General features: G+C 71.9%; 52 protein-coding genes and 3 tRNA genes (2 of these 55 only partly in view). 34 read left to right on the top strand and 21 right to left on the bottom strand.

All coding sequences use genetic code 11. The features are described 5' to 3' along the window. The 5 genes from gyrA to DEJ43_RS18145 form a co-directional block, all read left to right on the top strand. Window positions 1-2,460 carry the 3' portion of a DNA gyrase subunit A gene (gene gyrA, locus DEJ43_RS18165; protein ID WP_015034850.1) on the top strand. The gene continues 171 nt to the left of window position 1, outside the view, so only the last 2,460 of its 2,631 coding nucleotides appear in the window; its start codon lies beyond the left edge, outside the window; it ends in the stop codon at window positions 2,458-2,460. Window positions 2,461-2,566: 106 nt separating this feature from the next. Continuing rightward, window positions 2,567-3,124 carry a DUF3566 domain-containing protein gene (locus DEJ43_RS18160; RefSeq protein WP_041662639.1) on the top strand — a complete coding sequence of 186 codons (558 nt, stop codon included), beginning with the start codon at window positions 2,567-2,569 and terminating at the stop codon, window positions 3,122-3,124. A 109-nt stretch (window positions 3,125-3,233) separates the two neighbouring features. Continuing rightward, window positions 3,234-3,307 (top strand) — tRNA-Ile (locus tag DEJ43_RS18155). Window positions 3,308-3,454: 147 nt separating this feature from the next. Next, window positions 3,455-3,589, top strand: coding sequence for a DLW-39 family protein (locus tag DEJ43_RS18150; protein WP_003958712.1), 135 nt, complete (start codon window positions 3,455-3,457; stop codon window positions 3,587-3,589). Window positions 3,590-3,694: 105 nt separating this feature from the next. Further along, entirely contained in the window at window positions 3,695-4,987 is a 1,293-nt protein-coding gene (locus DEJ43_RS18145) for a hypothetical protein (RefSeq protein WP_015034848.1), read from the top strand. Between the two features lie 22 nt (window positions 4,988-5,009). On the opposite strand, the gene DEJ43_RS18140 is transcribed toward DEJ43_RS18145, so the two are convergent. Next, window positions 5,010-6,455, bottom strand: coding sequence for a serine/threonine-protein kinase (locus tag DEJ43_RS18140; protein WP_015034847.1), 1,446 nt, complete (start codon window positions 6,453-6,455; stop codon window positions 5,010-5,012). 61 nt (window positions 6,456-6,516) lie between these two features. Then, window positions 6,517-7,065: a helix-turn-helix domain-containing protein gene (locus DEJ43_RS18135; RefSeq protein WP_015034846.1), complete on the bottom strand. Its 549-nt coding sequence runs from the start codon at window positions 7,063-7,065 to the stop codon at window positions 6,517-6,519. A 129-nt stretch (window positions 7,066-7,194) separates the two neighbouring features. Here DEJ43_RS18135 and DEJ43_RS18130 point away from each other — a divergent pair. Together DEJ43_RS18130 and DEJ43_RS18125 are read left to right on the top strand one after the other, a co-directional pair. After that, window positions 7,195-7,267, top strand: a tRNA-Ala gene (locus DEJ43_RS18130). Between the two features lie 265 nt (window positions 7,268-7,532). After that, entirely contained in the window at window positions 7,533-7,919 is a 387-nt protein-coding gene (locus DEJ43_RS18125) for a DUF6344 domain-containing protein (protein WP_015034845.1), read from the top strand. A gap of 201 nt (window positions 7,920-8,120) precedes the next feature. Here the strand turns inward: DEJ43_RS18125 and DEJ43_RS18120 are convergent, their stop codons facing one another. After that, window positions 8,121-8,831 carry a DUF5324 family protein gene (locus DEJ43_RS18120; RefSeq protein ID WP_015034844.1) on the bottom strand — a complete coding sequence of 237 codons (711 nt, stop codon included), beginning with the start codon at window positions 8,829-8,831 and terminating at the stop codon, window positions 8,121-8,123. A gap of 172 nt (window positions 8,832-9,003) precedes the next feature. Here DEJ43_RS18120 and DEJ43_RS18115 point away from each other — a divergent pair, with 172 nt between their 5' ends. Together DEJ43_RS18115 and DEJ43_RS18110 are read left to right on the top strand one after the other, a co-directional pair. Further along, entirely contained in the window at window positions 9,004-9,531 is a 528-nt protein-coding gene (locus DEJ43_RS18115) for a peptidylprolyl isomerase (protein ID WP_015034843.1), read from the top strand. 22 nt (window positions 9,532-9,553) lie between these two features. Further along, window positions 9,554-10,438, top strand: coding sequence for a rhomboid family intramembrane serine protease (locus tag DEJ43_RS18110; RefSeq protein ID WP_015034842.1), 885 nt, complete (start codon window positions 9,554-9,556; stop codon window positions 10,436-10,438). Window positions 10,439-10,743: 305 nt separating this feature from the next. Here DEJ43_RS18110 and crgA read toward each other — a convergent pair whose 3' ends face one another. Further along, window positions 10,744-10,998 carry a cell division protein CrgA gene (gene crgA / locus DEJ43_RS18105; RefSeq protein ID WP_015034841.1) on the bottom strand — a complete coding sequence of 85 codons (255 nt, stop codon included), beginning with the start codon at window positions 10,996-10,998 and terminating at the stop codon, window positions 10,744-10,746. A gap of 140 nt (window positions 10,999-11,138) precedes the next feature. On the opposite strand from crgA, the gene DEJ43_RS18100 reads away from it, so the two are divergent. From DEJ43_RS18100 to DEJ43_RS18080, 6 genes are all read left to right on the top strand, one after another. After that, the gene (locus DEJ43_RS18100) at window positions 11,139-11,906 is read left to right on the top strand and encodes a DUF881 domain-containing protein (RefSeq protein ID WP_015034840.1); all 768 of its coding nucleotides are present in this window, start codon (window positions 11,139-11,141) and stop codon (window positions 11,904-11,906) included. Between the two features lie 38 nt (window positions 11,907-11,944). Next, the gene (locus tag DEJ43_RS18095) at window positions 11,945-12,679 is read left to right on the top strand and encodes a class E sortase (protein WP_071891388.1); all 735 of its coding nucleotides are present in this window, start codon (window positions 11,945-11,947) and stop codon (window positions 12,677-12,679) included. A gap of 64 nt (window positions 12,680-12,743) precedes the next feature. Continuing rightward, window positions 12,744-12,905 carry a hypothetical protein gene (locus tag DEJ43_RS37505; protein ID WP_015034837.1) on the top strand — a complete coding sequence of 54 codons (162 nt, stop codon included), beginning with the start codon at window positions 12,744-12,746 and terminating at the stop codon, window positions 12,903-12,905. After that, on the top strand, window positions 12,902-13,540 hold the full coding sequence (locus tag DEJ43_RS18090; RefSeq protein WP_015034836.1) for an aminodeoxychorismate/anthranilate synthase component II: 639 nt from the start codon (window positions 12,902-12,904) through the stop codon (window positions 13,538-13,540). Before DEJ43_RS37505 ends, DEJ43_RS18090 begins: the two co-directional genes overlap by 4 nt. After that, window positions 13,537-14,745, top strand: a complete 1,209-nt coding sequence (locus DEJ43_RS18085) for a class E sortase (RefSeq protein WP_015034835.1) — start codon at window positions 13,537-13,539, stop codon at window positions 14,743-14,745. Before DEJ43_RS18090 ends, DEJ43_RS18085 begins: the two co-directional genes overlap by 4 nt. A 36-nt stretch (window positions 14,746-14,781) precedes the next feature. Then, complete coding sequence (locus DEJ43_RS18080; protein ID WP_015034834.1) at window positions 14,782-15,456, top strand: class E sortase; 675 nt, start codon at window positions 14,782-14,784, stop codon at window positions 15,454-15,456. Between the two features lie 82 nt (window positions 15,457-15,538). Here the strand turns inward: DEJ43_RS18080 and pknB are convergent, their stop codons facing one another. The 6 genes from pknB to DEJ43_RS18045 form a co-directional block, all read right to left on the bottom strand. After that, window positions 15,539-17,560 carry a Stk1 family PASTA domain-containing Ser/Thr kinase gene (gene pknB / locus DEJ43_RS18075; RefSeq protein WP_015034833.1) on the bottom strand — a complete coding sequence of 674 codons (2,022 nt, stop codon included), beginning with the start codon at window positions 17,558-17,560 and terminating at the stop codon, window positions 15,539-15,541. Window positions 17,561-17,715: 155 nt separating this feature from the next. Continuing rightward, window positions 17,716-19,182 carry a peptidoglycan D,D-transpeptidase FtsI family protein gene (locus DEJ43_RS18065; protein ID WP_015034832.1) on the bottom strand — a complete coding sequence of 489 codons (1,467 nt, stop codon included), beginning with the start codon at window positions 19,180-19,182 and terminating at the stop codon, window positions 17,716-17,718. Further along, on the bottom strand, window positions 19,179-20,618 hold the full coding sequence (locus DEJ43_RS18060) for an FtsW/RodA/SpoVE family cell cycle protein (RefSeq protein WP_015034831.1): 1,440 nt from the start codon (window positions 20,616-20,618) through the stop codon (window positions 19,179-19,181). The genes DEJ43_RS18065 and DEJ43_RS18060 overlap by 4 nt, the downstream gene beginning before the upstream one ends. 26 nt (window positions 20,619-20,644) lie before the next feature. Further along, window positions 20,645-22,135, bottom strand: a complete 1,491-nt coding sequence (locus DEJ43_RS18055) for a Stp1/IreP family PP2C-type Ser/Thr phosphatase (RefSeq protein ID WP_041662637.1) — start codon at window positions 22,133-22,135, stop codon at window positions 20,645-20,647. A gap of 179 nt (window positions 22,136-22,314) precedes the next feature. Then, the gene (locus DEJ43_RS18050; protein WP_015034829.1) at window positions 22,315-22,842 is read right to left on the bottom strand and encodes an FHA domain-containing protein FhaB/FipA; all 528 of its coding nucleotides are present in this window, start codon (window positions 22,840-22,842) and stop codon (window positions 22,315-22,317) included. A gap of 10 nt (window positions 22,843-22,852) precedes the next feature. After that, a complete protein-coding gene (locus DEJ43_RS18045) occupies window positions 22,853-23,710 on the bottom strand; it encodes an FhaA domain-containing protein (RefSeq protein ID WP_015034828.1) in 858 nt (285 codons plus the stop codon). Between the two features lie 509 nt (window positions 23,711-24,219). On the opposite strand from DEJ43_RS18045, the gene DEJ43_RS18040 reads away from it, so the two are divergent. From DEJ43_RS18040 to DEJ43_RS18030, 3 genes are all read left to right on the top strand, one after another. Beyond that, window positions 24,220-24,306, top strand: a tRNA-Leu gene (locus DEJ43_RS18040). Window positions 24,307-24,460: 154 nt separating this feature from the next. Then, window positions 24,461-26,245: a sensor histidine kinase gene (locus DEJ43_RS18035; RefSeq protein ID WP_233447961.1), complete on the top strand. Its 1,785-nt coding sequence runs from the start codon at window positions 24,461-24,463 to the stop codon at window positions 26,243-26,245. 37 nt (window positions 26,246-26,282) lie between these two features. Continuing rightward, window positions 26,283-26,942, top strand: coding sequence for a response regulator (locus DEJ43_RS18030; RefSeq protein WP_015034825.1), 660 nt, complete (start codon window positions 26,283-26,285; stop codon window positions 26,940-26,942). Window positions 26,943-27,055: 113 nt separating this feature from the next. On the opposite strand, the gene DEJ43_RS18025 is transcribed toward DEJ43_RS18030, so the two are convergent. Beyond that, complete coding sequence (locus DEJ43_RS18025) at window positions 27,056-27,523, bottom strand: MarR family winged helix-turn-helix transcriptional regulator (RefSeq protein WP_015034824.1); 468 nt, start codon at window positions 27,521-27,523, stop codon at window positions 27,056-27,058. Window positions 27,524-27,615: 92 nt separating this feature from the next. On the opposite strand from DEJ43_RS18025, the gene DEJ43_RS18020 reads away from it, so the two are divergent. The 4 genes from DEJ43_RS18020 (at window position 27,616) to DEJ43_RS18005 (ending at window position 31,585) form a co-directional block, all read left to right on the top strand. Then, complete coding sequence (locus DEJ43_RS18020) at window positions 27,616-28,707, top strand: ABC-2 transporter permease (RefSeq protein ID WP_015034823.1); 1,092 nt, start codon at window positions 27,616-27,618, stop codon at window positions 28,705-28,707. Window positions 28,708-28,848: 141 nt separating this feature from the next. Continuing rightward, complete coding sequence (locus DEJ43_RS18015) at window positions 28,849-30,324, top strand: DUF2252 domain-containing protein (RefSeq protein WP_015034822.1); 1,476 nt, start codon at window positions 28,849-28,851, stop codon at window positions 30,322-30,324. Window positions 30,325-30,367: 43 nt separating this feature from the next. Beyond that, complete coding sequence (locus DEJ43_RS18010) at window positions 30,368-31,186, top strand: J domain-containing protein (protein ID WP_041662635.1); 819 nt, start codon at window positions 30,368-30,370, stop codon at window positions 31,184-31,186. A 54-nt stretch (window positions 31,187-31,240) separates the two neighbouring features. After that, on the top strand, window positions 31,241-31,585 hold the full coding sequence (locus DEJ43_RS18005) for a rhodanese-like domain-containing protein (protein ID WP_015034820.1): 345 nt from the start codon (window positions 31,241-31,243) through the stop codon (window positions 31,583-31,585). Between the two features lie 100 nt (window positions 31,586-31,685). Here DEJ43_RS18005 and DEJ43_RS18000 read toward each other — a convergent pair whose 3' ends face one another. From DEJ43_RS18000 to paaA, 6 genes are all read right to left on the bottom strand, one after another. Beyond that, window positions 31,686-32,822, bottom strand: a complete 1,137-nt coding sequence (locus DEJ43_RS18000; RefSeq protein ID WP_015034819.1) for an acyl-CoA dehydrogenase family protein — start codon at window positions 32,820-32,822, stop codon at window positions 31,686-31,688. A 93-nt stretch (window positions 32,823-32,915) separates the two neighbouring features. Then, a complete protein-coding gene (locus tag DEJ43_RS17995; protein ID WP_015034818.1) occupies window positions 32,916-34,019 on the bottom strand; it encodes a 2Fe-2S iron-sulfur cluster-binding protein in 1,104 nt (367 codons plus the stop codon). Next, window positions 34,020-34,517, bottom strand: a complete 498-nt coding sequence (gene paaD, locus DEJ43_RS17990; RefSeq protein WP_041662633.1) for a 1,2-phenylacetyl-CoA epoxidase subunit PaaD — start codon at window positions 34,515-34,517, stop codon at window positions 34,020-34,022. After that, on the bottom strand, window positions 34,511-35,218 hold the full coding sequence (gene paaC / locus DEJ43_RS17985) for a 1,2-phenylacetyl-CoA epoxidase subunit PaaC (protein ID WP_015034816.1): 708 nt from the start codon (window positions 35,216-35,218) through the stop codon (window positions 34,511-34,513). Before paaC ends, paaD begins: the two co-directional genes overlap by 7 nt. A gap of 53 nt (window positions 35,219-35,271) precedes the next feature. Continuing rightward, window positions 35,272-35,559, bottom strand: coding sequence for a 1,2-phenylacetyl-CoA epoxidase subunit PaaB (gene paaB, locus DEJ43_RS17980; RefSeq protein WP_015034815.1), 288 nt, complete (start codon window positions 35,557-35,559; stop codon window positions 35,272-35,274). Then, window positions 35,556-36,578, bottom strand: coding sequence for a 1,2-phenylacetyl-CoA epoxidase subunit PaaA (gene paaA, locus DEJ43_RS17975; protein ID WP_015034814.1), 1,023 nt, complete (start codon window positions 36,576-36,578; stop codon window positions 35,556-35,558). Before paaA ends, paaB begins: the two co-directional genes overlap by 4 nt. 145 nt (window positions 36,579-36,723) lie before the next feature. Between paaA and DEJ43_RS17970 the strand changes: the two genes are divergently transcribed. Genes DEJ43_RS17970 through DEJ43_RS17960 form a run of 3 tightly spaced genes read left to right on the top strand, consistent with a single transcriptional unit; the run spans window position 36,724 to window position 39,373 of the window. Beyond that, window positions 36,724-37,419: a DUF5819 family protein gene (locus tag DEJ43_RS17970; RefSeq protein WP_233447960.1), complete on the top strand. Its 696-nt coding sequence runs from the start codon at window positions 36,724-36,726 to the stop codon at window positions 37,417-37,419. Beyond that, a complete protein-coding gene (locus DEJ43_RS17965) occupies window positions 37,416-38,714 on the top strand; it encodes an HTTM domain-containing protein (RefSeq protein ID WP_015034812.1) in 1,299 nt (432 codons plus the stop codon). Before DEJ43_RS17970 ends, DEJ43_RS17965 begins: the two co-directional genes overlap by 4 nt. Continuing rightward, complete coding sequence (locus DEJ43_RS17960; protein WP_015034811.1) at window positions 38,711-39,373, top strand: TrmH family RNA methyltransferase; 663 nt, start codon at window positions 38,711-38,713, stop codon at window positions 39,371-39,373. The genes DEJ43_RS17965 and DEJ43_RS17960 overlap by 4 nt, the downstream gene beginning before the upstream one ends. Before the next feature lie 131 nt (window positions 39,374-39,504). Here the strand turns inward: DEJ43_RS17960 and paaN are convergent, their stop codons facing one another. After that, complete coding sequence (gene paaN, locus DEJ43_RS17955; protein ID WP_015034810.1) at window positions 39,505-41,202, bottom strand: phenylacetic acid degradation protein PaaN; 1,698 nt, start codon at window positions 41,200-41,202, stop codon at window positions 39,505-39,507. Window positions 41,203-41,326: 124 nt separating this feature from the next. Here paaN and DEJ43_RS17950 point away from each other — a divergent pair, with 124 nt between their 5' ends. Together DEJ43_RS17950 and DEJ43_RS17945 are read left to right on the top strand one after the other, a co-directional pair. Beyond that, complete coding sequence (locus tag DEJ43_RS17950) at window positions 41,327-42,991, top strand: 3-hydroxyacyl-CoA dehydrogenase (protein ID WP_078508684.1); 1,665 nt, start codon at window positions 41,327-41,329, stop codon at window positions 42,989-42,991. Further along, window positions 42,988-43,581: a TetR/AcrR family transcriptional regulator gene (locus tag DEJ43_RS17945; RefSeq protein ID WP_015034808.1), complete on the top strand. Its 594-nt coding sequence runs from the start codon at window positions 42,988-42,990 to the stop codon at window positions 43,579-43,581. The genes DEJ43_RS17950 and DEJ43_RS17945 overlap by 4 nt, the downstream gene beginning before the upstream one ends. Before the next feature lie 37 nt (window positions 43,582-43,618). On the opposite strand, the gene DEJ43_RS17940 is transcribed toward DEJ43_RS17945, so the two are convergent. Beyond that, window positions 43,619-44,221, bottom strand: coding sequence for an Lrp/AsnC family transcriptional regulator (locus DEJ43_RS17940; protein ID WP_015034807.1), 603 nt, complete (start codon window positions 44,219-44,221; stop codon window positions 43,619-43,621). A gap of 177 nt (window positions 44,222-44,398) precedes the next feature. On the opposite strand from DEJ43_RS17940, the gene pdhA reads away from it, so the two are divergent. From pdhA to DEJ43_RS17905, 7 genes are all read left to right on the top strand, one after another. Next, window positions 44,399-45,559: a pyruvate dehydrogenase (acetyl-transferring) E1 component subunit alpha gene (gene pdhA / locus DEJ43_RS17935; protein WP_015034806.1), complete on the top strand. Its 1,161-nt coding sequence runs from the start codon at window positions 44,399-44,401 to the stop codon at window positions 45,557-45,559. Next, window positions 45,559-46,605: an alpha-ketoacid dehydrogenase subunit beta gene (locus DEJ43_RS17930; RefSeq protein WP_015034805.1), complete on the top strand. Its 1,047-nt coding sequence runs from the start codon at window positions 45,559-45,561 to the stop codon at window positions 46,603-46,605. Before pdhA ends, DEJ43_RS17930 begins: the two co-directional genes overlap by 1 nt. Continuing rightward, a complete protein-coding gene (locus tag DEJ43_RS17925) occupies window positions 46,605-48,092 on the top strand; it encodes a dihydrolipoamide acetyltransferase family protein (protein WP_015034804.1) in 1,488 nt (495 codons plus the stop codon). Before DEJ43_RS17930 ends, DEJ43_RS17925 begins: the two co-directional genes overlap by 1 nt. Window positions 48,093-48,216: 124 nt before the next feature. Continuing rightward, window positions 48,217-49,068, top strand: a complete 852-nt coding sequence (locus tag DEJ43_RS17920) for an NTP transferase domain-containing protein (RefSeq protein ID WP_015034803.1) — start codon at window positions 48,217-48,219, stop codon at window positions 49,066-49,068. Then, window positions 49,038-50,465 (top strand): molybdopterin molybdotransferase MoeA, encoded by a 1,428-nt coding sequence (locus DEJ43_RS17915; RefSeq protein ID WP_411572322.1) that lies wholly within the window; start codon window positions 49,038-49,040, stop codon window positions 50,463-50,465. Before DEJ43_RS17920 ends, DEJ43_RS17915 begins: the two co-directional genes overlap by 31 nt. Window positions 50,466-50,485: 20 nt before the next feature. After that, on the top strand, window positions 50,486-51,547 hold the full coding sequence (locus tag DEJ43_RS17910) for a potassium channel family protein (protein WP_041662631.1): 1,062 nt from the start codon (window positions 50,486-50,488) through the stop codon (window positions 51,545-51,547). 35 nt (window positions 51,548-51,582) lie between these two features. Next, window positions 51,583-52,569 carry an NAD(P)H-quinone oxidoreductase gene (locus DEJ43_RS17905; RefSeq protein ID WP_071891381.1) on the top strand — a complete coding sequence of 329 codons (987 nt, stop codon included), beginning with the start codon at window positions 51,583-51,585 and terminating at the stop codon, window positions 52,567-52,569. Between the two features lie 176 nt (window positions 52,570-52,745). Here DEJ43_RS17905 and DEJ43_RS17900 read toward each other — a convergent pair whose 3' ends face one another. Both DEJ43_RS17900 and DEJ43_RS17895 read right to left on the bottom strand, forming a co-directional pair. Then, window positions 52,746-53,294 carry a bacterial proteasome activator family protein gene (locus DEJ43_RS17900; protein WP_015034799.1) on the bottom strand — a complete coding sequence of 183 codons (549 nt, stop codon included), beginning with the start codon at window positions 53,292-53,294 and terminating at the stop codon, window positions 52,746-52,748. Between the two features lie 97 nt (window positions 53,295-53,391). Further along, a protein-coding gene (locus DEJ43_RS17895; RefSeq protein WP_015034798.1) for an ABC transporter permease crosses the window boundary here: on the bottom strand, window positions 53,392-56,133 show its 3' portion. 123 nt of this gene lie beyond the right edge of the window; 2,742 of the gene's 2,865 nt are visible here — the last part of the coding sequence; the start codon falls outside the window, past its right edge; the stop codon is at window positions 53,392-53,394.

Below are 56,133 nucleotides of genomic sequence, written 5' to 3'. Positions count from 1 at the left end.
CGTCGCGTGCTGTACGCGATGTACGACGGCGGCTACCGGCCCGAGAAGGGCTTCTACAAGTGCGCCCGCGTCGTCGGCGACGTCATGGGTACGTACCACCCGCACGGCGACTCCTCGATCTACGACGCGCTCGTCCGCCTCGCCCAGCCCTGGTCGATGCGCATGCCGCTCGTCGACTCCAACGGCAACTTCGGCTCCCCGGGCAACGACCCGGCCGCCGCCATGCGGTACACCGAGTGCAAGCTCATGACGCTGTCGATGGAGATGCTCCGGGACATCGACGAGGAGACCGTCGACTTCCAGGACAACTACGACGGCCGGAACCAGGAGCCGACGGTCCTGCCGTCCCGCTTCCCGAACCTGCTGATCAACGGCTCCGCCGGCATCGCCGTCGGCATGGCCACCAACATCCCGCCGCACAACCTCCGCGAGGTCGCGGCCGGTGCGCAGTGGGCGCTGGAGCACCCCGACGCCAGCCACGAGGAGCTCCTCGACGCGCTGATCGAGCGGATCAAGGGCCCGGACTTCCCGACCGGCGCGCTCGTCGTCGGCCGCAAGGGCATCGAGGAGGCGTACCGCACGGGCCGTGGCTCGATCACGATGCGCGCGGTCGTCGAGGTCGAGGAGATCCACAACCGCCAGTGCCTGGTGGTCACGGAGCTGCCGTACCAGACCAACCCGGACAACCTCGCGCAGAAGATCGCCGACCTGGTCAAGGACGGCAAGATCGGCGGCATCGCCGACGTCCGCGACGAGACCTCGTCCCGGACCGGCCAGCGCCTGGTGATCGTGCTCAAGCGCGACGCCGTCGCCAAGGTCGTCCTCAACAACCTGTACAAGCACACCGATCTGCAGACGAACTTCGGCGCGAACATGCTGGCGCTCGTCGACGGCGTGCCGCGCACCCTCTCGCTGGACGCGTTCATCCGCCACTGGGTGACGCACCAGATCGAGGTCATCGTGCGCCGGACCCGCTTCCGGCTGCGCAAGGCCGAGGAGCGCGCCCACATCCTGCGCGGTCTGCTCAAGGCGCTCGACGCGATCGACGAGGTCATCGCGCTCATCCGGCGCAGCGAGACGGTCGAGGTCGCCCGCGGCGGCCTGATGGACCTGCTCCAGATCGACGAGATCCAGGCCAACGCGATCCTGGAGATGCAGCTCCGCCGGCTCGCCGCCCTGGAGCGCCAGAAGATCGTCGCCGAGCACGACGAGCTCCAGGCCAAGATCAACGAGTACAACGCCATCCTGGCCTCGCCGGAGCGCCAGCGCGCGATCGTCAGCGAGGAGCTGGCCGCGCTCGTCGAGAAGTTCGGCGACGACCGCCGGTCCAAGCTCGTGCCCTTCGACGGTGACATGTCCATTGAGGACCTGATCGCCGAGGAGGACATCGTCGTCACGATCTCCCGCGGCGGCTACGTGAAGCGGACGAAGACCGAGGACTACCGCTCGCAGAAGCGCGGCGGCAAGGGCGTGCGCGGCACGAAGCTGAAGCAGGACGACATCGTCGACCACTTCTTCGTCTCCACGACCCACCACTGGCTGCTCTTCTTCACCAACAAGGGCCGGGTCTACCGGGTCAAGGCGTACGAGCTGCCCGACGCCGGGCGGGACGCGCGCGGCCAGCACGTGGCGAACCTGCTGGCCTTCCAGCCGGACGAGCAGATCGCGCAGATCCTGGCGATCCGCGACTACGAGGCCGCGCCCTACCTGGTGCTCGCCACCAAGGCCGGACTGGTCAAGAAGACCGCGCTGAAGGACTACGACTCGCCGCGTTCGGGCGGTGTCATCGCGATCAACCTCCGGGAGACCGAGGACGGCAGCGACGACGAGCTGATCGGGGCGGAGCTGGTCTCCTCCGAGGACGACCTGCTGCTCATCAGCAAGAAGGCGCAGTCGATCCGCTTCACGGCCACGGACGACGCGCTGCGCCCGATGGGACGCGCCACCTCGGGCGTCAAGGGGATGAGTTTCCGCGCGGACGACGAGCTGCTCTCGATGAATGTCGTCCGGCCCGGTACGTTCGTCTTCACCGCGACCGACGGCGGGTACGCGAAGCGCACCCCCGTCGACGAGTACCGCGTCCAGGGTCGTGGCGGCCTGGGTATCAAGGCCGCCAAGATCGTGGAGGACCGTGGCTCGCTCGTGGGCGCGCTGGTGGTCGAGGAGACGGACGAGATCCTCGCCATCACGCTGTCCGGCGGTGTGATTCGTACGCGAGTCAACGAAGTCAGGGAGACCGGCCGTGACACCATGGGCGTCCAGCTGATCAACCTGGGCAAGCGCGATGCCGTCGTCGGCATCGCACGGAACGCCGAGGCCGGCAGCGAGGACGACGAAATCGACGAGGCAGTCGACGCCGAGGGTGCCGTGGAGGCGTCCGAGGCGGCGGTCGAGACCGTCGCGGTCGAGACCGAGGCAGTCGAGGGCACGGAGCCCTCGGCCGGGGAGCACGAGGAGTAAGAGCGTGAGTGGAGCCACGGGCGCCGGATCGGCGGCCGCCGGAGCTTCTGCTGGTGCTGGAGCGAACGGCGCCCGTGGCTCCGCCACGGACTCCCAGGGGGTTGCGGTGACGGACACTCGGGGGCAGCAGCCCTCGTACGAGACCTACAACGGGCCGCTGCCCGGCGAGCGCACGGGTGCGCAGCAGCCGGGCGGCCCCTACCACCCGCCGCAGGCGTACGGCGCTCCGGCGTCGGGCGGCCAGGCGACGGGTGCCGTGCGCCGGCCGCGTACAGGGGCACGCACCACGCCCCGTACGCGCAAGGCGCGGCTGCGGGTGGCGAAGGCCGATCCGTGGTCGGTGATGAAGGTGAGCTTCCTGCTCTCCATCGCGCTGGGCATCTGCACGGTCGTCGCCGCGGCGGTGCTGTGGATGGTCATGGACGCCATGGGCGTCTTCTCGACGGTCGGCGGCACGATCAGCGAGGCCACGGGCTCGAACGAGTCCAACGGCTTCGATCTGCAGTCGTTCCTGTCGCTGCCGCGGGTGCTGATGTTCACCTCGGTGATCGCCGTGATCGACGTGGTCCTGATGACCGCTCTGGCGACGCTGGGCGCGTTCATCTACAACCTGTCGGCGGGCTTCGTCGGCGGTGTGGAGCTCACGCTCGCCGAGGACGAGTGACGGGCGAGTGACCTGCGAGGGGCCGGTTCGGGAACCGATTTTGGGACTGGCCCCCTGGTGCGCTAATGTTCAGGAGTCAGCGCGCGGGACATACACCGCAGAGCGCGGCGGGGCTATAGCTCAGTTGGTTAGAGCGCATCCCTGATAAGGATGAGGCCACAGGTTCAAATCCTGTTAGCCCCACAGACGAGATCGACCCGGATGGTTCCTCCATCCGGGTCGATCTGTTTGTGTGAGGTTTGAAGCTCCTCCAGGTCACCGATCGGTATCGGTCGATGTGTAGAGTGGGCGTCAGAAGTCTCCTACGTCAACGAAAGACGAGGTCGCGCGGTGAAGAAGCTTCTCCTGGTCGCACTGGCCGCCATCGGCGGGCTCCTCGTGTACCGCCAGATCCAGGCGGATCGCGCCGAGCAGGATCTGTGGACGGAGGCGACCGACTCCGTGCCCGCAGGTTCGGGTGTGTGAGACGAGAGACCGTCTGTGGGTGAAGCCCCGGCCGCGCGTGAGCGGGCCGGGGCTTCGCTTTGCCTGAGCGAATTTTCTACTTGCTTAAGTGAAGAGGAGGAGCGCGTGAGGACGCAGGCCGGCATCGGCCGGAGGGCGGGGGCCCTGATCACGGCGGCCGCGGCGGTGGGAACGATGGCGGCGCTGCCCGCACAGGCCCTCGCGGCCGACGGGGGTGCCCTCCCGCCGTACACCTTCGACGGCTCGGCCCAGCGGGTCCAGGGCGCCGCTTCGAGCTCGGACGCGGTGCAGCTCAGGACCGGGCAGACCTACCGCGACACGCTCAAGAAGGACGGCAAGGTCTACTACCGGGTCGACCTGGACGACAAGCTCAACGCCTACGTCTCTGTCGTCGCCGTGCCCAAGCCCGGCGGCAAGGTCGAGTACGGCGACGGCTTCAAGGTGAGCATGCAGGACGGCTCCGGCACCGAATGCGGCTACCAGCAGGCGAACTTCTCCTCGGCCGAGTACACCCGGCCGCTCGCCGCGTACGCCCGCCGCATCGTCGACGCGGACAGCTCCTCCTGCCAGCGCGCGGGCGCGTACTACGTACTCGTCGAGCGGAGCGGGAAGCAGACCTCGAGCCCCGACGACTGGGACCTGGAGATCCGGTACGTCTCCGAGCCCGGGCTGCAGAAGGCCGGACCGACCGCGCTCCCCGAGGTCTGGGCCTCCGGCACGCCCGCGCCGCCCACGGGCGGCCCCAAGCCCCGGCAGGGCGGCTCCGGCGTCCACGACGCCACCTCGCTGACGCAGGGCGAGTGGCGGTCCGACATCCGCCCCGGCCAGACGCTCTTCTACCGGGTGCCCGTCGACTGGGGACAGCAGCTCTTCGCCAGCGCCGAACTCGGCAGCAGCGCGGCGAGCGACGAGCACATCGGCAACGCGCTGGTGCTCTCCCTGGAGAACCCCGCGCTCGGGCACGTCGACGAGAGCACCGTCAGCTACGCCGGGAAGCCCGCGACGCTGGCGCTCGACGCGCTGCGACCGGTGGCCCACGAGAACCGCACCTCGTACGACGAGGCCACCAACGGGATGCGCTTCGCCGGCTGGTACTACCTGTCGGCCACGCTCAGCCCCGCGGTCGCCGAGGAGTACGGGGACGGGACCGTGCCGCTGACGCTGCGGGTCTCCGTGCGGGGCGGCGCGAAGCCCGGGCCCGGGTACGCCGGTGACCCCGGCCCCTTCACCGTCACCGCCGACGACAGGAACGCGGCGGAGGAGGGCTCCTCCGGGGCGCGGGCGGCGGAGCGGAGCGACTCCATGCGGGTCGTCGCGGCGGCCGGGATCGGCAGTGGGACCGTGCTGCTGCTGGGGCTCGGCGTCTGGACGCTGGTGGCGCGGAGGCGGGTGGCTTAAGACCCCGCCGGCGGGGAGTCGCTCAGGTCTGGGCGAGCGCCCAGAAGCCCACCGCGAAGCAGATCAGCGCGAGCAGCAGGACCGGGACCGTCACCTTCGGGGGCGGTCCCGGTCGGCGTACGGGGGCGGCCCCGGGCGCCGACGGGGCGTGCTGCTGCTCGGGAACCTGAACGGGTCGAGCGGTGTATGGATGAGTAGGGGCTTGTTCGTACGGCACCGCGGAGGTGGGTGCCTGCTCGAAGGAGGGGATCGGGTGCGCGACCGGCGGGGGCAGATGGAAGCTGCCCGTCTCGGAGGGGCTGGGCATCGGGGCGACGGTCGGGGCCGGGGCGGCCTGGTGGGCCGCGTAGGGAGCGGCGTAGGGGGCCGCGCCTGGGGAGAGGGGGTGCTGGGGCTGGTAGTGCGGCTGTGGGGGCTGCTGCTGGGGCGGTACGGGCAGGGAAACGGGCGCTGGAGCGAGGCCGGGCGCGGTCGGAGTGGGGGCGGGCGCTGGAGCGGGGCCGGGCGCCGGAGTGGGGCCGGGAGCGGCGGGCGTGGCGCCGGCGGGGGTCTCCGCGGGCGTGGTGGGGGCAGCCGTGTCGGTGGGGCCCGTCGGGCCCTCGGGGCCGAAGCCGGAGGGCAGCGGGCCGAGTTGGTCGCGGATCTCGACCGGTGCCTCGTCGGCACGCGGCTCGGGCAGCATCTCGACGGCGGCGCTCAGCGCCTTGCGCGCGCCCGTGGCCGTCCGGAAGCGCGCCTGCGGATCGGGCTGGAGCAGCCCGGCCAGGACCTGCCACAGCGGCTCCGGGATGCCCTCGGGAGCGGCGGGCGTGCCGTGCGTGACGAAATGCTCGACCAGGGCCCGGGAGTCCGGCTTGCGGCCCTGGAGCAGATAGAGCCCGACCAGGCCGACGCCGAAGAGGTCGGCGGTGAAGTCCGGCTCGGCGCCGAGCAGCTGCTCGGGCGCGAAGTAGCCGGGCGTGCCGACGACGTAGTCGGTCTCGGTGAGACGCGGCTCGCCCTTGCGCATGGAGATGCCGAAGTCGGAGAGCCGCAGGTGCGGCCGCCCCGTGCCGGTGACGTCCAGCAGGATGTTGGCGGGCTTGATGTCACGGTGCACGACCCCCTCGGCGTGCACCGTGGCCAGGCCCGAGAGCAGCTGGTCGAGCAGGACGCAGACGAAGCGGGGCGGCAGCGGGCCGTAGTCGCCGATGACATGGGCCAGAGAGCCGCCGGCGACCAGGTCCATGGTGAACAGGACCTTGTCGTCGTCGGCGGCCCAGCTGGCCGGAGCGAGGACGTGCGGATGATCGATCCGCAGCGCCTGCTCCCGGACGAAACGGAGCAGCGTGTGCGCGTCGCTCTGCAGCAGAACCTTGGCTGCCACATAGCGGCGGCGGCGGTGGTCCCAGGCACGCCACACCGCGCCCGCCCCGCCCCGTCCGATCGGGTCGACCAGCTCGTACCGACCAGCGAAGACCTCACCCATCGCGCTGCGCCCGCTCCCCGTTGCCTCGTCTGCCGGACGGGCCGGCCCGCTGCCGACCGCGTCAGTTCTGGTGCGACTCGTAGTGGGCGACCGCGTCGGCGGTGCGCCCGGCGCCGTACACCCGGAGGAACTCTGCCAGCTCCGGGTGGGCCGGGGCGAGGGAGTCGGCGGCGTCGATGATGTCGCCCGCCGCGGCTACGGAGCGCAGCAGCGACTGGATCTCGCGGACGACCCGGCGGACGGTCGGCGCGCCCGTTCCGGGGCTGGCCTGACCCGTGCTGGTGAGGACGGAGCCGCCCTGCGACTTCTTGACCTCGTCCATCCGGTCGGTGGCCTCGGCGGCGCTCACGCTGCCGTCGGCGACCTGGACGGCGAGCTCCTGGAGGGCCTGGACGCGCTGGACGACGGCCGGGTTGCCGATCTTGGCCCGCTGGCCGCTCATCAGCTGGGACAGCATGGGCGCGGACAGTCCGAGCACGGCCGCGAGCCTGGCCTGATTGAGCCCGAGATCGTCGATCAGCCGACGGAAGAGCGCCCCCAGCGGCTCTCCGTACCAACTGCGCTGAAGCTCTCTGGCTCTCGCCGTGGCTTCCTGCTGCGCTGCGTCCATTTCTTCTCCCCATCCCTAGGTTCGCCACTGCGAACCTCGATCAGCATCTTACGGAGAGTGGTCGCCGACCGGGAGACCCAATCCTTTTGCCGGACATGGGGGGTGACCCGGTACGCTGTCCTACGTTCCGGGGCCTTAGCTCAGTTGGTAGAGCGCTGTCTTTGCATGGCAGATGTCAGGGGTTCGACTCCCCTAGGCTCCACAACAAACACCCCCGCCGACCTGCGAAAACGCAGGTCGGCGGGGGTGTTTTGCGTGGTCCGCCGACGGCTTCGGGCGAGGTTGCCGGGCCTGGAGCCCTCCGCGCCGGAGGGGTCACTGCTCCGGACGGGTGGTGTTCATCGGAAGAACTGCGCGGCAACGGCGACGTTCCGTGGAAATCGGGAGCGCATCCACATCATGAGGAAAGTACGTAAAGCGCGCAAACCGAAATGAACCATCCGAGTACGTCACGAAAGTGAGGGGCCATGGCCACCGCCAAGGTCAAGCAGTTCTGGACCGCCTTCATCTCCGTCCTCTTCGCCCTGCTCGCCTCCGTCGGCCTGACGAGCACCGCCGCCGCGGCCAACCAGCCCGCCGTCCAGCAGCCCGAGGAGCCGGCCGTTCCCGCCGCCGCCTCCGCGCCCGTCGTCGGGGAGCGGGCCGCCCTCGCCTCCGTACCCGCACAGCGGGCACACCGGTGGCCGCTGGCCGGGGACCGCTCCCTGCCGCCCACCATCAAGCAGCGCATCGCCGCCGAGGCGCACGGTTCCTCTCCCGCCTCCCGGCACCGCTCCTCGACCGGCCTGGGCGCCGTGGCCGAGAACGACGAGCCGGCCGCGCTGACGGAGCTGGCGCTCGCCGCGTCGGCGTAGGGAGCGGGGAGCCGGTCGTTCCTACTCCCCGCCCCTCTCGCAACACCATGCAAGAACCCAGCAGGACTCGCAGGACCAAGTAGGACCCACAGGACCAAGTAGGACCCACAGGACCTAGCAGGACCCGCAGGACCAGTAGGACCCAGCAGGACCCCGTAAGACTCAGCGGAACCCCAGCAGGACCCAGCAGGACTCGGTCGGTCAGCGGCGCTTGTCGCGTTCGGCGGCCTCTTCGGCTGCGGCCGCGGCTTCGGCCTCGGTCTCCTTGGCCTCAACCTCCGGGTCGAGGGAGCCCTCACTGTCGTCGTAAGGCGTCAGTCCGGTGCCCTCGTCCACCTCGGTGGGAGCGGGCGGCTCGACCAGCCAGTCGGGATTGGCCTGCTTGTCCCACCACTTCCAGGCGGCGAACGCGCCGCCGGCGAGAATGCCCAGGACCGCGAGGCCCTTGGCGAGGCGTCCGGCCCGTGCCCGGCGCTCGTGCTTCTTCACGATCTTCTGGATTTCCCCAGGCGTCACCTGGCCGCGGAGCGCGGCCCAGGCAGCAGTGGAACGCGACCCCGCCTCCTCGAGGACGGGACCGGTCGCGGCGACCGCGTGCTCGACACGCGGAACGGTGTAATCGGCCGCCTGACGGCAGGCCTTTCGGGTCTTGACCGCCGCACGTTGTGCGGCCGCGTCGACCCGTGGCGGTACATGCGGTGCGACATACGAGTCGTACTGCGCACGAGCCTGCGCCCGGGCCTGTTGCGTGGCCTTCGAGACCTTCGGCGCGAGCAGCACACGCGCCTCGTGGGCGTAGTGCGAGGCCTGCTCCTTGGCCGTGCCGGCGTACGGCGCCACCACTTCCGCGGCGTGCAGGACGCTCTCCTTCGCCGATCCTGTCGCGGCGCGCACGCTGTCCATGCGGGTCACGGGATTCCTCCTCCTCGGTGGCGATGTCGGTTTTTCACCTTTCCATCCTTCTCGGAATCATGCCCGCCCGACCGAGGTCCGGCATGTGGGGCGGGCATCCGGGGCATGCGAGGATCGGACGCGCCAGTGACAGACGTGACATGACGCGACACGACGTGGACGGAAGGCGACCGTGGCCGAGCAGCTGTACGCGATCCTCAAGACGAGCCTGGGTGACATCGAGGTGCGGCTGATGCCGTTCCACGCGCCGAAGACGGTCCGCAACTTCGTCGAGCTCGCCTCGGGCGAGCGCGAGTGGACGCACCCCGCCACTGGCAAGGTGTCCTCGGACCGGCTCTACGACGGCACGGTCTTCCACCGGGTCATCAAGGACTTCATGATCCAGGGCGGCGATCCGCTCGGGGACGGCACCGGCGACCCGGGCTACTCCTTCGCCGACGAGTTCCACCCGGAGCTCTTCTTCGACCGCCCCTACCTGCTGGCCATGGCCAACGCGGGTCCGGGCACCAACGGCTCGCAGTTCTTCGTCACCGTCGCCCCCGCGACCTGGCTGAACCGCAAGCACACCATCTTCGGCGAGGTCGTGGACAAGGCGAGCCGGAAGGTCGTGGACACGATCGCGACCACCGCGACCGACCCGCACACCGAGCGACCGGTCAAGGACGTGGTCATCGAGTCCGTGGTGATCGAGAAGCGCTGAGGCGGAAGGGACGGCACTTCGCATGGACCCGCGTCCTTCCACGAACCCGCCCTCCGGCCTGCCGCGCTGCTACCGGCATCCGGAGGCCGAGACCGGCATCCGCTGCTCGCGCTGCGACAAGCCGATCTGCCCGCAGTGCATGATCTCCGCCTCCGTCGGCTTCCAGTGCCCCGACTGCGTACGGAACGGCTCGGGCACCGGGCACGCCGCCGCGGCCAACCAGCCGCGGACGCTCGCGGGCGGCCGGGTGGCGGCGGACGACCGCTTCGTCACCAAGATCCTCATCGGCGTCAACCTCGCGGTCTACCTCGCCGTCCTGGTGTTCGGCGACCGGCTCGTCGACGAGCTCGTTCTCATCGGATACGCCTGGAGCCCGGCGCTCGGGGAGGTCGTCGGGGTCGCGGACGGTGAGTGGTACCGGCTGCTGACCTCGACCGTCCTCCATCAGGAGGTCTGGCACATCCTCTTCAACGTGCTGGGCCTGTGGGTGATCGGCGGGATCGTCGAGCCCGAGCTCGGCCGGATCCGGTACGCGGCGCTGTGTCTGCTCTCCGGTCTGTCCGGCTCGGTGCTGGCGTATGTCGTCGCCGAGCCCAACCAGCCCTCGCTGGGGGCCTCCGGCGTCGTCTACGGCCTGATCGGGGCCTGGGTGGTGCTGGCCCGCCGGCGCCGGCACGACATGCGGCCGGTGATCCTCTTCGTGGCGCTGTCGCTGCTCATCACGTTCACCCGTCCGGGGATCTCCTGGGAGGCCCACGTCGGTGGACTGGTCGCGGGCGTCCTGGTGACGTACGCGCTGGTGCACGCGCCACGGGCCCGCCGGGACCTCGTGCAGTACGGGGCCTGCGGACTGTTGCTCCTGATCGACCTGGGGATCGTGCTCGCCCGTTCGGCCGCGCTCACCTGAGCGCACAGGGCTGTGGAAGAGCTTCTTCGGGAGCTTTCCCCAGAGTTATCCACAGTGAGTGGCGGATCGCCGCCGCTCTGTGGGGAAAGACCACGCCCCTCGCCTCTGACCTGGGGTTTCTCCAGGGAGGCGAGGGGCGTTCGGCGTTCGTACGGCGATCCGGCGGGGGTGATTCCGGTCATACCGGCGTCAACCTCGAACGAGTTATCCACAGATCTTCGTAAGTTATCCAGTGCTGTGCACAACGCTGTGGATAAGTTCAGGGGAGAGCTTGACGAGCGGCCTGCGGGGGCGCTAGATCGCCGCTACTTCCACTGCGTGGAGACGCCGAAGCCGGCCGCGATGAAGCCGAAGCCCACCACGATGTTCCAGTTCCGGAGCGACTCGATCGGCATGGATCCGTCGGTGACGTAGAAGACCACGATCCACACCAGACCGATGGCGAAAAGCGCCAGCATCACAGGCGCCACCCAGCTGCGGTTGGTCAGCTTGATATTGGTGGCCTGCTTCGCGGGCGGGGGCGTGAAGTCGGCCTTCTTGCGGATCCGTGACTTCGGCACGAGGGACTCTCCTGTCGATGCGCTGCGTGACCGCGCAGGGAACTGTGGCTGGCGCCGGGATGTGACGAAGGAGGACGACTGCGTCCCCCAGGCGTCCGTTAGCGTAGTGGTTCCGCGGCACCGAAGGGGATCAGGGTACGTTGAGCAATTCCGCCGGTACTCCCGAAGGACCGGGCCGCACCACCAGGTGGCGCCCCGTCCAGGTCCTCACCCTTGCCGTCTTCGCCCTCGCCGGACTGATTTTCGTCACGAGCTTCAACACCGCCAAGGGCACCAACCTCCGCACCGACGCCTCCCTCCTGCGGCTCTCCGACCTGATCGAGGAACGCAGCCACAAGAACGCGGGCCTCGACGAGTCCACCGCCGCCCTCCGCTCCCAGGTCGACTCCCTCGCCGCCCGCGACGACGGCTCCACGCGCGCGGAGGATGCGAGACTCGACGCCCTGGAGGCCTCCGCCGGCACCACCGAGGTCCGCGGCTCCGGCCTCACCGTCACCCTCGACGACGCCCCGCCGAACGCCCAGGCGGCCCCCGGCTACCCGGAGCCCCAGGCCAACGACCTCGTCATCCACCAGCAGGACCTCCAGGCCGTCGTCAACGCCCTGTGGCAGGGCGGCGCGGAGGGCATCCGGGTCATGGACCAGCGGCTCATCTCCACCAGCGCCGTGCGCTGCGTCGGCAACACCCTGATCCTCCAGGGCCGCGTCTACTCGCCCCCGTACAAGATCACCGCTGTGGGCGACCGGGGGAAGCTGAGCAGGGCGCTCGCCGACTCCCCGGCGATCCAGAACTACCAGCTCTACGTGAAGGCGTACGGGCTCGGCTGGAAAGTCGACGAGCACAAGGCGGTGACTCTGCCGGGCTACTCGGGCACAGTGGACCTCCACCACGCGAAGCCGATCAGCTGACCCGCTGACCGGACGGCAGCCGGAGAGCGGGAGGGCTCTTGCGTCTCGTCGTGAGGACCTTCAGCGAACTCTGCCTCACCGTGGGCGCCCTGATCGTCCTCTTCGTCGTGTACGTCCTGTACTGGACCGGGGTCCAGGCCGAGAGCGCCACCGCTGGCGAGCTGAAGATCCTCCAGCAGGAGTGGGCCGACCGGCCCGTCGAGGCCCCCGCCCCCGCCTCCACGCCGGCCACCCCCGCGCCGACCGCGCCCGCCCCCGCCCCGCCGACCGCACCCGCCCCGCCGACCGCGCCCGCGCCGTACGCCGCGGGCAAGGGGATCGCCGTCATGTATGTCCCCCGCCTCGGCGAGGACTGGGAGTGGCCCGTCCTCCAGGGCACCGACGCCGCCACCCTGAAGAAGGGGCTCGGCCACTACCCGGGCACCGCCCGGCTCGGCGCGACCGGGAACTTCGCCGTCGCCGGCCACCGCCGCACCCACGGCGATCCGTTCAAGGACTTCCCCCGGCTGCGCGCGGGCGACGCCGTCGTCCTCACCGACGGCACGACCTGGTACACGTACCGCGTCGACCGCGCGCCCTACCGGACCGTGCCCACCGACACCGGGGTCGTCGACCCCGTCCCCAGGAAGTCCGGCTTCGGCGGCCCGGGCCGCTATCTCACCCTCACCACCTGCGACCCCGAGTGGGGCAGCAGCCACCGGCTGGTCGTCTGGGCGCACCTCGACGCCACCCTGCCGGTCGCCGACGGTCGTCCACAGGCTTTGGACAGCTGACCCTCACCGGCCTTCCCGCCCCGTACTCTGGTCCCCGTAACGAACGGAAGGGGCTGTCGACGTCATGTACGGCTGGATCTGGCGGCATCTGCCGGGCAACGCGTGGGTACGGGCGCTGATCTCGATCGTGCTGGTCCTCGCGGTCGTCTACGTCCTCTTCCAGTACGTGTTCCCCTGGGCGGAGCCACTGCTTCCGTTCAACGATGTGACGGTGGACGGCCAGTGAGCGCGCGAATTCTCGTCGTCGACAACTACGACAGCTTCGTCTTCAACCTCGTTCAGTACCTCTACCAGCTCGGCGCCGAGTGCGAAGTCCTCCGCAACGACGAGGTCGAGCTGAGCCACGCGCAGGACGGCTTCGACGGCGTCCTGCTGTCGCCCGGACCCGGCGCGCCCGAACAGGCCGGGGTCTGCATCGACATGGTCCGGCACTGCGCGGACACCGGCGTGCCGGTCTTCGGCGTCTGTCTCGGCATGCAGTCGATGGCCGTGGCGTACGGCGGTGTCGTCGACCGCGCCCCCGAGCTGCTGCACGGCAAGACCTCCCTCGTGACGCACGAGGGCCGGGGCGTCTTCGCCGGCCTGCCCTCGCCGTTCACCGCGACCCGCTACCACTCGCTGGCCGCCGAGCCCGCCACCGTGCCGGCCGAGCTCGAGGTCACCGCGATGACCGAGGACGGCATCATCATGGGTCTTCGCCACCGCGAACTCCCCGTCGAGGGCGTGCAGTTCCACCCCGAGTCGGTGCTCACCGAGCACGGCCACCTGATGCTCGCCAACTGGCTGGAGCAGTGCGGCGACAAGGGGGCGGTCGGACGGTCGGCGGGGCTCGCGCCGGTGGTGGGCAAGGCCGTCGCGTGACGACGGGCTCTCCGTGGTTCCGCCCGGCGCACGAGCCGGAGCGAGAGCCGATACCCGGGGACCCGTACGCGACCCCCTCGCCGTACGGGGAACAGCCCCCGACTGCCGCTGTCTACGGGGAACAGCCCCCGCCCGTCCCCGCGTACGGGGATCAGACCTCGCCCGCCCCCGCCTACGGGCAGGCTCCCGAGCAGGCCTACCAGCCGCAGGAGCAGGTCCCTCAGGCTCCCGCGCAGGCCTACCCGCCGCACGAGCAGGCGTACCAGCCCCAGGAAGCGGCCCCTGAGGAGCCCTACGCGGCCCCGTACGAGGCGTACGAGGCCGAGGAGTCCCCGCGGCACTCCCCGAGCGAGACGATGCCCCTGCAGGCCGTGGAGCCCCTTCCCGGGCCCGGTCGCGCCGAGCGCCGTCGGGCGGCCAAGGGCGGCCGGGGCAAGGGCCGCCGCGGCGGCCCGCCCAGCACGCCGGCCGCCACCCCCACCGCCCCGCTCTCCCGCGTCGAGGCCCGGCGCGCCGCCCGCGCCGCCAAGGACAGCTTCGGCGTCATCGCCAGCCGGGCCGTCGGCGAACTCTTCATCACCTTCGGCGTCGTCATGCTCCTCTTCGTCACCTACCAGCTGTGGTGGACGAACGTCCTCGCCGGGCAGGAGACGAACCGGGCCAAGGAGCAGATCGAGGACACCTGGGCCCACGGCGACGACAGCAAGCCGGAGGCCTTCGAGCCCGGCGAGGGGTTCGCCATCATGTACATCCCCAAGCTGGACGTCGTCGTGCCCGTCGCCGAGGGCATCAGCAAGACCAAGGTCCTCGACAAGGGCATGGTCGGCCACTACGGCGAGGGCAAGCTCAAGACGGCCATGCCCTCCGACAAGCAGGGCAACTTCGCCGTCGCCGGCCACCGCAACACCCACGGCGAGCCGTTCCGGTACATCAACCGGCTGCAGCCCGGCGACCCGATCGTCGTCGAGACCCAGAGCGCGTACTACACCTACGAGATGGCGAGCATCCTGCCGCAGACCTCGCCCTCGAACGTCTCCGTGATCGACCCGGTGCCGAAGGGCTCGGGCTTCACGGCGCCCGGCCGGTTCATCACGTTGACCACCTGCACACCGGAGTTCACCAGCACGTACCGCATGATCGTGTGGGGCAAGCTGGTCGAGGAGCGACCGCGCAGCCAGGGAAAGCCGAAAGCGCTCGTAGGCTGAGACCCCACACCTCCGGACGGGACGACGGGACGACTAGTGGCACGCGCGCGTAACCGGATCGCCGGGATCATCAGCCTCTTCGGTGAACTCCTCATCACCGCGGGCCTGGTCCTCGGCCTCTTCGTCGTCTACTCGCTGTGGTGGACCAACGTCCTCGCCGACCGCGCCGCGGACCAGGACGGCGCCCAGGTGCGCGACGTCTGGGCCGACGGCCCCGGCGCACTCGACACCAAGGACGGCATCGGCTTCCTGCACGTGCCCGCGATGGGCAGCGGCGAGGTCCTCGTCAAGAAGGGCACCGCCAGCGCCATCCTCAACAACGGCGTCGCCGGCTACTACACCGACCCGGTCAAGTCCGCGCTCCCGCAGGACAAGCAGGGCAACTTCACGCTGGCAGCGCACCGGGACGGGCACGGCGCCAAGTTCCACAACATCCACAAGTTGAAGACCGGGGACGCGATCGTCTTCGAGTCCAAGGACACCTGGTACGTCTACAAGGTCTACAAGACCCTGCCGGAGACCACGAAGTACAACGTGGACGTCCTCCAGCCGGTGCCGAAGGAATCCGGGAAGACCAAGCCGGGGCGCTACATCACGCTGACCACCTGCACCCCGATGTACACCTCCGACTACCGGTACATCGTCTGGGGCGAGCTGGAGCGCACGGAGAAGGTCGACCGCGACCGGACCCCTCCGGCGGAGCTCCGCTGACGAAGCCGCCGAGACAAACAGAGAGCCCCGGTATCCACTGGATACCGGGGCTCTCTATTCGTTGATCGGCTGCGGTGCCGGCTCAGTCGAAGAAGCCTCCGCCGCCCCCGCCGTCGTTCCCGTTGCGGCCGTCGCCACCGCCGCCGCCCACCGTCATGACGTTGACCGTGTCGCCGGTGTTCACCATCGAACCCGCGGGCGGGGTCGATCCGAACACGGTGGCGTCCTCCTTGTCCGAACCCTGCTGGACGACCACGAGCCCCAGGGCCTCAAGCTGCTGCTTGACGTCCTTGAACTTCTTGCCGCCGATGTCGAGCGGGATCTGGACCTGGGTCTTCTGCGGGCCCTTGGAGACCTTCAGCGTGATCTGGACGTCCTTCGGCTGGTCCGAGGGACCCTGCGGGGTCTGGTCGATGACCGTGCCCGCCGGCTGGTCGGAGTCCACGTCCTCACGGGTGATCTTGGTGAAGCCCACCCCGTTCAGCTGCAGCACGGCCTGGTCGTACGTCCGGTTCTTCACGTCGGGAAGCTGGGACAGCTTCTGCTTCGCGACGGTGATCGTCACCTCGGAGTTCTGCTCGGCCTTGGTGCCCTCCTGCGGGTTCTGCCGCAGAACGGTGCCGGGGTCCTCGTCGGACTCCTCCTGCTCGACCTTGACCTTGAAGCCCTTGCCCTTCAGGGACTCCTCGGCGCGCTCCCTGGACTGCTCGATGACGTCCGGGACCTCGATGAGCGGGGCGCCCTCGGAGACGTACACCTGGATGGTGCCGCCCGTCTCCATCTTCGACGTGCCGTCGGCGGCCGGGCTCTGGCGGCAGATGGAGTTCTTGGGCTGGTCACAGCGCTCGGTGCCGGCCTCCTGGACCGTCACCTCGGCGTTCCGCGCGAGCCCCTTCGCGCCCTCGACGGTCTGGCCCACCAGCTGCGGGACGGTGACCTGCCGGGCGCCGTCCTTGTCGTCGAAGAGGGAGACGCCGATGAAGATCGCACCGACGAGGACCAGGATGCCCGCGAGGACCAGCAGGATCGTCGACGTGTTCGACTTCTTCTGGCCACCGCGCCGGCGGTCCGGGCGGTCGTCGTAGCCGTAGCCGCCGTCGTCCGCGTTGATCGGGGGCAGCATCGAGGTCTGACCGGCCGGGTCGGCCTGGCGCAGCGCCGTGGTCGGCTGGTCCTCCGGCGGGTAGCCGCCGTAGCCACCGCCGTACGCGGGCGCGCCCGCCATGCCCATCCCCATGCCCATCGCGGCGGCGGCCGCGACCGGCTGGCCGTCGAGGCAGGCCTCGATGTCCGCGCGCATCTCGTCGGCGGACTGATAACGGTAGTCGGGGTCCTTGACCAGCGCCTTGAGGACGATGGCGTCCATCTCGGGCGTGATCTCGGGGTCGAAGTTGCTCGGCGGCTGCGGCTCCTCGCGGACGTGCTGGTACGCGACCGCGACCGGGGAGTCGCCGATGAACGGCGGACGGACGGTGAGGAGCTCGTAGAGCAGGCAGCCCGTGGAGTACAGGTCGGAGCGGGCGTCGACCTGCTCGCCCTTCGCCTGCTCCGGGGAGAGGTACTGGGCCGTGCCGATCACCGCGGCGGTCTGCGTCATGGTCATGCCCGCGTCGCCCATGGCGCGCGCGATGCCGAAGTCCATGACCTTGACCTGGCCGGTGCGCGTCAGCATGACGTTCGCCGGCTTGATGTCACGGTGCACGATGCCGGCGCGGTGCGAGTACTCCAGCGCCTGGAGGATGCCGACCGTCATCTCGAGCGTGCGCTCGGGCAGCAGCTTGCGCCCGGAGTGCAGCAGCTCACGCAGGGTCGACCCGTCGACGTACTCCATCACGATGTACGGGATGGAGACCCCGTCGACGTAGTCCTCGCCGGTGTCGTAGACCGCGACGATCGCCGGATGGTTCAGCGAGGCGGCGGACTGTGCCTCACGGCGGAACCGGGCCTGGAAGGACGGATCGCGGGCCAGGTCGGCCCGCAGCGTCTTCACGGCGACGGTGCGGCCGAGCCGGGTGTCCTGGGCGAGGTACACCTCGGCCATGCCACCACGGCCGAGCACCGAGCCCAGCTCGTACCGGCCGCCGAGGCGACGCGGCTCTTCCATAGCTAATCCAGCCCTCTCCGTCTGTCCCGACCGCACCCTGGGGTGGTCCGGCGGTGTGTGCTGTTCGCGCATACGGTACCGGCCCCGGGTAGACCTTCCGCCCGGGGTCGGTAGCTGATACCTGACCGGTACCTGGCACGTACGGGCCCGAGACGTCAGCCCCGGGTCTTCAGGACCGCCTTCATCACGGCCTTCGCGATCGGGGCGGCCAGGCCGCCACCGCTGATGTCCTCACGGTCCGTGCCCGCCGAGTCCTCGACGACGACGGCCACCGCGACCGGAGATCCCTCGGCGGTCTTCGCGTACGAGATGAACCAGGCGTAGGGCCGCTTGGCGTTCTTGTCGCCGTGCTGGGCCGTACCCGTCTTGCCGCCGACCTTCACGCCGTCCATCTTCAGGTCGGCGTTGCCGCCGGTGCCGTTGGTGACGACGTTCTCCATCATCTGCTGGAGCAGCTGCGCGTTCTTCTCCGAGACCGGGCGGCTCATCTCCTCCGGCTCGGTCTTCTTGAGCAGGTCGACGTTGGGCGCGCGCAGCTCGTCGATCATGTACGGCTTCATCAGCTTGCCGTCGTTGGCGATCGCCGCCGTGACCATCGCCATCTGCAGCGGGGTGGTCGCGGTGTTGAACTGGCCGATGGAGGAGAGCGCGTTGCCGCCCCTGTCGGCCTTCTTGTCGTAGACGGAGGCGGAGGAGCGGACCGGGGTGAACTGCTCGGCGTTGAAACCGAACTTCTCGGCCATCTCCACCATCTTGTCGCGGCCGACGTCGTCGCCGAGCTTCGCGAAGACCGAGTTGCAGGAGATCTCGAGCGCGCGGTTCAGGCTGGCGTTGGCGCAGCCGCGGGCGTGGTTGACCATCTCCTTCTGGGAGAGGGGGATCTTCCAGCCCTCGGGGGTGTCGGTCGCCGCGTTGATGTCGGAGACCTTGCCGTTCTCCAGCGCCGCGGCGGCGGTGACGACCTTGAAGACGGAACCGGGCGGGTAGATCTCGCGGATCGCGCGGTTCAGCTTCGGCTTGTTCTTGTCCTTCTCCAGCGCCACCCAGGCCTTCTCGTCCTTGGCCGAGTAGCCGGCGAAGGAGGAGGGGTCGTACGAGGGGGTGGACGCCATCGCGAGGATCTTGCCGGTCTTCGGCTCGATGGCGACGACGGCGCCGGTCTTGGAGCCGAGGCCCTCGAAGGCGGCCTTCTGCGCGGCGCCGTTGAGGGTGGTGACGACGTCGCCGCCCTTCTTCTTCTCGCCGGTGAACATGGCGAGGGTGCGGTCGAAGAAGAGCCGGTCGTCGTTGCCGGTGAGGATGCCGTCCTCGATCTTCTCGATCTGGTTGGCGTCGTAGGCCTGCGAGGCGTAGCCGGTGACCGGGGCCCACATCGGGCCGTCGGTGTAGGTCCGCTTGAACTTGTAGAACGTGTCCTTGGAGTCGACGGAGCCGGTGATCGGCTTGCCGTCGACGATGATGTTGCCCCGCTCGTTCGCGTAGCGCTCGATCTGCACCCGGCGGTTCTTCGGGTGGGCGTTCAGCTCGTCGGCGCGGACGAACTGGAGCCAGTTGTCGCGCAGGAGCAGGGCGAGGACGAGCAGGCCGCAGAAGATCGCGACCCGGCGCAGCGGCTTGTTCACGGACGGACCACCTGGGTCATCTCGGCGTCGGGGGACGGGGCGGGCGCGGGCGCGGGGCGCCGTGCGGTGTCGCTGATCCGGATCAGGATGCCGATCAGGGCCCAGTTGGCGATCACCGAGGATCCGCCGTACGCGAGGAACGGCATGGTCATACCGGTGAGCGGGATGAGACCCATCACACCGCCGGCGACGACGAAGATCTGGAGCGCGAAGGCGCCGGAGAGGCCCATCGCGAGCAGCTTGCCGAAGGGGTCGCGGGCGGCGAGGGAGGTGCGGATGCCACGCTCGACGATCAGGCCGTAGAGGAGCAGGAAGACCATCACACCGGCGAGGCCGAGCTCCTCGCCGACGGTGGCGAAGATGAAGTCGGAGTTGGCGGCGAACTGGATCAGGTCGGAGTTGCCCTGGCCGAGACCGGTGCCGAGGATGCCGCCGGAGCCGAACGACATCAGCACCTGGGTCATCTGGTCACAGGCGTTCAGCATGTTCTGGTCGGTGGCCGTCTCCAGGCAGCCGAAGGGGTCGAGCCAGGCCGCCACACGGGACTTCACGTGGCTCGCCGTGGAGCCGACGATCGCCGCACCGGCGACCGCCATCAGCAGACCCATGACGATCCAGCTGGTCCGCTCGGTCGCCACGTACAGCATGATCACGAACATGCCGAAGAACAGCAGCGAGGTTCCGAGGTCGTTCTCGAAGACCAGGATGAGGAGGCTGACCGCCCAGATCGTCAGGATCGGGCCGAGGTCGCGGCCGCGCGGCAGGTAGAGCCCCATGAAGCGCCGGCTGGCCAGGGCCAGCGCGTCACGCTTCACCATCAGGTAGCCGGAGAAGAAGACCGCAAGGACCAGCTTGGCGAACTCACCGGGCTGGATGGAGAAGCCGCCGACCCGGATCCAGATCTTGGCGCCGAAGACGTCCGCGCCGAGGCCGGGGACGAGCGGCAGCAGCAGCAGGATGAGCGAGACCGCCATGGAGATGTACGTGTAGCGCTGGAGGACCCGGTGGTCCTTGAGCAGCAGCAGTACGCCCACGAACATGGCGATGCCGATCGCCGAGTACATCATCTGGCTCGGGGCGTCCGGGCTGAACGAGCCGTACGAACGCTTCGCCGCGGCGATCAGTCGCGGGGACTGGTCGAGGCGCCAGATCAGCACCAGGCCCATGCCGTTGAGCAGGGTCGCGAGGGGCAGCAGCAGCGGGTCCGCGTACGGCGCCCACTTCCGCACCACGAGGTGGGCGACGCCCGCCAGGAGTGCCAGCCCGAGTCCGTACCCGAGCATGCCGGCCGGGACCTTGCCGTCGATGGCCAGGCCCACGTTGAGGTACGCGAACACCGGGATGACGACGGCGAACGCGAGCAGCGCCAGCTCGGTGTTGCGGCGGCTCGGCGCCTCGATCGCGCCGATGGTGGTCGTGTTGGTGACAACGCTCATGGTGGTGAAAGGCCCCCTACGGGTGCTTACTGCTTGCCGCAGTTCGAGGCCAGCTTCTGCTCCTCCGCGGTGAGGGTGGGACCCGGGGTCGGAGCGGCTGTGGTGGGCTTGGAGTCAGGGGTGGCGGCGCCGCCCGGCGTCTCGGCCGGGGGCTTGCTCGCCTGGTCGGCGGCCTTCTCGGCGGCGGCGCGGCGCTGCTCGGTCTTCTTGCAGGCAGAGGCCTGCACGGCCAGCTCGGCGATCTTCGTCTCGGCCTTGGCGAGGCTGCCACCGGTGATGGTGTCCTCGACCTGCTTCCGCTGGTAGGCGGGGAGGTACTTGAGTTCGATCTCGGGGTGGTCCTTCTCGACCTTCGAGAGCGAGACCCAGGCCAGGTCCTGGCTGATGCCCTGGTAGAGCGCCACGTGCTGGTCCTTGGACCCGACGAAGTACTGCGTCTGCGTCCAGCGCCAGCCGCCGTAGAGGCCGCCGGCGATGACCGCGAGCGCGAGGACGAGGAAGAAGGAGCGCTTCAGCCACTTGCGGCCGGTGCGCGGCTTCACGAAGTCGTCTTCCGTGTACGAGTCGAAGGAGCCCTGCGGGGGCATCCCGCCGTACCCGTGGCCCTCGCCGCTGCCGGGCGGGCCGAAGCCGCCGGCGGGCGGCTGCTGGTGCGGCGCCGGGCGGCCGAGCCCGGAGGCACGGCCGGCCGGGGTCTGCATCGCCCCGCCGTCGTTGAGCTGGGCCTGGTTCTCGGCGACCGCGCCCACGATGACCGGGGTGTCGCTGAGGTGACCGGCGAGGGTGTCGCCGCCGTCGACGTCGAGGACGTCGGCCACGATCACCGTGATGTTGTCGGGGCCGCCGCCGCGCAGCGCGAGCTGGATCAGCTCCTGCACGGTCTCCTGCGGGCCCTGGTAGCTGGCGAGGGTGTCTTCGAGCGTCTGGTGCGAGACCACGCCCGAGAGGCCGTCGGAGCAGATCAGATAGCGGTCGCCGGCCCGGACCTCGCGGATGGAGAGGTCGGGTTCGACGTGGTCGCCGCTGCCCAGCGCGCGCATGAGGAGCGAGCGCTGCGGGTGGGTGGTGGCCTCTTCCTCGGTGATCCGGCCCTCGTCGACGAGCCGCTGGACCCAGGTGTGGTCCTGGGTGATCTGGGTCAGCACACCGTCGCGCAGGAGGTACGCGCGGGAGTCGCCGACGTGCACGAGCCCGAGGCGCTGGCCGGTCCACAGCAGGGCGGTGAGCGTGGTGCCCATGCCTTCGAGCTGCGGGTCCTCCTCGACCATCATCCGGAGCTGGTCGTTGGCGCGCTGCACCGCCGTACCGAGCGAGGTGAGGATGTCGGAGCCGGGGACGTCGTCGTCGAGCGTGACGAGGGTGGAGATCACCTCGGAGGAGGCGACCTCACCGGCGGCCTGCCCGCCCATGCCGTCGGCGATGGCGAGCAGCCGGGGCCCGGCGTAGCCCGAGTCCTCGTTGCCCTCGCGGATCATGCCCTTGTGCGAGCCCGCGGCGAATCGCAGGGACAGAGTCATGCGCACCTGCCCTGTCGACGCTGCATCGGGGTACAGCCGGTCTCGACCCACACTGCCCACCCTCCGGTCGCTCCGGTCACGCCGGTCGCTTCAGTCGCTCCGGTCGGGAGCGCGGCACGGCCGGTTGCGGGGACCGTCCCGACTCGCTCGCTCCGCTCGCGCCTATTCATGATGTAGCACTACTTCCGCAGCTCGATGACGGTCTTGCCGATGCGGATCGGCGCGCCCAGCGGAATCGGGGTGGCGGTGGTGAGGCGGGTCCGGTCGAGATACGTGCCGTTGGTGGACCCGAGATCCTCGACGATCCACTGGCCGTCCCGGTCCGGGTAGATCCTGGCGTGGCGGCTGGACGCGTAGTCGTCGTCCAGCACGATCGTCGAATCGTGCGCCCGGCCCAGCGTGATCGTCTGCCCCTGGAGGGCGACGGTCGTGCCGGTGAGGGTGCCCTCGGACACGACCAGCTTGGTCGGGGCGCCACGGCGCTGGCGCCCGCCGCCCGAGCTCTGCTGGCCGCGCTGCTGCGGCGGCGCGGCGGCCTGCCGCGCCTGCTGCTGCGGTTGGGGTCGCGCCTCCTGGCGCCGCGAACCGCGCTGGGTGACCCGCGTACCGAAGAGGTCGCTGCGGATGACCTGGACGGCCACGATGACGAACAGCCACAGAACGGCCAGGAAACCCAACCGCATGACCGTCAGGGTCAGCTCTGACATTGCCCCCGCTTCACCCTTCGGCTTGCCGGTAAACGATGGTGGTGCTGCCCACGACGATCCGCGAGCCGTCGCGGAGCGTAGCGCGGGTGGTGTGCTGCCCGTCCACCACGATGCCGTTGGTGGATCCCAGATCCTGGATCGTCGAGGGCGTTCCGGTCCGGATCTCGCAGTGCCGGCGGGAGACGCCGGGATCGTCGATCCTCACGTCCGCGTCGGTGCTGCGGCCGAGGACCAGGGTCGGGCGGGAGATCTGGTGGCGGGTGCCGTTGATCTCGATCCAGCGGCGGGTCGTGCCCGCTCCGCCGTGCGTACCGGGGCCGGGCATGGCTCCGGCACCGCCCGCGGCGGCCGTCGGCCGGTGGCCGGGGGCGCCCGGGGGCGGGGAGGCGGGCATGGGCGGGGCGCCGGCCGGGGGGTACCCGTATCCGCCGCGGCCCTGGCCCTGCTGCTGGTGTGACGGGGGGCCGCCCGCGGGCGGCTGGGACTGTGACGTACTCGACGCCAGCGTGCGGCTGCGGACCCGGTACAGACCGGTGTCGAGGTCCTCGGCCTTCTCCAGGTGGACCTTGATCGGTCCCATGAAGGTGTACCGCTGCTGCTTCGCGTAGTCCCTGACCAGGCCGGCGAGCTCGTCGCCGAGCTGGCCCGAGTAGGGGCTGAGGCGCTCGTAGTCCGGAGTGCTCAGTTCCACGATGAAGTCGTTGGGGACGACGGTCCGCTCGCGGTTCCAGATCTGCGCGTTGTTGTCGCACTCGCGCTGGAGCGCGCCGGCGATCTCGACAGGCTGGACCTCGGACTTGAAGACCTTGGCGAAGGTGCCGTTGACCAGACCTTCGAGACGCTGCTCGAAACGCTTCAGGACTCCCATGGGGCACCTCCTCCGTCGTTGCCGTCCTGGTACTGCTTACTGATCGTATCCACGCGTCGGGAAATCGGCTGGTTCCCCTTCTCTGCCCTGTGGACGAGTGTCACCTCTCACAGGCTCTCCCCACGGATCGTAGAGGCGGCCTGTGGACAGTGTCCCGCACCCGGCTGTGGGAGCGGGGGTCCGATCGGTACGGGGGCGGTCGGTGCGGGTCCTGGGACCGGTCCGGTGGGCGGCCGGTGCGGTCCCGGGGCCGGTTCGGTGTGCGGTCCTGGGTCCGGTGCGGGGCGTCGTCCGTCCCCTTCCTCCCTGTCCCTCCCCTCTCGTCTCCCTTCCTGCCTCCGCCTCCGCGGCTCCTCCTACCCCTCTCAGGCCTTCTGTCCCTTCCTCACCTTGGTCTCCGTCGGCGGAGCCCAAACAACGGATGTGAATCCACGGTCTGCGACGTGCTAATCTTCTGATGTCGCCAGGCGCTCGCACCGAAAAGTGAGAGAGCCCGGAGCACACCCAATGCGCGGGTGGCGGAATAGGCAGACGCGCTGGATTCAGGTTCCAGTGCCCGAAAGGGCGTGGGGGTTCAACTCCCCCCTCGCGCACCAGACGGAAGCCCCGTAGGTCATCGACCTACGGGGCTTCCGCGTTGTCGTCGTGAGTGTGAGGCTTCCCACGTCGACGGGGGCGGCGACTTTTGTCGTCGGAGGTCGCGACGAAAGAGGGAAGCCCCGGGGGACGGTGGCGCCCTACGGTGCGAGCGTGGACGTTGAGTCGAAGTCGGGGGCCGGGAGCTCGTACCGGATCGGAGCCCTGCTCGCCGCGGGGTGGGCCTGGTTCGTGGTGCCGGGGCAGTGGTCGGGGCGCAGAACCACCGGGGAGGTGGCGCTGGCCGCGGTCCTCGCGCTGCTCGGCGCCGGGACCGAGGAGATCCTGGGCGGCGAGGGCCGGCTGCTCGTCGCGGCGGCGGCCGGGTCCGCCGTGCTGTCGCTGGTGCGGCGCAGACTTCCCGCGACTGTGCTCGTCGTCACGGCGGGACTCGCGCCCTTCGTGCCCGGCTTCGGGCCGCTGCTGCTCGTGGTCGGCTGGTCCTCCGGCCGCTACATCGCGGGCGCGGGGCGGGCGCTCGCCGCGTTCATCGCCGCCTTCGTGCTGAACGTCGGGGGGAGCCTCGTCGGGATCTGGGACCAGGGGCGGCTGCTCACCGTCGCGCTCCTGGCCACCCTCTACTACCTGGGCACCACGCTGGCCCCGGGGCTCGCCCACCGGTACTGGACCCAGCGGCGGACCCTGCTGCACGCGCTCCAGGAGCGCAACGCCCAGCTGCTGCGGGAGCGGACCATGGTGGTCTGGCAGGCGCGGCTGCGGGAGCGGCAGCGGATCGCCCAGGACATGCACGACAGCCTCGGCCACCAGCTGGCCCTGATAGCCGTGCACACGGGCGCCCTTGAGGTGGACCGGGAGCTGAGCGAGCGCCAGCGCGAGGTGGTCGGCGTCCTGCGGAACGCTTCGGTGACCGCGATGCACGAGCTGCGCGAGGTCGTCGGCATCCTCCGCGACGGGATCGAGGCCGCCGACGGGGCGCAGACGCCGGGCCGGGCCGGGGACGAGACCGGGCGGGCCGCGCGGGGGATCGCCGGCATCGAGGGGCTCGTGGAGGCGGCCCGGGCGGCCGGCACCTCGGTCGGCCTGAGACGGTCGGGGGAGGAGCGGTCGCTGGCACCAGCGGCCGATCACGCCGCGTACCGGATCGTGCAGGAGGCCCTCACCAACGCCTACAAGTACGCGCCGGGGGCGGCGATCGGCGTCGACCTGCGGTACGAGCCGGACGCCTTCGTGGTGGAGGTGCTCAACGAAGCGCCCACGGAGGAGCCCGCGAAGGACGTGGTGAGCGGTGGGCAGGGGCTGACCGGTCTCGCCGAGCGGGCCCGGCTCGTGGGCGGCATGTGTCATGCCGGTCCGGCCGACGGCGGCGGGTTCCGGGTGGCCGGGATGCTGCCCTACGGCGCGGCCCCGGTCGCTGAGGCAGCGCCTTTGGTCGACGAGGCCGACGACTTCCGGCAGCAGACCACGAGGCCGCTGGTGGGCGACGGTCGTCCGGTCGAGGTCGGACCGGCCGACTGGACGTTCACGGAGCGGGAGTTGGCGATGGCGATACACGGGGGCAGGGCCAGGAGCACGGGCGGTTCGATCGCGCTGGGGTGCGGCATCGGGGCCGCGGCGCTCGTGCTCCTGGTGGTGGCGGGCGGCTTCGGGATCTACTTCCTGATGGGGTCGCTGGCGAAGGGGATGATCGAGCCCGCGGAGTACGAGGCGGTGACGGTGGGGGCACCGGAGAAGGAGGTCCGCGACAAGCTGCCTTCCGGTGACACGATCGCCACCGCGGGGCTGAGCGGCAAGGGCCCCGCGAGACCGGAGGGCGCCGACTGCCTGGTGCTGATGTCGTCCGAGGTGAGCGAGAGCTTCGACAAGGAGCCCGTTTTCCGGTTCTGCTTCAAGGACGGCAAGCTGATCGAGAAGAAGTCGTACGAGGTCGAGGCACGGTAGTGCCGACCCGCCCGTACCGGAGCCGTGGGGAGAAGCTGTGGCAGGGCAGCCCATCAGGGTCGTGATCGCCGACGACGAGCCTCTGATCAGGGCCGGGATCCGGATGATCCTCAATTCGGACCCGGACATCCAGGTCGTCGCCGAGGCCGCCGACGGGCGCCAGGCGGTCGAGGAGGCCCGCGCGCACGCGGCCGATGTGGTGCTGCTCGACATCCAGATGCCGGTGCTCGACGGTCTGTCGGCGCTTCCCGAGCTGCGCCGGGCGGCGCCCTCGTCCCGGGTGATCGTGCTGACGACCTTCGGGGAGCGGGAGAACGTGCTGCGGACCCTGGAGCACGGGGGCGCGGGGTTCCTGCTCAAGGACACCGCGCCGGCGGAGCTGATCGGGGCCGTCCGGGCGGCCGCGGCGGGGGACGCGTACCTCTCGCCGGCCGCGACCCGGCACGTGGTGGAACGGCTCGCCGCGGGGCGGGAGATGACCCGTGCCGAGGAGGCGAGGGGACGTGTCGCCGGGCTGAGCGAGAAGGAGCGGGAGGTGCTGGCGCTGCTCGGGGAGGGGCTTTCCAACGCCGACGCGGGTAGGCGGCTGCACATGAGCGAGGCCACGGTGAAGACGTATGTGAGCCGGATCCTCGCGAAGTTGGACTGCGAGAACCGGGTGCAGGCGGCGCTGCTCGCCCGGGACGCGGGGCTCTAGGGGCGGCGGCTGGCGGCGAGGCGGGCGGGCGGGTCTCGGGGGTCGCGGGGTCGCGGGCGGGGCGGGGCAGGCCGTCGGTCGCGGGCGGAGGCTCGGACCGGGGCTTGGACGGGTCAGTGTGGGGGGCTGTCCGGGAGGCCGGTCGTGCCCGCGGTGTTGTAGCGGAGCAGGTAGGCGGCGAAGCGGGCGAGGTCCTCCGCCGACCAGTCCTTGAGGCGCTCCTGATAGGCCGCCAGACGGTTCGTCTGGGCCGCGGCGAGGACCTTGGTGCCCTCCTCGGTGGGGTGCAGGACGTGCACGCGGTGGTCGTCGGGCGCGGGGCGGCGTTCGACGAAGCCGAGTTTCTCCAGGCCCGCCACCTGGCGGCTGACGGTCGACTTGTCCAGCAGGTAGTGGGCCGCGAGGTCGGTCGCGCGGCAGCCCCGCTGTTCCTCGATGTGGGCGAGGAGCGTGTACGAGACGAGCGGGAGTTCGGGGTGGACGCGGGCCGCCGCGGCGCGGGCCCGGCGGGCGAAGGCCGTCAGCTCGCGCTGGATGACGTCCACGGATGCCTCGCGGGGCGGCGGTGCGACGTCGGTCATGGTGGGCTCCCTCGTCGTCGTACGGGCACGGTTCGCCCGGCACGAGCTTTCAGTTGTATAGTACAACGGTTCTTTAGTTGTAAAAGCCAACCATGGAGGTCTCGGTGTCCGCAGGACCGAACACCACCGGTGCGTTGCGGCATGTCCTCGGACATCTGCTCACCCCGCTGCTGATGTGCGTCGGCATGGGACTCGCCTACCTCGGCGCCTTCCACGCCCCCGAACCCCACGATCTGCGCGTCGACGTCGTCGGCTCGGGACCCAGTGCCCAGGTCCTGGCGCAGACCCTCCACGACAAGGGGGCCGGAGCCCTCGACGTCCGCACGGTCCCCGACCGGGAGACCGCGGTCGCCGCGCTGCGTCAGCAGGGCAGCTTCGGCGCGTACGTGCCCGGCGCGAAGCCCGAACTGCTGGTGGCCTCGGCCTCGTCCGACACCAGCGCCATGGCCGTCGAGAAGGTGTTCACCAAGGTCGCCGCCGCGCAGGACGCCCCGCTCAAGGTCACCGACGTGGCGCCGGTGGCGTCCGGCGACCCCACCGGGCAGGGCGTGTTCTTCCTGCTCGTCGCGCTCAGCATCGGCGCCTACGCCTCGGTCGCCGTCATCGGCGGGGCCGGAGCCGTGCTGCCGATGCGGATCAGGGTCCTCCTCGCCGCGGGCATGTCCCTCGTCGTGAGCGTCGTCGGGACGCTGTTCGCCGGGCCGGTCTTCCACCTGGTCGATCAGGGTCTGGGCGGGGTGTGGGCACTGTCCTGGCTGTACGCGGCGGGCATCCTCCTCGTCGGCGTCGGCCTCCACACCTTCCTGCGCCGCTGGACCACGCTCGGCGTGATGGTGCTCTTCGTGATGCTCAACTTCACCAGCTCCGGCGGCATCTACCGGCCCGAACTCCAGCCCGGCTTCTTCGGCGCGCTGCACGCCTTCTGGAACGGGGCGGGCTTCGTCGAGGGCGTCCGCGGCCATGTGTACTTCGACGGGCACGCGCTCGGCGGACACGTCCTCGTCCTCGCGCTCTGGCTGCTCGCGGGAGCCGCCCTCGTCACCGCCGCCGGGGTCACGGAGGCGCGGCGCGCGAAGGCGCTGGCCGGGCACGGACAGGGGACCGCGGAGGAGGCCGCGCCGGCCGAGACGGCTGACGCCGCCGAGGCTGCCGAGGAGGAGATGACGGAGGCCGTCGGGGTCTGAAGGCCGATGCCGTCCGGGGCGGAGTGTCCGGGGCGGAGAGTTGTCCACAGGGCCTTGTCCACAGGGGGAGACGTCCGCTCCGCCCGGCCGGTACCGTCAGGCCGGATGATGTTGGACTTTCGCATCGGGGGAGGGCCTGCTATGGGCGAGACCAGGGCAGCAGTGCCGGGACAGCGCGGCACAGAGGGGGCGCCGGACGGCGCGCGGGTGCCGCACGTGCCGGGATTCGCGCGGCGCGCCGCCGTCGGCGACGGAGCCTCCGGCACGGGCGCCTCGCCCAAGGCGCGGGGCAAGGAGCTGCGGGAGCGGGTCCCCCGCTTCGCGCACCGGCAGCCGGCCCTCGCCGCCGACCGCCCCGACGCCGTCCGGGCCGTCGAGGAGTCGAGCCGCGACCGCGTCCCCGAGCTCACGCCGATACGGGTCGGCAGGATGGCGGCGAGCCCCTTCGCGTTCCTGCGCGGATCCGCCGGCCTGATGGCCCAGGACCTCGCGGGCACGCCCGTCACCGGGATCACCGCCCAGCTCTGCGGTGACGCCCACGCCGCCAACTTCGGGCTGTACGCGGACGCGCGCGGCCGGCTCGTGATGGACCTCAACGACTTCGACGAGACCGTCGTCGGCCCCTGGGAATGGGACCTCAAGCGGCTCGCCACCTCCCTGGTCCTGGCCGGCCGGGAGGTGGGCGCGAGCGAGGAGATGTGCCGGGCCGCCGCCTTCGACACCGTCGGCGCCTACCGGCGCACCATGCGTCTGCTCGCCCGGCTCCCCGTGCTCGACGCCTGGAACGCGATCGCCGACGAGGAACTCGTCTCGCACACCGACGCCCGTGATCTCCTCGGCACCCTGGAGCGGGTCTCCGCCAAGGCCCGCAACAACACCAGCGCCCGGTTCGCGGCCCGGTCCACCGAGGCCGTGACCGACGACGAGGGCGGCGGCCGCAGGTTCGTGGACGCTCCCCCGGTGCTGCGCCGGGTCCCGGACGCCGAAGCGGCCGCGGTGGCCGCCGCCCTCGGCCCGTACCTGGAGACGGTGTCCGAGGACCGGCTTCCGCTGCTCGCGCGGTACGCCGTCCACGACGTGGCCTTCCGGGTGGTCGGCACCGGCAGCGTCGGCACCCGTTCCTATGTGGTGCTGCTCCTGGACCACCGGGGCGAGCCGCTGGTGCTCCAGGTGAAGGAGGCCCGGCCGTCCGCCCTGCTGCCCCATCTGGCGGCCGCGGGCTTCAGCGCCCCGGACCCCGGCCACGAGGGACGGCGCGTGGTGCTCGGGCAGAAGCGGATGCAGGTGGTGAGCGACATCCTGCTCGGCTGGACCACGGTCGACGGGCGCCCCTTCCAGGTGCGCCAGTTCCGCAACCGCAAGGGCAGCGTCGATCCGGCGGCGCTCACGGTCGAGCAGGTCGACGACTACGGCCGGATGACCGGGGCCCTGCTCGCCCGGGCGCACGCCCACAGCGCCGATCCGCGGCTGATAGCCGGGTACTGCGGGAAGAACGAGGAGCTCGACGAGGCCGTCGCCGCCTTCGCCGTCTCGTACGCGGACCGCACCACCGCCGACCACGCCGATCTGCTCGCCGCCGTCCGTTCCGGCCGGATAGCGGCCGAGCTGGGCGTCTGACTCCTATTACGGGGCCGGCGCACCGGCCCCGTAGGCTGGGAGCGTGACGGACCGGAGCGAGGACGGCGACGTGGACCAGCAGGGTGACGAGCGGCCCGAGGCGCGGCTGGAGCGGGCCGTGCGGGTGGCCGAGCAGGCGCTGATCGAGTTCGAGATCGCCGTCGAGACCTTCCGCGTCGAGGTGGACAACTTCTCGCGGCTGCACCACCAGAAACTCGGCCCGATGTACGCGCGGCTCGACGAGCTCGACGCCCGTATCGCCGAGGCGCGGGCGGCCCGCACCGGGGACCCGGAGGACCAGCGGCGCGCGCAGGAGGCGCGGGCGGCGGTCATGCCGATGCCCGGCGTGGACGAGCTGTTCCACGACTGGATCGACTCCGACGGCCTCTCCCCCGAGGCCGAGGCCATGCTCACGGACCGGCCGGTGCAGGCGCCGAAGCGGGTCCGCCCCAGCGAGGAGGTCCGCAGGCTCTACCGGGAGCTGGCCCGCAAGGCGCACCCCGACCTGGCCCGCGAGGACGACGAGCGGAAGCGGCGCGAGGAGTTCATCACCCGGGTGAACGCGGCGTACGCCCGGGCCGACGAGGCGCTGCTGCGCGAGCTCTCCGCCGAGTGGGAGGCCGGGCCCGTGCCGGCCGAGGAGCGGCTCAGCGAGAGCGAGGAGCTGTACGCGCGCCTGGAGTGGCTGGCGCAGCGCAAGGACATGCTGTCGGCGTGGGCCCGTGAGCTGGAGGAGAGCGCGATCGGCGCGATGCTGCGGATGGCGCCCGACGACCCGGACCGGCTCCTGGAGGAGATCGCCGAGCAGCTGCTCGCCCAGGTCTCCGAGCGGGAGACCGAGCTGGCCGAGCTGGTGCAGTAGGTTTTTCCGTGCGCTCGAGCCGTTCGGGCGCACCGACGAGAGAAGGCCGTTCCCATGAATTTCTCCCCGCTGCCCTCGGTGGACGCGGCTTCCGTGCCGGCCGATGCCCTGGTGCTGGACGTCAGGGAGGACGACGAGTGGGCGGCCGGTCATGTCGAGGGCGCGCTGCACGTGCCGATGAGCGACTTCGTGGCCCGCTTCGGTGAGGTGACCGAGGCCGTCGCCGAGCGCGGCCGGGCCTATGTGATGTGCCGGGTGGGCGGCCGTTCGGCGCAGGTCACGCAGTACCTGGTGCAGCAGGGCTTCGACGCGGTCAACGTCGAGGGCGGCATGCTCGCCTGGGACGGTGCCGGGCGCCCGATGGTGACGGGCACCGGAAACCCGGCCTTCGTCCTCTGACCTGCTCGCCCTTCGGCTGCCCAGACCTGCTCCGGCCCTGACGCCGGCCCGGCAGCCTCCGGCTCCGGCCCTGACGCCGACGCCGGCTTCGGCGGGCTGCTCAGCCGAGGGGGTGGGCGGCCAGCAGGTCGCCCAGGGCGTCCTCGTGGGCCGCGGCGGGGCCGAGTGACAGCTCCAGGTGCTTGGCCCAGGCGTGGTAGCGGTGCAGCGGGTAGTCGGTGTCGGCGCCGAAGCCGCCGTGCAGGTGCTGGGCGGTCTGCACGACCCGGCGTACCCCTTCGGAGGCCCAGATCTTCGCGACGGCGACGTCCCCGGCGGCGGGGAGCGCCGCCCCTTCGGCTCCGCCGCCGAGCCGCCAGGCGGCCTGCCAGAGGGTGACCTCCATGGCCCGCAGGTCGATGTAGCGGTCGGCGGCCTGGACGGCGACCGCCTGGAAGGTGGCCACGGGGTGGCCGAACTGCTCGCGCTTCCCGGTGTACTGGCTCGTCATGGTGAGCACCGCCTCGCCCAGGCCGAGGGCGAGCGCGCAGGTGCCGGTGGTGAGCAGCTCGCGCAGCCACTCCCAGGCGCCCTCGGCGTCGATGACGTCGGCGCCGTCGAGGCGTACGGCGTCGAGCGTCAGCTCGGCGAGGAGTTCCCCGCTGGTGGAGTACTGCGCGGCGAGGCCGAGTCCGTCGTGGGTGCGGGGCACCAGGGCGAGGACGGCGGCGCCCTCGGGGGTGTGCGCGGGAACGGCGAGGACATCGGCGCCATGGGCCCAGGGGACGGCGGTCTGCACGCCGTCGAGGATCCAGCCGGTGCCGTCGCGGCGGGCGGTGACGGCGCGCTCGGCGGGGTCGTGGCCGGTGCGCCCCTGGGAGGCGGCGGTGAGGACGAGTTCGCCGCGGGCCACGCGGGGGAGCAGGGCGGCGGCCGTCTCCCGGGGCGCGTACCGCTCGACGGCCATCGCGACGGCGCTGGTCTCCAGGAGGGGGACGCGGGCGAGGACACGAGCCGACTCGCGCAGCACCAGGCAGAGGGCGACGGGGTCGAGTCCGGCGCCGCCGTGCTCCGGGGACACCACGAGACCCAGCAGGTCGGCGGCGGCGAGACGGGCCCAGAGCGGTCGGTCGAGGTCCTCGGCCACGGCGCCCGGGGTGAGGGCGGGGCTCGGTACCGCGTCGGGGCTGACGCCCGCGAAGACCGCCTTGGCCGCGTCCACGGCCGCCTGCTGCTCCTCGGTGAAGGTGAAGTCCACTGCCCTGCCCTCCCGTTGTGCGCCTGCTCGTCCTGACGGATCGTCAAGATAGAACAGGTTCTAGTGGAAGGGAATGGCGGCGGGGGGACTTGCTCAGCGGTCGAAGTCCAGCTCCACGTCCGGGGTCACCGGATGGGACTGACAGGCCAGCACGTACCCCGCTTCGGTCTCCTCCGGTTCCAGGGCGAAGTTGCGGTCCATCCGCACCTCTCCGCTGACGAGGAAGGCACGGCAGGTGCCGCACACCCCGCCCTTGCAGGCGTACGGAGCGTCCGCGCGGGAACGCAGCACCGTGTCGAGCAGGGTCTCGCCGCGGTCCACCGGCCAGCTGCCGGACCGGCCGTGCAGGGTCGCGGTCAGCGTGGCGTGCGCGGGGGCGTCGGCCGCCACGGCCGGCGCGGGCGCCGAACCGTCGTCGACGTGGAAGATCTCCTGGTGGATCCGCCCGCGGTCGACGCCCAGACCGCGCAGCGCCCGCTCGGCGCCCTGCACGAGCCCGAAGGGACCGCAGAGGAACCAGCCGTCGATCGCCCCGACCGGCAGCAGCGAGGGCAGCAGCGCGTCGAGCCGCTCCCGGTCGAGCCGGCCGGACGGCAGCCCCGCCTGCTGCTCCTCCCGGGAGAGCACGGTGACCAGCTGGAAGCGGTCCGGGTAGCGGTCCTTCAGGTCGGCGACCTCGTCGAGGAACATCGTGGACGCGGCGGTCCGGTCGCTCCGGATCAGGCAGAAGCGGGCCTCGGGCTCCCGGGCGAGCAGGGTGGCCGCGATCGACAGGACCGGCGTGATGCCGCTGCCGCCCACCACGGCCGCGAAGTGCCCCGCGCGCGGGACGAGCGAGAAGCGGCCCATCGGCTCCATGACCTCGACGAGGTCACCGACGGCCAGTTCCTTGAGCGCGTACGTCGAGAAGGAGCCACCGTCGACGAGCCGGATGCCGACCCGCAGGACGGGCGGCTCGCCGACCGGGGAGGCGGGGGCGCAGATCGAGTACGTCCGCCGGATCTCCTCCCCCTGCTCGCCGGTGCGCCGCAGAGCGAGGTGCTGGCCGGGCAGGTGCCGGTAGCGCTCGTGGAGCTCGGGCGGGACCGCGAAGGTGACCGCCACGGAGTCGTCCGTGAGCGGCTCGACCTCGCTGACGACGAGGGGATGGAACCCGGCCCGGGCGTCGGCCCGTCCCGCCACGCCTGAGGACTCCATCTACAGCTCCTTGAAGTGGTCGAACGGCTCGCGGCAGGCGGTGCAGCGGCGCAGCGCCTTGCACGCGGTCGACGAGAAGCGGCTCAGCAGCTCGGTGTCGGTGGAGCCGCAGTGGGGGCAGCGGATCGCCAGCGTCAGCGGTACCGGACCGTTGGCCGGACCCTGCGGGCGCGGCGGGGCGACGCCGAACTCGGCGAGCTTGCGCCGCCCTTCCTCGCTGATGTCGTCGGTGGACCAGGCGGGGGCGAGGACCGTGACGACGGAGACCTCCGGCACCCCGTGCTCGTGGAGCGCGCGCTCGATGTCCGAGGACATGGTCTCGACGGCGGGGCAGCCCGTGTACGTCGGGGTGAGGGAGACCTCGACCCGGCCGGGGCCGGTGACGTGGACGCCGCGCAGCACGCCGAGCTCGGCCAGGGTGAGGACGGGCAGCTCCGGGTCGAGGACCGATCCGGCGACGCGGCTCAGCTCCTCCTCCAGGGCGGTCATGGTCACCATGCCGCCCCCGGGTGGCTGCGGTGCAGGTGCTGCATCTCGGCGATCATCCGTCCGAAGGACTCGGTGTGCAGTCCCTGCCGGCCGGCTCCCGCGGCCCAGGCGCCGGTGCGCGGCCCCTCCGGCACGCCGAGCGTGGCCCGGCCGAGCACGTCCGTCACGGAGGCCAGCCAGGCGCTCTCCAGCGCGGCGTGGTCGACGTCGAGGCCCTCGACGGGCTGGAACAGCTCGCCCGTGTACCGCCACAGGGACTCGCAGGCGCGGCGCATCCGCTCGTGGCTCTCGGCGGTGCCGTCACCGAGCCGCAGGGTCCACTGCTCGGCGTGGTCCTGGTGGTACGCGACCTCCTTGACCGCCTTGGCCGCGAGGCCGGCGAAGGGGCCGTCCCCGGCGGCCAGCTGTCCGTACAGCAGGCGCTGGTAGGTGGAGAAGTAGAGCTGGCGGGCGATGGTGTGGGCGAAGTCGCCGTTCGGCTGCTCGACCAGCTGGACGTTCCGGAAGGAACGCTCCTCGCGCAGGTACGCCAGCTCGTCCTCGTCGCCGACCATCGAGAGCAGGACGCGGGCCTGGCCGAGGAGGTCGAGGGCGATGTTGGCCAGGGCGACCTCCTCCTCCAGGACGGGGGCGGAGCCCGCCCACTCCCCCAGGCGGTGGGAGAGGACGAGGGCGTCGTCACCGAGGGCGAGGGCCGCGCCGGTGATCACGGCGCCCTCCCGCGCGCCGGCGGTGCCGGGGGCGCTGCGGGTGTCGGGGGTGCTCACAGGTGCTTCACCCCCTCCGGGATCTCGTAGAACGTCGGGTGGCGGTAGGGCTTGTCCGCGGCGGGCTCGAAGAAGGGGTCCTTCTCGTCCGGCGAGGAGGCGGTGATCTCGGTGGACGGGACGACCCAGATCGACACGCCCTCGCTCCTGCGGGTGTACAGGTCACGGGCGTTGCGCAGAGCCATCTCCGCGTCGGGCGCGTGGAGACTGCCCGCGTGGGTGTGGGACAGTCCGCGGCGGGAGCGCACGAACACCTCCCACAGGGGCCAACCGTCGCTCGTCATGCCTGCGCCTCTCCGTGCTTGCCGGTGTCCTTGTGCTTCTCGGCGTGGGCCGCCGCCGCTTCCCTGACCCAGGCACCGTCCTCATGGGCCTGGCGCCGCCTGCTCAGCCGCTGGTCGTTGCACGGGCCGTTGCCCTTGAGGACGTCCCAGAACTCGGTCCAGTCGATCGCGCCGAAGTCGTAGTGCCCGCGCTCCTCGTTCCACCGGAGGTCGGGGTCGGGGAGGGTGAGCCCGAGGGCCTCGGCCTGCGGCACGGCGATGTCGACGAAGCGCTGACGCAGCTCGTCGTTGGTGTGGCGCTTGATCTTCCAGGCCATCGCCTGGGCGGTGTGGGTCGACTCGTCGTCCGGCGGGCCGAACATCATCAGCGAGGGCCACCACCAGCGGTCCACCGCGTCCTGCGCCATCGCGTGCTGGGCCTCGGTGCCTCGGGAGAGGGCGAGCAGAGCCTCGTACCCCTGGCGCTGGTGGAAGGACTCCTCCTTGCAGACCCTGACCATCGCCCGCGCGTACGGCCCGTACGAGCAGCGGCAGAGGGGGACCTGGTTGGTGATCGCGGCGCCGTCCACCAGCCAGCCGATCGCGCCGACGTCGGCCCAGGTCAGCGTGGGGTAGTTGAAGATCGACGAGTACTTCTGGCGGCCCGAGTGAAGCTTGTCGAGCAGCTCGTCGCGGCTGGTGCCGAGGGTCTCCGCGGCGCTGTAGAGATACAGGCCGTGGCCCGCCTCGTCCTGGACCTTCGCCATCAGGATCGCCTTGCGGCGCAGCGAGGGCGCGCGGGTGATCCAGTTCGCCTCTGGCTGCATGCCGATGATCTCGGAATGGGCGTGCTGCGCGATCTGCCGGACGAGCGAGGCCCGGTACCCCTCGGGCATCCAGTCGCGCGGCTCGATCCGCTCGTCGGCGGCCACGGCGGCGTCGAACACGGCCTCGTGGGCGGCCGTCTCCGCCGCCACGGCCGCGTCCGACACGCCGGGCACGCCCGTGGTCTCTGCCGTCCCTGCCGTCACTGCGGTCATCGGACCCCCTACCGACCGATCGTTCGGTTGAATGACTTCAATGGTGAGTCGACGGCCCGTATGGTGTCAACCCTGTGGATAACCGGGGTGGGCCGATCGGGATCGGGGCGGGATGGACGCACACGTCGACAAGGACCCGGCTGACATGGACGAACACCGCCCGACGCCCCCGGAGAACCACGCCGTCGGCGGGATCATGGCGCTCTCCATGCCCTACCAGGTCGTCCTCGCCGTGGCGCTCGCGGTCGCCGGGGTCTTCGCCTGCGTCCATCTGGCGATGGTGTTCCTGCACGTGGCGCCGTCGAACACGCTGACCAAGCGGCACGGCCAGGCCGTCGACGACTGGGTCTACCCCGAGTTCGAACAGAACTGGAAGCTCTTCGCGCCCAACCCGCTCCAGCAGAACGTCTCCGTCGAGGCCCGCGCCGAGCTCCGCACCGACGACGGCGGCGGCCGCACCAGCGGCTGGATCGACCTCACCGCCCAGGACATCGAGGCGATCCGCCACAACCCGATGCCGAGCCACGCCCAGCAGAACGAGCTCCGCCGGGCCGTGGACTTCTACCTCAACTCGCACTCCGACGACCACGCCCCCAGCGGGATGCGCGGCCGCCTCTCGGAGGAGTACATGCGCCGCATCGCGGTGCTCCGCCTCGACGCCCTGCCCGGTGACGTGCGGCGCGTCCAGCTCCGTACCGTCACCCGGCCCGTCCCGGCCCCCGGCTGGAGCTCCGAGAAGACCGACACCGCCCCCTCCTACCGGGACTTCCCGTGGTGGACGGTCACCGCCGCGGACCGGCCCGCCGGGGCCGACCGGAGCCACACGGAGGCCGGCCGATGAGCACCCCGCACCCCGAACCCGCCCCCGAGCCCGCCGCCGCCCCCGCCCCCGAGCCCACGCCCGCGCCCGCCTACGCCCCCGCTCCCGCACGCGCCCGTGAGCCCTTCGACCGGCGCCTCGCGCACGCCGTCCAGACCGTCACGAGCCGCTCCCTCGGCCCGTACCAGACCGCGGTCGTCCGCATCGGCTTCTCGCTCACCTGGCTGGTCTTCCTGGTCCGCGAGCTGCCGTTCCGGCACGAGCTGTACGGCCCCGACGGCACCTGGTCCTGGGAGATGGCCCGCCGGCTGATCGCCGACAACCGGTCCTTCAGCGTCCTCATGTGGTCGGACAGCGGACTCTGGTTCGAGCTCGTCTACGGACTCGCGGCGCTCTCCGCCGTGCTGCTCCTGCTGGGCTGGCGCACCCGGGCCGTCTCCGTGATCTTCATGGCCGGGGTCCTGTCACTGCAGAACCGCTCCGTCTTCGTGGGCGACGGCGGAGACAACGTCCTCCACCTCGCCGCGCTCTACCTCGTGCTGACCCGCTGTTCCCAGGTGTGGTCCCTCGACGCCCGGCGGGCGGCCCGCGAGGCCCGCGCCGCCCGCGCGGGGGAGCCGCCGCGCGAGGACCGCACCGGCCCGCTCCTGTGGATCGTGCTCGGCGGCTTCCTCCTCGCGACGACCTGGTTCAGCGAGGCCTCCGGCACGTGGTGGCTGCCGGTGCTGCTGTGGGTGCTGTGGCTGGGGAACGGGCTGTGGTGGCTGGTCTGCCGGTACGCGCCCGGGGAGCCGCGCACCCTGCTCGACGCCCTCGCCCACCTCGCGCACAACGCCGCCCTCGTCGTGATCATGGCGGAGGTCTGCCTGATCTACGCCACGGCCGGCTGGTACAAGATCCAGGGTTCGCGCTGGCAGGACGGGACCGCGCTGTTCTACCCGCTCCACCTCGACTACTTCACGCCCTGGCCCGCCCTCTCCGAGCTGCTCGGCGCCAGCGGCGTCATGGTGATGCTGCTGACCTACGGCACGGTGATCGTGCAGGTCGCCTTCCCCTTCACGCTCTTCCACCGCAAGGTCAAGAACGTCCTGCTCGTGGCGATGATGCTGGAGCACGCCGGGATCGCGGTGCTCCTCGGCCTGCCGGTCTTCTCGCTCGCGATGATCTCCGCCGACGCCGTCTTCCTGCCGACGACGTTCCTGGTGGCGCTCGGCGCACGGGCCGTACGGGGCCGGGACCGGCTGCTGAGGCGGGGTACCGGGCCGCTGCCCGGGCAGCGCCGTACGGGTGAGGCGCCCCGTACCCTCGTCGGGTGAGCACCACGCAAGAGCAGTCCGAGCCGGTCCAGTACGACGAGGGCTTCGGCACCGAGATCGGGGTCGGTCCGCACCCGGAGCCGTGGCCCGAGGGCGAGCGGTACGACCCCGAGCTGCTTGCCGGGGGCGACCGGCGCAATGTCGTGGACCGCTACCGGTACTGGACGCGCGAGGCGGTCGTCGCCGACCTGGACACCCGCCGCCATGACTTCCACGTGGCCGTGGAGAACTGGGGCCACGACTTCAACATCGGTTCCGTGGTGCGTACCGCCAACGCCTTCCTGGCGAAGGAGGTCCACATCGTGGGCCGGCGGCGCTGGAACCGGCGCGGCGCCATGGTCACCGACCGCTACCAGCACGTCCGGCACCACCCGGACACCGAGTCGCTGACCTCGTGGGCGGCGGCCGAGGGCATCCCCGTCATCGGCATCGACAACCTGCCGGGCGCCGTGCCGCTGGAGCGGACCGTGCTGCCCCGCCGCTGTGTGCTGCTCTTCGGGCAGGAGGGCCCCGGGCTCACCGAGGAGGCCCGGGCCCATGTGGAGATGGTCTGCTCGATCGCCCAGTTCGGCTCGACCCGCTCGATCAACGCGGGGGCGGCCGCCGCCATCGCGATGCACGCGTGGGTGCAGCGCTACGCGGAGATCGAGACGCCCTAGGGCTGCCTCAGGCCCCCCGGATCGCGACCGACGGCCGAGGAAGGGCAGGGCGGGGCAGGCGTCCGGGGCGCCGTGTGGAGGCTCCGGGTCCCGGTCCCGGTGCCCGGGAAGAGCCTCCACACGACCATGCCTCAGGCCTGGCGGCGGACCTCCACCACCCGGAAGCGGTTGGAGACGAAGGCGCCGTCGCACAGGGCGGCGTTCGCCGCCGGGTTGCCGCCCGAGCCGTGGAAGTCGGAGAACGCGGCCGTCTGATTCACGTAGACCCCGCCCGTGAGGTTCAGCGAGAGCTGGGCCGACTCCTCCAGGCAGACCTCCTCCACCGCACGCTCGACGTCCGCCGACGTGGTGTACGCCCCGACCGTCATCGCGCCCTTCTCCCGGACCGTGCGCCGCAGCAGCTCCAGGGCGTCCTCGGTGGAGTCCACCGAGACGGCGAAGGAGACCGGGCCGAAGCACTCGGAGAAGTACGCGGCCTCGGCGTCCGGCTTCGAGCCGTCCAGCTTCACGATCACCGGCGTGCGCACCACGGCGTCCGGGTACTCCGGGTGGGCCACCTCGCGGGAGGCGAGCGCCACCTCGCCGAGACCGGCGGCGGCTTCGAGACGTGCCTTCACGTCCGGGTTCACCAGGGCGCCGAGCAGTCCGTTCGCCCGGGCGTCGTCGCCCAGCAGACCGCCGACCGCGGTGGCGAGGTCGGCGACGACCTCGTCGTACGACTTGGGGCCCTGGTCGGTGCCGATGCCGTCGCGCGGGATCAGCAGGTTCTGCGGGGTGGTGCACATCTGGCCGCTGTACAGGGACAGGGAGAAGGCCAGGTTGGCCAGCATGCCCTTGTAGTCGCCGGTCGAGTCGACCACGACCGTGTTGACCCCGGCCTTCTCCGTGTAGACCTGCGCCTGGCGGGCGTTGGCCTCCAGCCAGTCGCCGAAGGCGGTCGAGCCGGTGTAGTCGATGATCCGGATCTCGGGGCGCACGGCGAGGGTCTTGGCGATGCCCTCGCCCGGCCGCTCGACGGCCAGCGCGACCAGGTTCGGGTCGAAGCCCGCCTCCGCGAGCACCTCACGGGCGACGCGCACGGTGAGCGCGAGCGGGAGCACCGCGCGCGGGTGCGGCTTGACCAGGACCGGGTTGCCGGTGGCGAGGGAGGCGAACAGGCCCGGGTAGCCGTTCCAGGTGGGGAAGGTGTTGCAGCCGATGACCAGGGCGATGCCGCGGCCGACCGGGGTGAACTCCTTGCTCAGCTCCAGCGGGTCCCGCTTGCCCTGCGGCTTGGACCAGCCGGCCCGCCCGGCGGGGGTGCGGGTCTGCTCCGCGTACGCGTAGGCCACGGCCTCCAGGCCGCGGTCCTGGGCGTGCGGGCCGCCGGCCTGGAACGCCATCATGAACGCCTGGCCGCTGGTGTGCATCACGGCGTGGGCGAATTCGTGGGTACGTGCGGAGATCCGGGCCAGGATCTCCAGGCAGACCAGGGCGCGGGTCTCGGCCCCGGCGTCGCGCCAGGCGCCCATGCCCGCGCGCATCGCGGGGAGCAGGACGTCGATGTCGGCGTGCGGGTACTCGATGCCGAGCGCCGGGCCGTACGGCGAGGTCTCGCCGCCGGTCCAGCCGTCCGTGCCGGGCTGGTCGAGCTCGAAGCGGGTGTTCAGCAGGGACTGGTGGGCGGCGAGACCGGCCGCCGCGTCGAGCGAGCCGTCCGCCCCGTAGGCCTTCGGGTGCTCGGGGTACGGCGACCAGTAGGCACGGGTCCGGATGGTGTCGAGCGCCTGGTCGAGCGTGGACCGGTGCTTCTCGGCCAGACGGTCGGTGGTCAGCTGAGCGGTGGCCATGGATGGACCAACTCCTCGTCGAGCTGGGCAGGGAGACGCGTACGGAGTTAGAGTAACCGAACGATCGGTCGGGACAAGGGGGCCTGTCGATCCTGTGGAAAACCCATCGGGGAGGATCACTCCTATGAGCGCCAACGTGACCGTCAGGGGGAGCGACGACGTGACCGCCAGTGAGCCTGCCGCCGCCGTGGAAGCCGCAGAAGCCATAGGAGCCGGGACCGTGGAAGCCGCGGAAGCCGGGACCGTGGAAGCCGTGGAAGCCCCCGCCGGGGGGACGGCCGGACCGATCGGGCCGGACCGTACCGTCGCCGTCGTCGGCACCGGCACCATGGGCCAGGGAATCGCCCAGGTCGCGCTGGTCGCCGGCCACCCCGTGCGCCTCTACGACAGCGCCCCCGGCCGCGCCGAGGAGGCCGTGGCCGCGCTCACCGCCCGCCTCGACCGGCTCGTCGAGAAGGGCCGCCTGGACGCCACCGCCCGTACGGCCGCCGTCGGCCGCCTGCACGCGGCCCGGGAGCTCGCCGAGCTCGCCGACGCGGCCCTGGTCGTCGAGGCGATCGTCGAGCTGCTGCCGGTCAAGCAGCAGCTCTTCACCGACCTGGAGAAGGTCGTCGGCGACGACACCGTCCTCGCCACCAACACCTCCTCCCTCTCCGTCACCGCCATCGCCGGAGGCCTGCGGCTGCCGGGTCGGTTCGTCGGACTGCACTTCTTCAACCCGGCGCCGCTGCTCCCGCTCGTCGAGGTCGTCAGCGGCTTCGCCACCGAGCAGGACGTCGCCACGCGCGCGTACGAGACGATGCGGGGCTGGGGCAAGACGCCGGTGCGCTGCGCCGACACCCCCGGCTTCATCGTCAACCGCGTCGCCCGCCCCTTCTACGCCGAGGCGCTGCGGGTCTTCGAGGAGGGCGCGGCCGACCCGGCCACCATCGACGCGGCCCTGCGCGAGTGCGGCGGCTTCAGGATGGGCCCCTTCGAGCTGACCGACCTCATCGGGCAGGACGTCAACGAGGCCGTCACCCGCTCCGTCTGGGAGTCCTTCTACCAGGACCCCAAGTTCACGCCCTCGCTCGCGCAGCGCCGGCTCGTGGAGTCGGGCCGCCTCGGCCGCAAGACGGGCCAGGGCTGGTTCTCGTACGCGGAGGGCGCCGAGCGGCCCGAGCCGCACACGGCGCCGGCGGCGAAGGCGCCCGAGCGGATCGTCGTCCGGGGCGACCTCGGCCCGGCCGCGCCGCTGCTGGGGCTCTTCGAGGAGGCCGGGATCACGGTCCGGCGCAAGAAGGGCGGCGGCTTCATCGAGCTGCCGAACGGCGGCAGGCTCTGTCTCGCCGACGGCGAGTCCTCCTTCGAGTACCCCAAGCAGGACATCGTCTACTTCGACCTCGCGTTCGACTACGCCGCCGCGACCCGGATCGTGCTGTCGGCCCGCGAGGACATCGATCCCGAGGTCCTCGCCGAGGCGGTGGGGCTCTTCCAGGCGCTCGGCAAGCAGGTGTCCGTGATCGGCGACGTGCCCGGCATGATCGTCGCGCGGACGGTCGCCATGCTGGCCGACCTCGCGGTCGACACGGTCGACCGGGGGGTCGCGACCGCAGAGGACGTGGACACGGCGATGCGGCTCGGGGTGAACTACCCGGCCGGACCGCTGGAGTGGGCCGGAAAGGTCGGTCACCAGCGCGTGTGCGACCTCCTCGGGGAACTGCACGCGCGGTACCCGAGCGGCCGGTACGCGCCGGCGCTCGGTCTCGTGCGCCGGGGATACGCCGAGGACGCGGAGGACTCGCGATGACCACCGTGAAGCGCGACACCTACACGCCCGAGACCCTGCTCTCGGTCGCCGTGCGGGTCTTCAACGAGCGCGGCTACGACGGCACGTCCATGGAGCACCTCTCCAAGGCGGCCGGGATCTCCAAGTCGTCGATCTACCACCACGTGTCCGGCAAGGAGGAGCTGCTGCGGCGGGCGGTCAGCCGGGCGCTCGACGGGCTCTTCGCGATCCTCGACGAGCCGGGCGCCGGGCGCGGCCGGGCCGTCGAGCGGGTCGAGTACGTCACCCGGCGGACCGTCGAGGTCCTCATCGCGGAGCTGCCGTACGTGACGCTGCTGCTGCGGGTGCGGGGCAACACGGGCACCGAGCGGTGGGCCATGGAGCGGCGGCGCGAGTTCGACCACCGGGTGGCCGAGCTGCTCAGGGCGGCCGCCGATGAGGGCGACCTGCGGGCCGATGTGGACATCCGGCTCGCGACCCGGCTCCTCTTCGGCATGATCAACTCGCTGGTGGAGTGGTACCGCCCGCACCCGGACGCGACGACGGAGCGCGAGCAGCTCGCGGAGACCGTCGCCCACCTGGCCTTCGACGGCCTCAGGACGGCCCGCTGAGGGCCGTCCCGTGCGATCCGCGCGGGGCCCGGTGTCGTCAGGCGTGTGGGTCCGTGTTGAGGTCCGTCTCCTCGAAGACCAGCAGTGTGCGTGTGGACAGCACCTCCGGGATCGCCTGGATCCGGGTCAGCACCAGCTCGCGCAGCGTCCGGTTGTCCGGTGTGTGCACCAGCAGCAGGACGTCGAAGTCGCCGCTGACCAGCGCGATGTGTGTGGCGCCCGGCAGGGCTCCGAGCTGCTCGCGGACCGTGCGCCAGGAGTTCTGGACGATCTTGAGCGTGATGTAGGCGGAGGCGCCGTGCCCCGCCCGCTCGTGGTTGACGCGGGCGCTGAATCCGCGGATCACCCCGTCGTCGATGAGCCGGTTGATGCGCGCGTACGCATTGGCCCGGGAGACGTGCACCCGCTCGGCCACGGAGCGCACCGAGGCGCGGCCGTCCGTCTGGAGCAACCGCAGGATGTCCCGGTCGATCGCGTCCAGCGGGCGCGGTGGGAGCGCGCCCGTCGGCGTGCCGACCGGGGCGCTCAGGGCCTCCTCCGGCACCGCCCCGCCGACGCCGCCGAGGGCGTCGCCCGCGGCCGCGCCCGTGCCGTCGCCCGGAGCCTCGCTCCGGTCGACGGCCATTTGTTCATCCGCCATGTCCCCCCGCCTTCCTTCGGTGGACGACCTGCACACATCCCAGGCTGTGGAGAACCGTTTGTCCACAGGCTGGAGGTGCCTGTAGCCAAAATGCCTCCACGACCGAACAATCGGTAGGTGAGGCGCGCCACACTCGCGCCACCCGCCTTCGGGTCTTATGCCCGCTCCCATGAGGAGGTGGACTCGTTGCAACAGCGCAGTTCGACAGTCCAAGAGCCGCCCGGTGCCGTCCCGACCTACCGGCCCACCCCGCCGCCGGCGTGGCAGCCGCGTACCGACCCCACCCCGCTGCTGCCCGACACCGAGCCGCTGCGCGTGCTCGGCACGGACGCCGTGGCCGACGCCGACCCCGCGCTGCTGCTCCGGCTCTACGCGGAGCTGATCCGCGGCCGCCGGTACAACACGCAGGCCACCGCCCTCACCAAGCAGGGCCGGCTCGCCGTGTACCCGTCCACCCACGGCCAGGAGGCGTGCGAGATCGCCGCCGCCCTGGCCCTGGAGGAGCGGGACTGGCTCTTCCCCTCGTACCGGGACACCCTCGCGGCCGTCGCCCGCGGCCTCGACCCCGTGCAGGCCCTGACCCTGCTGCGCGGCGACTGGCACACCGGCTACGACCCGCACGAGTACCGCATCGCCCCGCTCTGCACCCCGCTGGCCACCCAGCTCCCGCACGCGGTGGGCCTCGCCCACGCCGCCCGCCTCAAGGGCGACGACGTGGTGGCCCTGGCCATGGTCGGCGACGGCGGCACCAGCGAGGGCGACTTCCACGAGGCGCTGAACTTCGCGGCCGTCTGGCAGGCCCCCGTGGTCTTCCTCGTGCAGAACAACGGCTTCGCGATCTCCGTACCGCTCGCCAAGCAGACCGCCGCCCCCTCCCTGGCCCACAAGGCCGTCGGATACGGGATGCCCGGCCGGCTCGTCGACGGCAACGACGCCATAGCCGTCCACCAGGTGCTGACCGAGGCCGTGGCCCGCGCGCGGCGCGGCGGCGGCCCCACCCTGGTCGAGGCCGTCACCTACCGGATCGACGCCCACACCAACGCCGACGACGCCACCCGCTACCGCGCGGCCGGCGAGGTCGAGACCTGGCGGGCGCACGACCCGATCCTGATCCTCGAACGGGAACTGACCGAGCGCGGCCTGCTCGACGAGGACGGCAGGCGCGCGGCGGCGGAGGCCGCCGAGACGATGGCCGCGGAGCTGCGCGAGCGGATGAACGCCGACCCGGTGCTCGACCCGATGGACCTCTTCTCCCACGTGTACGCGGAGCAGACCACGCAGCTGCGGGAGCAGGCGGCGCAGCTGCGTGCCGAGCTCGAAGCCGAGGGTGAGGCGTGATGACGACCGCGACGACCGGTCCCGCGGCCGCCAAGGCCGGCGGCGGCGCCGGGAAGGCCAAGCCCGCGACGATGGCGCAGGCGCTCCAGCGCGCGATGCGCGACGCGATGGCCGAGGACCCGACCGTCCATGTGATGGGTGAGGACGTCGGCACCCTCGGCGGGGTCTTCCGGGTCACCGACGGGCTCGCCAAGGAGTTCGGCGAGGACCGCTGCACGGACACCCCGCTGGCCGAGGCGGGCATCCTCGGCGCGGCCGTCGGCATGGCCATGTACGGCCTGCGGCCGGTCGTCGAGATGCAGTTCGACGCCTTCGCCTACCCGGCGTTCGAGCAGCTGATCTCCCATGTCGCCCGGATGCGGAACCGCACCCGCGGCGCGATGCCGATGCCGATCGTCATCCGCGTCCCGTACGGCGGCGGGATCGGCGGCGTCGAGCACCACAGCGACTCCTCCGAGGCCTACTACACGGCCACCCCCGGCCTCCACGTGGTCACCCCGGCCACCGTCGAGGACGCCTACGGGCTGCTGCGCGCGGCCATCGCCTCCGACGACCCGGTGGTCTTCCTGGAGCCCAAGCGGCTCTACTGGTCCAAGTCCGACTGGTCCCCCGAGGCGCCCGCGGCCGTGGAGCCCATCGGCAAGGCCGTCGTACGGCGGCGGGGCACCGGCGCCACCCTGATCACCTACGGTCCCTCCGTGCCCGTCTGTCTGGAGGCGGCCGAGGCCGCCCAGGCCGAGGGCTGGGACCTGGAGGTCGTCGACCTGCGCTCGCTCGTGCCGTTCGACGACGAGACCGTCTGCGCCTCGGTGCGCCGCACCGGCCGCGCGGTCGTCGTCCACGAGTCGACCGGCTTCGGCGGCCCCGGCGCGGAGATCGCCGCGCGCGTGACCGAGCGCTGCTTCCACCACCTGGAGGCGCCGGTGCTGCGGGTCGCGGGCTTCGACATCCCGTACCCGCCGCCGATGCTGGAGCGCCACCATCTGCCGGGCGTGGACCGGGTCCTGGACGCGGTCGCGCGACTGCAGTGGGAGGCGGGAAGCTGATGGCCCAGGTGCTCGAGTTCAAGCTGCCCGACCTCGGTGAGGGGCTCACCGAGGCGGAGATCGTCCGCTGGCTGGTCAGCGTCGGCGACGTCGTCGCCATCGACCAGCCGGTCGTCGAGGTCGAGACGGCCAAGGCCATGGTCGAGGTGCCCTGCCCGTACGGCGGGGTCGTCACCGCCCGGTACGGCGAGGAGGGCACCGAACTGCCCGTCGGCGCCCCGCTCCTGACGGTCGCCGTGGGCGGCGGCGCGGGCGTGGAGCCCGAGACCTCCGCCCCGGCCGCCCAGAGCGCCCCGGCCGCCCAGGACGCTCCGGCGTCCCCGGCCGCCGCCGCTCCTCAGGGTGACGCCGCGTCGGCCGTCTCGTCGGAGTACTCGGGCAACGTGCTCGTCGGGTACGGCACGGCGGGTCCGGCCGCCCGGCGCCGCCGGGTGCGGCACGCGAGCCCGGCCGTGGCGCAGGCGTCCACCGCCGTCGCCGCACCGCCCGCGCCGGTGGCCGCGCCCGCTCCCGCGCCGGTCTCGGCTCCGGCCTCCGCACCGGCCGTCGTGGCCGGGGGCGGGCACGAGGGGCCGGTACCGGTCATCTCGCCACTCGTCCGCAAGCTGGCAAGGGACCGTGGGCTCGACCTGCGCGAGGTCCGCGGCTCGGGTCCCGAGGGCCTGATCCTGCGGGCCGACGTCGAGCTGGCGCTCGCCGCCCTGGAGCGCCCGGTCGCCGCGCCGGCGCCGACGGTCGGCTCCGCCCCCGCGGCGGGTTCTGTCGCGGCGCCCGTCGCCGTGTCCGCTTCCTCGGCCGCCGGTGAGCGGATTCCGCTGCGCGGGGTCCGGGGTGCCGTGGCGGACAAGCTCTCCCGCAGCCGTACCGAGATCCCGGACGCGACCTGCTGGGTCGACGCCGACGCGACCGAACTCATGGCCGCGCGGGCCGCGATGAACGGAGCCGGCGGCCCGAAGATCTCGCTGCTCGCGCTCCTCGCCCGGATCTGTGTCCACGCCCTGGCCCGGTTCCCCGAGCTCAACTCCACCGTGGACACCGCCGCCCGGGAGATCGTCCGGCTGCCGGGCGTGCACCTGGGCTTCGCCGCCCAGACGCCGCGCGGCCTGGTCGTTCCCGTGGTGAAGGACGCGGGGACGCGGACGGCCGAGTCGCTCACCGCAGAGTTCGCCCGGCTGACGGAGGCCGCCCGGCAGTCCGCGCTCACCCCCGCCGATCTGACCGGCGGCACGTTCACCCTGAACAACTACGGGGTGTTCGGGGTCGACGGGTCCACGCCGATCATCAACCACCCCGAGGCCGCGATGCTCGGCGTCGGCCGGATCATCCCCAAGCCCTGGGTGCACCAGGGCGAACTGGCGGTGCGTCAAGTGGTGCAGCTGTCGCTCACCTTCGACCACCGGGTCTGCGACGGCGGTACGGCGGGCGGGTTCCTGCGGTACGTGGCGGACTGCGTCGAGCAGCCGGCGGTCCTGCTCCGTACGCTCTGACGCCCCGCCCGACACCCTGCTCGACGCCCCGGCCGACGCTCCGCCCGACGCCCTGGCCGGTGCGTCGCCCCTTCGGCGGGACCCTTGCGGTCCCGCCGGAGGACGGGCGGACCATACTGCTGGGGTGACCATCGCACACGACGCCGTCGTACTCGCCGGAGGCGCCGCCCAGCGTCTCGGCGGTGCCGACAAGCCCGGTGTACGGGTCGGCGGCCGGGCGCTCCTCGACCGGGTCCTCGCGGCCTGCCGCGGCGCGGGCCGGACCGTGGTCGTCGGCGATCCTCGCCCGACCGTCCGCCCCGTCCACTGGACCAGGGAGGACCCGCCGGGCGGCGGGCCGCTCGCCGCGCTCGGCGCCGGCGTGGCGGAGACCCGTGCCGATGTCCTGCTCGTCCTCTCCGCCGACCTGCCGTTCCTCGACGAGGACACCGTCCGGCGGCTCCTAGCGGCGCTCGCCGACGACCCCGGCGCCGAGGCCGCGCTCCTCACCGACGCCGGGGGACGCGACCAGCCGCTCGTCGCCGCCTACCGGAGCGGCCCGCTGCGCCGCGGCCTGGACGAGCTGAGCCGGGCGCACGGCGGCCTCACCGGCCTGCCCCTGCGGTTCCTCGCGGGGAACCTGCACCTCACCCGGGTCGCCGCCGGGCCGCTCGCCTCCTTCGACTGCGACACCTGGGAGGACATCGCCACGGCCCGGGCCCGCATCAGGGAGCATGGGACCGTGCTGGACGAATGGATCACCGCAGTCAAGGACGAACTGGGCATCGAGCTGGACGTCGACACCGGCGTGCTGCTCGATCTGGCCCGTGACGCCGCCCATGGGGTGGCCCGCCCCGCCGCTCCCCTGACCACCTTCCTGGTCGGATACGCGGCGGCCCGCGCGGGCGAGGGCGGACCGGAGGCGGTCGCCGAGGCCGCCCGCAAGGCCGCGGCGCTGGCCCAGCGCTGGGCCGCCGAGCAGGACGAGGCCGGATGAGCCTGAAGGAGCCCCTCCCGGTGGCCCCGCACCCCGCCCCCGACGCGCCCGCAGAGCAGCCGCACCGCGCCACCGCCTGGGCGGAGGCGCGGGCCGCCGCCGTGCGGGCGGGGACCTTCGCGCGGGCCGGCCGGGCGCCGCTCGGCGTACCGCTCGCGCGGGCGCTCGGCCAGGTCCTCGCCGAGCCGCTCGTGGCCCTCACCGATCTGCCGCCCTTCGACACCTCCGCCATGGACGGCTGGGCGGTCGCCGGGCCCGGGCCCTGGACCGTGCGCGAGGGCCTCGACATCCTCGCCGGGCAGGCGCCCGGCGCCCCCACGGCCGACGGCGAGGCCGTCCGGATCGCCACCGGCGCCCGCGTCCCGGAAGGCACGACCGCCGTCCTGCGGACCGAGCACTCCCGGACGGACCGCACCGCCCCCGGCGACGCCGTGCTGCGCGCCCTGCGCGAGGTGGTGGCGGGGCAGGACATCCGGCCCCGGGGCCAGGAGTGCCGCTCCGGTGACGAGCTGCTGCCCGCAGGCACCCGGGTCACCCCCGCCGTGCTCGGTCTCGCCGCGGCCGCCGGATACGACGAGTTGCCCGTACCGCCGCGTCCCCGGGTGGAGATCCTGGTCCTCGGCGACGAGCTGCTCACCTCCGGCCTCCCTCACGAGGGGCTGATCCGTGACGCCCTCGGCCCGATGCTCGGCCCCTGGCTGACGGCGCTCGGCGCCGACGTCCTCGCCACCCGGCGGATCGGGGACGACGCCGAGGTGCTGTACGCGGCCGTCGCCGGTTCCGCCGCCGATCTGGTCCTGACGACCGGCGGGACCGCCGCCGGGCCCGTCGACCACGTCCACGGCGTGCTCCACAGGGCCGGCGCCACGCTCCTGGTCGACGGGGTGAAGGTCCGGCCGGGGCATCCGATGCTGCTCGCCCGCCTCGGTGCCGGACCCGCGCGGCCCGGTCACGTCCGCCATCTCGTCGGCCTCCCCGGCAACCCCCTCGCCGCCGTCTCCGGCCTCCTCACCCTGGCCGCACCGCTCCTCAAGGCGCTGTCCGACGACCGGCCGCTGTCCGACGACCGGCCGCTGTCCGACGACCGGCCGCTGTCCGACGACCGGCCGACGTCCGACGAGCGGAACGAGCCTTCCGCCCCGCCCCGGATGCCCGTACGCGACGAGGTGCAGGGGCATCCGTACGACACCCGGCTCGTCCCGGTGGTGCGCCGTGGCGGATGGGCCGTGCCCCTGCGTTACCACGGACCGGCCATGCTCCGTGGCATCGCCGCCGCCGACGGCCTGGCCGTCGTCCCGCCCGGCGGCGCCCGCCCCGGGCAGGAGCTGGACATCCTCGACCTTCCCTGGCCGACGGCCGACGGGGCCGCATCGGTCCAAGGAGCGTGTTTCACGTGAAACTTCCCAGCCGTGACGTGATGGCCCGCCACGCGGACGAGCGCATCTCGGGCCCGCAGATCAGGCTGCCCCGGCAGGTCGTCCAACGGCCGCTGCGGCAGGTCGGCAGGCGGCTGCTCATGGCCCTCGCCGTGCTGGTCGTGACCGTCGTCATCGTCTATGTCGACCGCGACGGCTACCACGACAACGCCAACGAGACGGTCGACTTCCTCGACTGCGTCTACTACGCGACCGTGACGCTCTCCACCACGGGATACGGCGACATCGTCCCGTACAGCGACTCGGCGCGGCTCGCCAACATCCTGCTGGTCACGCCGTTGCGCGTGCTGTTTCTGATCATCCTGGTCGGCACCACTCTGGAGGTCCTCACCGAGCGGACCCGCGAGGAGTTCCGGCTGAACCGCTGGAGGTCCACCTTGCGCGACCACACCGTCATCATCGGCTTCGGAACCAAGGGGCGGTCCGCGATCCAGACGCTCTGCGCGACCGGGCTGAGCAAGGAACAGATCGTCATCGTCGATCCCTCCACCAAGGTGATCGAGACGGCGAACGCGGACGGCTTCGTCGGCGTCGTCGGCGACGCGACCCGCAGTGACGTGCTGCTCCGCGCCGAGGTGCAGCGCGCCCGGCAGATCGTCATCGCCACCCAGCGCGACGACACCGCCGTCCTGGTCACCCTCACCGCCCGCCAGCTCAACCGGGGCGCGAAGATCGTCGCCGCGGTCCGCGAGGAGGAGAACGCCCCGCTGCTGCGCCAGTCCGGCGCGGACGCGGTCATCACCAGCGCCAGTGCCGCCGGGCGGCTGCTCGGCCTCTCCGTCCTCAGCCCCAGCGCGGGCACGGTCATGGAGGACCTGATCCAGCAGGGCTCAGGACTCGACCTGGTCGAACGCCCGGTGACCAAGAGCGAGGTCGGCAAGAGCGTGCGGGAGACCGGCGACCTCGTGGTGAGCGTGCTGCGCGGCCATCGGCTGCTCGGTTACGACGACCCCGCGGCCAGCCCCCTCCAGCTCACCGACCGGGTGATCACGATCGTGCGCGCCGCGCCGGTCACCCCGCTCACCACGCCGCCGGAGGACTGAGCCCCGGGCGGGCCGCCGGGAGTAGCCTCGCCGCCATGTATGCGATCACGATTCCGGAACCCGGCGGCCCCGAGGCCCTCGTCTGGGCCCAGGTGCCCGATCCCGTACCCGGCGAGGGCGAGGTCCTCGTCGAGGTGGTGGCCAGCGCCGTCAACCGTGCCGACGTACTCCAGCGGCAGGGCTTCTACGACCCGCCGCCGGGCAGCTCCCCGTACCCCGGTCTGGAGTGCGCGGGCCGGATCGCCGCCCTCGGCCCTGGGGTGTCCGGCTGGGCCGTCGGCGACGAGGTGTGCGCGCTGCTCACCGGCGGCGGCTACGCGGAGAAGGTCGTCGTCCCGGCGGGCCAGCTCCTCCCCGTCCCCGAGGGCATCGACCTGGCCACGGCCGCGGCGCTTCCCGAGGTCGTCTGCACGGTCTGGTCCAACGTGTTCATGATCGCCCACCTGCGGCCCGGCGAGACGCTGCTCGTGCACGGCGGGGCGAGCGGGATCGGCACGATGGCGATCCAGCTGGCCAAGGCGGTCGGGGCGCGGGTCGCGGTCACCGCCGGAGGCCCCGAGAAGCTGGCGCGCTGTGCCGAGCTCGGCGCGGACATCCTCATCGACTACCGCGAGCAGGACTTCGTCGAGGAGCTGGCCAAGGCGACGGACGGGGCCGGCGCGGACGTCATCCTGGACATCGTCGGCGCGAAGTACCTGGAGCGGAACGTGAAGGCGCTGGCCGTGAGCGGCCGGCTGGTCGTCATCGGTCTCCAGGGCGGGGTCAAGGGCGAGTTGAACCTCGGGGCGCTGCTCGCCAAGCGCGCGGCCGTCATGGCGACGACGCTGCGGGCGCGTCCGGTGGACGAGAAGGCGGCGATCGTCGCCGCCGTCCGGGAGCACGTCTGGCCGCTGATCGCCGCGGGCACGGTCCGGCCGGTGGTCGACCGGACGCTGCCGCTGGCGGACGCGGCCGAGGGGCACCGGGCGCTGGAGTCCGGCACCCACGTCGGCAAGGTCCTGCTCCTCGCGCCCCAGAGCTGAAACGGGGACGGCGTCCGCCCCCACCGGAGCTGAGCCGGGGACGCCGTTCCTCCACACCGGAGCTGAGCCGGGGACGGCGTCCCCCCCCCGCCCCGGAGCGGAGTCGGCCTGCTGCGCGTGAGGGGCCGGGCACAAGGTGTGCCCGGCCCCTCACGCGTACGTCTTCCTCTCGCGGCCTACAGGTACGGCCCCGAGCGGACCGCGTGGCCGGGGCCGCGGTCGTCGTCGTCATCGTCGTGGGACGCACCCGGCGGCAGCGCCCTGCGCATCTGCTCCAGCTGCGCGCGGGCCGCCATCTGCTGGGCGAACAGCGCCGTCTGGATGCCGTGGAAGAGGCCCTCAAGCCAGCCCACCAGCTGGGCCTGTGCGATGCGCAGCTCGGCCTCGGAGGGGATCGCCTCGTCCGTGAACGGCAGGGACAGCCGCTCCAGCTCCTCCACCAGCTCCGGCGCGAGGCCGTCCTCCAGCTCCTTCACGGAGCTGGCGTGGATGTCCTTGAGCCTGACCCGGCTGGCCTCGTCGAGAGGTGCCGCGCGTACTTCCTCCAGGAGCTGCTTGATCATGCTGCCGATCCGCATGACCTTCGCAGGCTGCTCGACCATTTCCGTCACCGGGACCTCGCGGGGTTCGTCGTCGCCCTGAGTGCCGCCGAGCGCCATCCCGTCCTGTCCCACGATGAGGACCTGGGGGCTCTCCTGCGACCTGTCATTCCTCGGCATCTCCATGCCGCCATTCTCTCGTACCCATGCGTCACCACGGGGTGTGCCCCTGGACGAGGGTGATCCACCCTCGTCCAGGGGCACAGGACGACAACGAAGACCGTCAGGTCGCCTCGCGCCGGGCCAGCGCGCCCCGCGAGCGGGTCACCAGGGCGGCCAGCAGCGCGGCACCGAGCGGTACGGCGACGAGCAGGCCCGCCAGGGTCTCCCAGGGGATGACGATCGGCACGTACGGCGGGGTGAGGTCGGCGGTCCAGCCCTCGGCGATGCTCTTCTCGTGGAAGGCGAGCTGTTCCCGGGCCTCGGTGAGCCGGAGGCCCATCGCGGGCAGCACGCCCGCCGCCGAGCCGAGGATCACGCCCATCGCGGCGACGACGCCGCACTGGAAACCGCTCAGCGTCCGGCGGACCCGCGGCGGGGCGCCGACGGCGGCGAGCGTCTTCAGATCGGCCTCGGCGTCGGCCTGGGCGAGGCCGGTGGCGATGCCGGCGGCGCCGATGGTGACCAGGCCCGCGAAGATGGCGAGCGCCAGCAGGATCATGCTGTTCTCGTTGACGAAGCCTTCCTCGATGTGCATTTCGACGTTGCTGCCGAGCTTGGTGAGTTCACCCTCGAGTTTCTGGCGCGCCTCGGTGTCCGGCAGCCGGTCGGTGCTGGCGTACGCGCCGAGCGGCGCCGTGCCGAGACCGGCGGCCTTGGCGGTGGCCGGGGTCATCAGGGCCTGCACGCCGTAGGTCTTCGGGTCGCCGGGCACCTGGTACGCGGGCAGGGAGCTGACCTTGCCGGGTGCGGGGCGGCCCTGCTCGGAGGCCTTGTCGGCGGCGGCGATGTCGGTGATCTGCTTGATCCCGATGGTGCCGTTCTTGTCGACCTGCGTGCGGTTGAAGCTGACGATCTTGCCGTCGGCGAGGGCCTTCACGGTCGCGGGGTCGTCGACCCCGAGCACCTTGAGGAGCTTGGCGTCACCGACGAGCAGTCCGCCGTCGGAGACGTACATCCCGCCGCTCGACGAGGACTTGCACCGCCAGTCGTCGGTGAGCAGCTTCCGGCGCTGGTCGGGCGTGTACTTCTCCGAGGGGTCCGCGCCGCCCGGGAGGCTGACGTACAGGGGGCACTCGTTCGCCTTCGGGACGACGACCTCGTAGCGGCCGCAGCCCGGGAGGCTGTCCCAGGGCTGGCAGCCGGGCTTGCCGACCGCGACGCGCTCGACGTCGGCGCGGACGTCGACGGGGACGTACCGCTGCAGCGCCTCGCGGACCGCGGGGACGTCCCGGCCGCCCTCCTCCTGGACGAAGGCGGCGACGGTGCCGTGCGGCAGCTGGGCCTCGTAGTCGGCCCTGTTCTGTGCCTCGCGGCTGGCCATGAAGGTGGAGACGGCGACCGTGCCCGCGACGGCGGCGAGGACGGCGGCGACGGCCGGTGCCGTACGGCCCCGGTTGCGCACGGCGTCGCGCAGCGCGAGCCGCGGCGACAGCGGCAGCCAGCGCCCGGTCCGCCCGAACAGGCCCACCAGGGCCGGGGTCATGGCGACGACGCCCAGCTCGGCGATGGCGGAGCCGCCGGCGACGACGATGAACTGCTGGCTGTACAGGGAGCCGAAGAGAGCGATGGCGCCGCCGATGAGGAGGGCTCCGAGGCCGACCAGGGGCAGCACCCGGCTGCTGCGGCGGACCCCGCGCCGGCCGGTGAGCGAGGCGAGGACGGTCTGCCGGGAGGCGGTGACGGCCGGCACGATCGCGGCGAGCACACCGGTCAGCACGGCCACCGCCGCGATGGCGAGGATCTCCAGCGGCCGGATGTCGAAGGCGCCGAACCGCTGGCCCATCGTTTCTTCGAGGACCGGCTGGAGCGCCTTGGTGAGGATCAGGGCGAGGACGTTGCCGATGACGGCGGCGGCGACACCGATGACCAGACCGCCGCTCAGCACGATGGCCCGGATGTGGCTGCGGGCACCGCCGTTGGCCCCGACCAGACCGAGCTGGCGGCGCGAGCGGCGGGCACCGACCGCGAAGGCGGGACCGGCGAGCAGACAGATCTCCAGCATCGCCAGGCCGACGACGGTGCCGACGGCGGCGAGGTCGGCCGCGGTGGCGCCGGCACTTGCCTCGAAGCCGCCCCAGCCCTCCTTCTGGAAGAGCGGGACCTCGGACCTGTCCGGCGGGTCGAAGAGCACCGCCCGGGAGGTGACGACCACGCCCTTGGCGTTGAGCTCCTTGACCATGTTCCACGTGAAACCACCCGATGCGCTCACCAGATACGTGGTGGAAGCCCCGGGCGAGGTGAGACCGGCCTTCTCCGCGACCTTCGCGTACGCGTCGAGGAAGGCCCCCGGCAGCAGGTTGACCTGATCGGTCTCCAGCGCGTCGGGAAGTTCGTAGGAGCCGACGATCCGGTACGGACGGTCGAAGTTGCGGGCGGAAACGGTCGAGCCGATCGTCAGACCGCTCGCCTCCAGGAAGTGCGAGGTCGCCATGACCTCGTCGTTCTTCTCCGGGTAACGCCCTTCGAGGAGGGGCATGATGCCGCGCGCGGCCGGGTCCGAGGCCTTCAGCTCACGGACCTCGGTCGAGAGCAGACCGTGGACCGTCGTCAGCTTCGCGGTGCCCAGGGTGTCCTTGAGGACCGTGGCACCCGCCGGGAAGGTCTTGGTGACATCGGCGGGGCCGCTCGGCCACGTCGTGTCCCGGTAGTCCTTGGCCGGCGTGTTCATCTCGCCGACCGGGTCCTGGAAGACGGGCACTCCGGCGAAACCGGGGTCCTTGAACCGGGCGTCCGCCGCGCCGATCATCCGGTCCGCCCGCTCGGCGGGGGACAGCTCGGAGCTGCGGTAGGTCAGATCGAGGGC

The organism is Streptomyces venezuelae ATCC 10712 (assembly GCF_008639165.1).
In the GTDB taxonomy this organism is placed as follows: Bacteria; Actinomycetota; Actinomycetes; order Streptomycetales; family Streptomycetaceae; genus Streptomyces; species Streptomyces venezuelae.
The sequence above is the reverse complement of the archived record's forward strand: the minus strand, read 5'-3'. Positions and strand labels throughout refer to the sequence as shown.

What these genes read in the sequence shown, in the direction of transcription:
- DEJ43_RS18140 (WP_015034847.1), bottom strand. Translation starts at nt 6,455, where the DNA reads ATGGGTGAGGTCTTCGCTGGTCGGTACGAGCTGGTCGACCCGATCGGA.
- DEJ43_RS18135 (WP_015034846.1), bottom strand. Translation starts at nt 7,065, where the DNA reads ATGGACGCAGCGCAGCAGGAAGCCACGGCGAGAGCCAGAGAGCTTCAG.
- DEJ43_RS18125 (WP_015034845.1), top strand. Translation starts at nt 7,533, where the DNA reads ATGGCCACCGCCAAGGTCAAGCAGTTCTGGACCGCCTTCATCTCCGTC.
- DEJ43_RS18110 (WP_015034842.1), top strand. Translation starts at nt 9,554, where the DNA reads ATGGACCCGCGTCCTTCCACGAACCCGCCCTCCGGCCTGCCGCGCTGC.
- DEJ43_RS37505 (WP_015034837.1), top strand. Translation starts at nt 12,744, where the DNA reads ATGTACGGCTGGATCTGGCGGCATCTGCCGGGCAACGCGTGGGTACGG.
- pknB (WP_015034833.1), bottom strand. Translation starts at nt 17,560, where the DNA reads ATGGAAGAGCCGCGTCGCCTCGGCGGCCGGTACGAGCTGGGCTCGGTG.
- DEJ43_RS18060 (WP_015034831.1), bottom strand. Translation starts at nt 20,618, where the DNA reads ATGAGCGTTGTCACCAACACGACCACCATCGGCGCGATCGAGGCGCCG.
- DEJ43_RS18055 (WP_041662637.1), bottom strand. Translation starts at nt 22,135, where the DNA reads ATGACTCTGTCCCTGCGATTCGCCGCGGGCTCGCACAAGGGCATGATC.
- DEJ43_RS18050 (WP_015034829.1), bottom strand. Translation starts at nt 22,842, where the DNA reads ATGTCAGAGCTGACCCTGACGGTCATGCGGTTGGGTTTCCTGGCCGTT.
- DEJ43_RS18045 (WP_015034828.1), bottom strand. Translation starts at nt 23,710, where the DNA reads ATGGGAGTCCTGAAGCGTTTCGAGCAGCGTCTCGAAGGTCTGGTCAAC.
- DEJ43_RS18025 (WP_015034824.1), bottom strand. Translation starts at nt 27,523, where the DNA reads ATGACCGACGTCGCACCGCCGCCCCGCGAGGCATCCGTGGACGTCATC.
- DEJ43_RS18020 (WP_015034823.1), top strand. Translation starts at nt 27,616, where the DNA reads ATGGAGGTCTCGGTGTCCGCAGGACCGAACACCACCGGTGCGTTGCGG.
- DEJ43_RS18015 (WP_015034822.1), top strand. Translation starts at nt 28,849, where the DNA reads ATGGGCGAGACCAGGGCAGCAGTGCCGGGACAGCGCGGCACAGAGGGG.
- DEJ43_RS18005 (WP_015034820.1), top strand. Translation starts at nt 31,241, where the DNA reads ATGAATTTCTCCCCGCTGCCCTCGGTGGACGCGGCTTCCGTGCCGGCC.
- DEJ43_RS17995 (WP_015034818.1), bottom strand. Translation starts at nt 34,019, where the DNA reads ATGGAGTCCTCAGGCGTGGCGGGACGGGCCGACGCCCGGGCCGGGTTC.
- paaD (WP_041662633.1), bottom strand. Translation starts at nt 34,517, where the DNA reads ATGGTGACCATGACCGCCCTGGAGGAGGAGCTGAGCCGCGTCGCCGGA.
- paaB (WP_015034815.1), bottom strand. Translation starts at nt 35,559, where the DNA reads ATGACGAGCGACGGTTGGCCCCTGTGGGAGGTGTTCGTGCGCTCCCGC.
- paaA (WP_015034814.1), bottom strand. Translation starts at nt 36,578, where the DNA reads ATGACCGCAGTGACGGCAGGGACGGCAGAGACCACGGGCGTGCCCGGC.
- DEJ43_RS17970 (WP_233447960.1), top strand. Translation starts at nt 36,724, where the DNA reads ATGGACGAACACCGCCCGACGCCCCCGGAGAACCACGCCGTCGGCGGG.
- DEJ43_RS17965 (WP_015034812.1), top strand. Translation starts at nt 37,416, where the DNA reads ATGAGCACCCCGCACCCCGAACCCGCCCCCGAGCCCGCCGCCGCCCCC.
- paaN (WP_015034810.1), bottom strand. Translation starts at nt 41,202, where the DNA reads ATGGCCACCGCTCAGCTGACCACCGACCGTCTGGCCGAGAAGCACCGG.
- DEJ43_RS17950 (WP_078508684.1), top strand. Translation starts at nt 41,327, where the DNA reads ATGAGCGCCAACGTGACCGTCAGGGGGAGCGACGACGTGACCGCCAGT.
- DEJ43_RS17945 (WP_015034808.1), top strand. Translation starts at nt 42,988, where the DNA reads ATGACCACCGTGAAGCGCGACACCTACACGCCCGAGACCCTGCTCTCG.
- DEJ43_RS17940 (WP_015034807.1), bottom strand. Translation starts at nt 44,221, where the DNA reads ATGGCGGATGAACAAATGGCCGTCGACCGGAGCGAGGCTCCGGGCGAC.
- DEJ43_RS17930 (WP_015034805.1), top strand. Translation starts at nt 45,559, where the DNA reads ATGACGACCGCGACGACCGGTCCCGCGGCCGCCAAGGCCGGCGGCGGC.
- DEJ43_RS17925 (WP_015034804.1), top strand. Translation starts at nt 46,605, where the DNA reads ATGGCCCAGGTGCTCGAGTTCAAGCTGCCCGACCTCGGTGAGGGGCTC.
- DEJ43_RS17910 (WP_041662631.1), top strand. Translation starts at nt 50,486, where the DNA reads ATGGCCCGCCACGCGGACGAGCGCATCTCGGGCCCGCAGATCAGGCTG.
- DEJ43_RS17905 (WP_071891381.1), top strand. Translation starts at nt 51,583, where the DNA reads ATGTATGCGATCACGATTCCGGAACCCGGCGGCCCCGAGGCCCTCGTC.
- DEJ43_RS17900 (WP_015034799.1), bottom strand. Translation starts at nt 53,294, where the DNA reads ATGGAGATGCCGAGGAATGACAGGTCGCAGGAGAGCCCCCAGGTCCTC.